Origin of the sequence: Streptomyces gottesmaniae (assembly GCF_031845845.1) — a bacterium.
In the GTDB taxonomy this organism is placed as follows: domain Bacteria; phylum Actinomycetota; class Actinomycetes; order Streptomycetales; family Streptomycetaceae; genus Streptomyces; species Streptomyces akebiae.
Window position 1 is genome coordinate 1 of the sequence record NZ_JAVRFJ010000021.1, and the last position, 55,350, is coordinate 55,350.

General features: G+C 71.7%; 54 protein-coding genes, 2 pseudogenes and 1 riboswitch. Of the genes and pseudogenes, 25 read left to right on the forward strand and 31 right to left on the reverse strand.

Features of this window, described 5'->3' with window-relative positions; genetic code table 11:
* Positions 1–377 precede the first annotated feature (377 nt).
* Positions 378–1,295, forward strand: a complete 918-nt coding sequence (locus RM704_RS23400) for a L,D-transpeptidase family protein (RefSeq protein ID WP_192829566.1) — start codon at positions 378–380, stop codon at positions 1,293–1,295.
* Between the two features lie 292 nt (positions 1,296–1,587).
* Here the strand turns inward: RM704_RS23400 and RM704_RS23405 are convergent, their stop codons facing one another.
* From RM704_RS23405 to RM704_RS23420, 4 genes are all read right to left on the reverse strand, one after another.
* Positions 1,588–2,871 (reverse strand): hypothetical protein, encoded by a 1,284-nt coding sequence (locus RM704_RS23405; protein ID WP_078936938.1) that lies wholly within the window; start codon positions 2,869–2,871, stop codon positions 1,588–1,590.
* The gene (locus tag RM704_RS23410) at positions 2,871–3,557 is read right to left on the reverse strand and encodes an RNA polymerase sigma factor (protein WP_033525290.1); all 687 of its coding nucleotides are present in this window, start codon (positions 3,555–3,557) and stop codon (positions 2,871–2,873) included. Before RM704_RS23410 ends, RM704_RS23405 begins: the two co-directional genes overlap by 1 nt.
* A 380-nt stretch (positions 3,558–3,937) precedes the next feature.
* Positions 3,938–4,954, reverse strand: coding sequence for a hypothetical protein (locus RM704_RS23415; RefSeq protein ID WP_052145821.1), 1,017 nt, complete (start codon positions 4,952–4,954; stop codon positions 3,938–3,940).
* Entirely contained in the window at positions 4,951–5,541 is a 591-nt protein-coding gene (locus tag RM704_RS23420) for an RNA polymerase sigma factor (protein WP_033525291.1), read from the reverse strand. The genes RM704_RS23415 and RM704_RS23420 overlap by 4 nt, the downstream gene beginning before the upstream one ends.
* A 409-nt stretch (positions 5,542–5,950) precedes the next feature.
* On the opposite strand from RM704_RS23420, the gene RM704_RS23425 reads away from it, so the two are divergent.
* Complete coding sequence (locus RM704_RS23425) at positions 5,951–7,969, forward strand: FG-GAP-like repeat-containing protein (protein WP_311591153.1); 2,019 nt, start codon at positions 5,951–5,953, stop codon at positions 7,967–7,969.
* A gap of 160 nt (positions 7,970–8,129) precedes the next feature.
* Here the strand turns inward: RM704_RS23425 and RM704_RS23430 are convergent, their stop codons facing one another.
* The 5 genes from RM704_RS23430 to RM704_RS23450 all read right to left on the reverse strand — a co-directional run bounded on the left by RM704_RS23430 (position 8,130) and on the right by RM704_RS23450 (position 12,580).
* Positions 8,130–8,558, reverse strand: a complete 429-nt coding sequence (locus tag RM704_RS23430; protein WP_033525292.1) for a hypothetical protein — start codon at positions 8,556–8,558, stop codon at positions 8,130–8,132.
* 121 nt (positions 8,559–8,679) lie between these two features.
* Positions 8,680–9,261, reverse strand: coding sequence for a hypothetical protein (locus tag RM704_RS23435; protein ID WP_033525293.1), 582 nt, complete (start codon positions 9,259–9,261; stop codon positions 8,680–8,682).
* Between the two features lie 97 nt (positions 9,262–9,358).
* On the reverse strand, positions 9,359–9,904 hold the full coding sequence (locus RM704_RS23440; RefSeq protein WP_033525294.1) for a hypothetical protein: 546 nt from the start codon (positions 9,902–9,904) through the stop codon (positions 9,359–9,361).
* Between the two features lie 92 nt (positions 9,905–9,996).
* Positions 9,997–10,830: a DUF4328 domain-containing protein gene (locus tag RM704_RS23445; RefSeq protein ID WP_033525295.1), complete on the reverse strand. Its 834-nt coding sequence runs from the start codon at positions 10,828–10,830 to the stop codon at positions 9,997–9,999.
* A 154-nt stretch (positions 10,831–10,984) separates the two neighbouring features.
* Complete coding sequence (locus tag RM704_RS23450) at positions 10,985–12,580, reverse strand: beta-N-acetylhexosaminidase (RefSeq protein WP_033525376.1); 1,596 nt, start codon at positions 12,578–12,580, stop codon at positions 10,985–10,987.
* Between the two features lie 272 nt (positions 12,581–12,852).
* Here RM704_RS23450 and RM704_RS23455 point away from each other — a divergent pair, with 272 nt between their 5' ends.
* The 5 genes from RM704_RS23455 (at position 12,853) to RM704_RS23475 (ending at position 17,136) form a co-directional block, all read left to right on the forward strand.
* Entirely contained in the window at positions 12,853–13,479 is a 627-nt protein-coding gene (locus RM704_RS23455) for a 2-oxo-4-hydroxy-4-carboxy-5-ureidoimidazoline decarboxylase (RefSeq protein WP_078936940.1), read from the forward strand.
* A 222-nt stretch (positions 13,480–13,701) separates the two neighbouring features.
* Complete coding sequence (gene sdhC, locus RM704_RS23460; RefSeq protein ID WP_078936941.1) at positions 13,702–14,082, forward strand: succinate dehydrogenase, cytochrome b556 subunit; 381 nt, start codon at positions 13,702–13,704, stop codon at positions 14,080–14,082.
* A 5-nt stretch (positions 14,083–14,087) separates the two neighbouring features.
* On the forward strand, positions 14,088–14,579 hold the full coding sequence (locus tag RM704_RS23465) for a succinate dehydrogenase hydrophobic membrane anchor subunit (protein WP_033525297.1): 492 nt from the start codon (positions 14,088–14,090) through the stop codon (positions 14,577–14,579).
* A gap of 23 nt (positions 14,580–14,602) precedes the next feature.
* Positions 14,603–16,357, forward strand: a complete 1,755-nt coding sequence (sdhA, locus tag RM704_RS23470) for a succinate dehydrogenase flavoprotein subunit (protein ID WP_033525298.1) — start codon at positions 14,603–14,605, stop codon at positions 16,355–16,357.
* The gene (locus tag RM704_RS23475; RefSeq protein WP_033525299.1) at positions 16,357–17,136 is read left to right on the forward strand and encodes a succinate dehydrogenase iron-sulfur subunit; all 780 of its coding nucleotides are present in this window, start codon (positions 16,357–16,359) and stop codon (positions 17,134–17,136) included. The genes sdhA and RM704_RS23475 overlap by 1 nt, the downstream gene beginning before the upstream one ends.
* 247 nt (positions 17,137–17,383) lie before the next feature.
* Here the strand turns inward: RM704_RS23475 and RM704_RS23480 are convergent, their stop codons facing one another.
* The 5 genes and pseudogenes from RM704_RS23480 to RM704_RS23500 form a co-directional block, all read right to left on the reverse strand.
* Entirely contained in the window at positions 17,384–17,647 is a 264-nt protein-coding gene (locus RM704_RS23480; RefSeq protein ID WP_033525300.1) for a TM2 domain-containing protein, read from the reverse strand.
* 299 nt (positions 17,648–17,946) lie between these two features.
* The gene (locus RM704_RS23485) at positions 17,947–18,345 is read right to left on the reverse strand and encodes a DUF2752 domain-containing protein (protein WP_033525301.1); all 399 of its coding nucleotides are present in this window, start codon (positions 18,343–18,345) and stop codon (positions 17,947–17,949) included.
* Entirely contained in the window at positions 18,338–18,817 is a 480-nt protein-coding gene (locus tag RM704_RS23490) for a TM2 domain-containing protein (protein WP_033525302.1), read from the reverse strand. Before RM704_RS23490 ends, RM704_RS23485 begins: the two co-directional genes overlap by 8 nt.
* Positions 18,818–18,991: 174 nt before the next feature.
* A pseudogene (locus RM704_RS45625) lies at positions 18,992–19,303 on the reverse strand (DUF7737 domain-containing protein); the annotation flags it as partial.
* A gap of 43 nt (positions 19,304–19,346) precedes the next feature.
* On the reverse strand, positions 19,347–20,063 hold the full coding sequence (locus tag RM704_RS23500) for a DsbA family protein (protein ID WP_033525304.1): 717 nt from the start codon (positions 20,061–20,063) through the stop codon (positions 19,347–19,349).
* Positions 20,064–20,249: 186 nt separating this feature from the next.
* On the opposite strand from RM704_RS23500, the gene RM704_RS23505 reads away from it, so the two are divergent.
* From RM704_RS23505 to RM704_RS23540, 8 genes are all read left to right on the forward strand, one after another.
* The gene (locus RM704_RS23505; RefSeq protein ID WP_157856642.1) at positions 20,250–20,411 is read left to right on the forward strand and encodes a hypothetical protein; all 162 of its coding nucleotides are present in this window, start codon (positions 20,250–20,252) and stop codon (positions 20,409–20,411) included.
* Between the two features lie 27 nt (positions 20,412–20,438).
* Positions 20,439–21,245 carry a hypothetical protein gene (locus RM704_RS23510; protein WP_033525305.1) on the forward strand — a complete coding sequence of 269 codons (807 nt, stop codon included), beginning with the start codon at positions 20,439–20,441 and terminating at the stop codon, positions 21,243–21,245.
* Between the two features lie 60 nt (positions 21,246–21,305).
* Complete coding sequence (locus RM704_RS23515) at positions 21,306–21,509, forward strand: hypothetical protein (RefSeq protein WP_033525306.1); 204 nt, start codon at positions 21,306–21,308, stop codon at positions 21,507–21,509.
* 4 nt (positions 21,510–21,513) lie between these two features.
* Entirely contained in the window at positions 21,514–21,960 is a 447-nt protein-coding gene (locus RM704_RS23520; protein WP_033525307.1) for a VOC family protein, read from the forward strand.
* Positions 21,961–22,061: 101 nt separating this feature from the next.
* Entirely contained in the window at positions 22,062–22,469 is a 408-nt protein-coding gene (locus RM704_RS23525; RefSeq protein WP_033525308.1) for a hypothetical protein, read from the forward strand.
* Positions 22,466–22,984 carry a thiol-disulfide oxidoreductase DCC family protein gene (locus RM704_RS23530; protein WP_033525309.1) on the forward strand — a complete coding sequence of 173 codons (519 nt, stop codon included), beginning with the start codon at positions 22,466–22,468 and terminating at the stop codon, positions 22,982–22,984. Before RM704_RS23525 ends, RM704_RS23530 begins: the two co-directional genes overlap by 4 nt.
* A gap of 9 nt (positions 22,985–22,993) precedes the next feature.
* Entirely contained in the window at positions 22,994–23,803 is an 810-nt protein-coding gene (locus RM704_RS23535) for a TetR family transcriptional regulator (RefSeq protein WP_033525310.1), read from the forward strand.
* A 90-nt stretch (positions 23,804–23,893) separates the two neighbouring features.
* Entirely contained in the window at positions 23,894–24,502 is a 609-nt protein-coding gene (locus RM704_RS23540; protein WP_033525311.1) for a Uma2 family endonuclease, read from the forward strand.
* Here the strand turns inward: RM704_RS23540 and RM704_RS23545 are convergent.
* Complete coding sequence (locus RM704_RS23545; protein WP_033525378.1) at positions 24,495–26,930, reverse strand: MMPL family transporter; 2,436 nt, start codon at positions 26,928–26,930, stop codon at positions 24,495–24,497. The genes RM704_RS23540 and RM704_RS23545 overlap by 8 nt on opposite strands.
* A 177-nt stretch (positions 26,931–27,107) precedes the next feature.
* Here RM704_RS23545 and RM704_RS23550 point away from each other — a divergent pair, with 177 nt between their 5' ends.
* Together RM704_RS23550 and RM704_RS23555 are read left to right on the forward strand one after the other, a co-directional pair.
* Positions 27,108–27,821 (forward strand): response regulator transcription factor, encoded by a 714-nt coding sequence (locus RM704_RS23550; RefSeq protein ID WP_052145823.1) that lies wholly within the window; start codon positions 27,108–27,110, stop codon positions 27,819–27,821.
* Positions 27,818–29,269: pseudogene (locus tag RM704_RS23555) on the forward strand (sensor histidine kinase); the annotation flags it as partial. The gene RM704_RS23550 and the pseudogene RM704_RS23555, both read left to right, overlap by 4 nt.
* Here RM704_RS23555 and RM704_RS23560 read toward each other — a convergent pair.
* The 4 genes from RM704_RS23560 to RM704_RS23575 form a co-directional block, all read right to left on the reverse strand.
* Complete coding sequence (locus tag RM704_RS23560) at positions 29,259–29,654, reverse strand: ATP-binding protein (protein ID WP_078936942.1); 396 nt, start codon at positions 29,652–29,654, stop codon at positions 29,259–29,261. The pseudogene RM704_RS23555 and the gene RM704_RS23560 overlap by 11 nt on opposite strands.
* Positions 29,655–29,771: 117 nt before the next feature.
* Positions 29,772–31,325 carry an ABC transporter substrate-binding protein gene (locus RM704_RS23565; RefSeq protein ID WP_033525312.1) on the reverse strand — a complete coding sequence of 518 codons (1,554 nt, stop codon included), beginning with the start codon at positions 31,323–31,325 and terminating at the stop codon, positions 29,772–29,774.
* A 193-nt stretch (positions 31,326–31,518) separates the two neighbouring features.
* Positions 31,519–32,832 (reverse strand): metallophosphoesterase, encoded by a 1,314-nt coding sequence (locus RM704_RS23570; RefSeq protein WP_033525313.1) that lies wholly within the window; start codon positions 32,830–32,832, stop codon positions 31,519–31,521.
* Positions 32,829–33,086, reverse strand: a complete 258-nt coding sequence (locus RM704_RS23575; protein WP_033525381.1) for an SCO4848 family membrane protein — start codon at positions 33,084–33,086, stop codon at positions 32,829–32,831. Before RM704_RS23575 ends, RM704_RS23570 begins: the two co-directional genes overlap by 4 nt.
* A gap of 127 nt (positions 33,087–33,213) precedes the next feature.
* Between RM704_RS23575 and RM704_RS23580 the strand changes: the two genes are divergently transcribed.
* Positions 33,214–34,512, forward strand: a complete 1,299-nt coding sequence (locus RM704_RS23580) for a D-alanyl-D-alanine carboxypeptidase family protein (RefSeq protein ID WP_033525314.1) — start codon at positions 33,214–33,216, stop codon at positions 34,510–34,512.
* 110 nt (positions 34,513–34,622) lie between these two features.
* Here RM704_RS23580 and RM704_RS23585 read toward each other — a convergent pair whose 3' ends face one another.
* The 3 genes from RM704_RS23585 to RM704_RS23595 all read right to left on the reverse strand — a co-directional run bounded on the left by RM704_RS23585 (position 34,623) and on the right by RM704_RS23595 (position 37,131).
* Entirely contained in the window at positions 34,623–35,489 is an 867-nt protein-coding gene (locus RM704_RS23585) for a YihY/virulence factor BrkB family protein (protein ID WP_033525315.1), read from the reverse strand.
* A 105-nt stretch (positions 35,490–35,594) separates the two neighbouring features.
* The gene (locus RM704_RS23590; protein WP_033525316.1) at positions 35,595–36,536 is read right to left on the reverse strand and encodes a decaprenyl-phosphate phosphoribosyltransferase; all 942 of its coding nucleotides are present in this window, start codon (positions 36,534–36,536) and stop codon (positions 35,595–35,597) included.
* A 52-nt stretch (positions 36,537–36,588) separates the two neighbouring features.
* Positions 36,589–37,131: a phosphatase PAP2 family protein gene (locus tag RM704_RS23595; protein ID WP_033525317.1), complete on the reverse strand. Its 543-nt coding sequence runs from the start codon at positions 37,129–37,131 to the stop codon at positions 36,589–36,591.
* Between the two features lie 143 nt (positions 37,132–37,274).
* Here RM704_RS23595 and RM704_RS23600 point away from each other — a divergent pair, with 143 nt between their 5' ends.
* The gene (locus RM704_RS23600; RefSeq protein WP_033525318.1) at positions 37,275–38,891 is read left to right on the forward strand and encodes an FAD-binding oxidoreductase; all 1,617 of its coding nucleotides are present in this window, start codon (positions 37,275–37,277) and stop codon (positions 38,889–38,891) included.
* A 55-nt stretch (positions 38,892–38,946) separates the two neighbouring features.
* Positions 38,947–39,702, forward strand: a complete 756-nt coding sequence (gene dprE2 / locus RM704_RS23605; RefSeq protein ID WP_033525319.1) for a decaprenylphospho-beta-D-erythro-pentofuranosid-2-ulose 2-reductase — start codon at positions 38,947–38,949, stop codon at positions 39,700–39,702.
* 153 nt (positions 39,703–39,855) lie between these two features.
* Here the strand turns inward: dprE2 and RM704_RS23610 are convergent, their stop codons facing one another.
* A complete protein-coding gene (locus RM704_RS23610; protein ID WP_033525382.1) occupies positions 39,856–40,437 on the reverse strand; it encodes a 2'-5' RNA ligase family protein in 582 nt (193 codons plus the stop codon).
* 229 nt (positions 40,438–40,666) lie between these two features.
* Positions 40,667–41,680, reverse strand: coding sequence for a tryptophan--tRNA ligase (gene trpS / locus RM704_RS23615; protein ID WP_033525383.1), 1,014 nt, complete (start codon positions 41,678–41,680; stop codon positions 40,667–40,669).
* 100 nt (positions 41,681–41,780) lie between these two features.
* Between trpS and RM704_RS23620 the strand changes: the two genes are divergently transcribed.
* From RM704_RS23620 to RM704_RS23630, 3 genes are all read left to right on the forward strand, one after another.
* Entirely contained in the window at positions 41,781–42,410 is a 630-nt protein-coding gene (locus RM704_RS23620) for an RNA polymerase sigma factor (RefSeq protein ID WP_078936944.1), read from the forward strand.
* An 88-nt stretch (positions 42,411–42,498) separates the two neighbouring features.
* Positions 42,499–43,395 carry a hypothetical protein gene (locus tag RM704_RS23625; RefSeq protein WP_107072216.1) on the forward strand — a complete coding sequence of 299 codons (897 nt, stop codon included), beginning with the start codon at positions 42,499–42,501 and terminating at the stop codon, positions 43,393–43,395.
* Between the two features lie 100 nt (positions 43,396–43,495).
* Positions 43,496–44,263, forward strand: coding sequence for a hypothetical protein (locus RM704_RS23630; protein WP_033525385.1), 768 nt, complete (start codon positions 43,496–43,498; stop codon positions 44,261–44,263).
* A 30-nt stretch (positions 44,264–44,293) separates the two neighbouring features.
* On the opposite strand, the gene RM704_RS23635 is transcribed toward RM704_RS23630, so the two are convergent.
* From RM704_RS23635 to RM704_RS23650, 4 genes are all read right to left on the reverse strand, one after another.
* Positions 44,294–45,742 (reverse strand): glycine hydroxymethyltransferase, encoded by a 1,449-nt coding sequence (locus RM704_RS23635; RefSeq protein WP_033525321.1) that lies wholly within the window; start codon positions 45,740–45,742, stop codon positions 44,294–44,296.
* Positions 45,743–45,773: 31 nt separating this feature from the next.
* Positions 45,774–45,862, reverse strand: a riboswitch (ZMP/ZTP riboswitch).
* 70 nt (positions 45,863–45,932) lie between these two features.
* On the reverse strand, positions 45,933–47,117 hold the full coding sequence (locus RM704_RS23640; RefSeq protein WP_033525322.1) for a glutathionylspermidine synthase family protein: 1,185 nt from the start codon (positions 47,115–47,117) through the stop codon (positions 45,933–45,935).
* Between the two features lie 21 nt (positions 47,118–47,138).
* Entirely contained in the window at positions 47,139–47,516 is a 378-nt protein-coding gene (locus RM704_RS23645) for a hypothetical protein (protein WP_033525323.1), read from the reverse strand.
* Positions 47,517–47,667: 151 nt separating this feature from the next.
* Positions 47,668–48,735, reverse strand: coding sequence for a helix-turn-helix transcriptional regulator (locus RM704_RS23650; RefSeq protein WP_033525324.1), 1,068 nt, complete (start codon positions 48,733–48,735; stop codon positions 47,668–47,670).
* Positions 48,736–48,798: 63 nt separating this feature from the next.
* Here RM704_RS23650 and RM704_RS23655 point away from each other — a divergent pair, with 63 nt between their 5' ends.
* Entirely contained in the window at positions 48,799–50,001 is a 1,203-nt protein-coding gene (locus tag RM704_RS23655) for an epoxide hydrolase family protein (protein WP_078936945.1), read from the forward strand.
* A 136-nt stretch (positions 50,002–50,137) separates the two neighbouring features.
* Positions 50,138–51,085 carry a helix-turn-helix domain-containing GNAT family N-acetyltransferase gene (locus RM704_RS23660; RefSeq protein WP_033525325.1) on the forward strand — a complete coding sequence of 316 codons (948 nt, stop codon included), beginning with the start codon at positions 50,138–50,140 and terminating at the stop codon, positions 51,083–51,085.
* A gap of 76 nt (positions 51,086–51,161) precedes the next feature.
* On the opposite strand, the gene RM704_RS23665 is transcribed toward RM704_RS23660, so the two are convergent.
* From RM704_RS23665 to RM704_RS23675, 3 genes are all read right to left on the reverse strand, one after another.
* Entirely contained in the window at positions 51,162–51,953 is a 792-nt protein-coding gene (locus RM704_RS23665) for a serine/threonine kinase C-terminal domain-containing protein (protein ID WP_052145824.1), read from the reverse strand.
* Between the two features lie 148 nt (positions 51,954–52,101).
* Positions 52,102–53,091: a malate dehydrogenase gene (locus RM704_RS23670; protein WP_033525326.1), complete on the reverse strand. Its 990-nt coding sequence runs from the start codon at positions 53,089–53,091 to the stop codon at positions 52,102–52,104.
* 488 nt (positions 53,092–53,579) lie between these two features.
* The gene (locus tag RM704_RS23675; protein WP_192829567.1) at positions 53,580–54,953 is read right to left on the reverse strand and encodes a helix-turn-helix domain-containing protein; all 1,374 of its coding nucleotides are present in this window, start codon (positions 54,951–54,953) and stop codon (positions 53,580–53,582) included.
* Between the last annotated feature and the right edge of the window lie 397 nt (positions 54,954–55,350).

The window sequence follows — 55,350 nt, forward strand, 5'->3', positions numbered from 1 at the left end:
CGACCGGTACACCCCACGCGTGAAGGGATACCCCCCGGGCTCCCCCAGCCTCTCCGCCGGATCCCAGCCCTCCAACACCTCCGGCCCGTACACCGGCTCGATCGGCAGCCCGGACTCCGACTCGCGCGCCATGATGTCTGCCTCCGTCTTGCTCGTCGCTCGGATGCTCGCTTGCTCGCTTGCTCGCTTGCTCGCTTGCTACTCGTCGGTTTCAACGGCCTTCGCGACGGACTGTGACGGCGGCCGTTGGTCCGATGGAGTGCCCCTGGCCGGGACCTTGCTCACAACCATGCCCTTTTGTTCGCGACGGGTCACGTCCGGGCAACCTGTCCGGGAGAGCGACCGGATGCGGCGATCATGAGACGACGGGGACCCCGATGCGTATCAAGGACATGCGGAGATCGGTGGCCGCGATCGCGGCACTCGCCATGGCCGGCGCCTGCACGGCCCAGGGGATCGAGGTGCACGGCGGCCAGCGCCAGCCCGTTCGCGTCGACCGGAGCCCCACGCCCGACGGCACCCCGAAGCAGGACGACGGCGACCGACGCGACGGCGGGGACGAGGCCGCGGGCGGGAGCGCGAGCGACGGGAAAGGGGCGCCCGAGAAGGCACCGACGACCGCGCCCCCCTCCCCCACCCGCACGCCCACGCCCTCACCTCCTCCCCCGGTGCTCTGGTCCCAGGGCGACGAGGGCCTGGACGTACGCGAGTTGCAGGCACGGCTGCGGCAGATCGCCTGGCTGTTCGCGGGGCCCACGGGGACGTACGACGAGCTGACGGTCCGGGCGGTCAAGGGCTTCCAGGGCAAGCGGGGGCTGCCGCGGACGGGGAAGACGGACAGCGTGACCTGGGCACGGTTGCTGAACATGACACGGGAGCCCGGTAAGTGGGACCTCTACGCCTACGGCGGGCAGCCGGCCGCGTCACCCGACCCGCGCTGTATGACGGGCCGTGTGCTGTGCATCAGCAAGACGAGCCGCACGTTGCGCTGGATGGTGGACGGCCGGACGCTGACGACGGTCGAGGTGCGGTTCGGCTCGGAGTACACCCCGACCCGCGAGGGCGTCTTCAGCGTCTACTTCAAGTCCCGCGACCACTGGTCGACCCTGTACGACACCCCGATGCCGTACGCGATGTTCTTCAGCGGCGGCCAGGCCGTCCACTACTCCGCCGACTTCGCGGCCCGCGGGTACTACGGGTCCTCGCACGGCTGCGTCAACGTACGGGACGAGGCAGCGATCGCGCGGCTGTTCGGGCAGGTCAGGAACGGCGACAAGGTGGTCGTCTACTGGTGACGGACGAGGGACGCCGAGAGAAATTCGTGACGTGCGTCACATGAGGCATAGCGGGAGGGCGTCCGGCGCGTCAGGGGGAGTACGGGGTCACGGGGGACCACGGGGAATGGGGCGCGGGCGGGACCGGGGGAACGTGTCCCGCCCGCGCCAAGGTGCACGAGCCGTAGGTACGGGGGGAACCCCGGCTCAGTGCGACGGCCGATGACCAGTCGGCTCACTCATTACTGCGCCGGGACGGCCAAAAGTGTTACCCGTTCCGCGAAAGAATTCGTGACGGATGCGAAAGCGCAGGTCAGGAGGGGGTCACGCGAACAGCGAAGTCGATCCGCGCCGCCGTGGCGAGCTGACTCCGGTGGCCGTTGCCCCCGTTGCCCTTGCCGCTCTTGTTGCCCTTGTGGCTCTTGTTGTCCTTGTGGCCGTGGCCCTTGCCGCCCTCGCCGCCTTTGCCACCCTTGCCGTTCCCGGGGCGGTTCTTGCCGTCACCGCCGCCGGCGCCGTCTCCGTCGCCGCCCCTGCCGGGGTGGGAGTCGTCGTCCTCGTCGGGGTCGTTGCCCGAGCGCGTCCCGGTGTCACCGCCGGCCGGGCCGGTGGAGTCACCGGAGTCCGACGTACCGGACCCGCCGCCCTGCCCCGTCCCGGTGCCCGCGCCGGGCCGCCACTTCGTGCCGGGGTTGTCGGGGCCGCCGGCCAGGGCGGCCTCGCAGTACCGCTTCAGCTGCCCCTTGCCCTTGCCGCCCGCCGCGTCCTCCAGGTCACGCCGGCGGTCGGCACCCAGGTCCTTGCCGTCACGAACGTCGCGGCAGGCGGAGAGCACCTTGTTCCACCACTCCCGGGTGGTGTCGTTCTGCCCGGTGTCGCCGGCCCGCCCGTCCTCGTCGGTGCCCTTGGTGCCGTCACCGGAGGGGGCGTCGCCCTGTGCGGAGCCGTCCGGGGTCGCCTCGGGGCTCGTGTCACCCCACGCCCCACGTCGGCCGTCGCCGCCCTGCGCGTCCGGCGACGGCGACAGCAGCGGCCGGTCCGGCGACCGGCCGGCGGAGACGCTGGCGGAGGGTTCCGGCCGGTCGTCGCGGAACGCGGTCAACGCGCCGCCGCCGACCGCCACCGTGACCCCGCCGAGCATTCCGGCGGCCACGGCCGTGGCCAGCCCGAACCGCACCGGTCGGCCCCAACGGGCCCGGCGTCCGTCCGCACCGGCGGCCGGACGGCCGGGACGTCCGAGGTGGACGACTCCCGCGTCGGCGGCCGGCGGGGAGGCGGTGTGCGCACGGCCGCCACGACCGGGCTCCGCGGCCCGACCGTCGTCGGGCGCGAAGGCGGCGGGGACGGAGGAGGAGGGGGCGGAGTCGGGCGTGCGGGCTGTTCGCGCGCTGCGGAAAGCGGCCAACGCGGCTTCCTCGCCGGGGAGTTCGAAACTCCCCGAGGACACCGGAGCGACCTCGGCGGTCAGCGCGCCGAGCGCCTCGGCGAGCCGGGCGGCCCGGTCACGGGTGTCGGCGTCGACGGCTTCGAGCGGCTCCCCACGCAGCAGCCGCTCCGCGGCGTCGCGGTTGAGCCACTTGTACTGCTCGTCGGCCATCACACATCCTTCTGCGTCCGCGAACGCGTATGCGTCACACCGGCGGACGAAGCCGCGCGTGCACGCGGTGCTCTCGGCTGGGGTACGGCGTCCAGCGGATCGCCCGATTCCGGGTCGGCCTCGGCAGCCCTCTCCGGATTCTCCCCGATCAGTTCGGCGAGCCGCTTCAGACCCCGGTGCGCGGCCGTCCGTACGGCACCCGCGCGCTTGCCCAGGGTCTCGGCGGCGGTCTTCGCGTCGAGGCCGACCACGACCCGCAGAACCACCGCCTCCGCCTGGTCCTGCGGCAGCTGGGCGATGAGCGAGAGCGTGTGGCCGGTGGCCAGGGCCTCCATCGCCTCGCCGGCCGTGTCGGACTCGGCGGCCCTGCCGGTCAGCTCGGTCTCGTCGCCGCCTATCGCGGGCCTGCGGCCCCGCATCCGTATGTGGTCGAGGGCCCGGTTGCGGGCGATCCGCGCGGCCCAGCCGCGGAACCGGTCGGCGTCACCGCTGAACCGCTCCAGGTCACGGGCTATCTGGAGCCAGGACTCGGAGGTGACGTCCTCCGCGTCCGGATCACCGACCAGCGTCCGCACGTACCCGAGCAGCCGTGGGTGCACCGAGCGGTACACAGTCCGGAACGCGGTCTCGTCCCCGTCCTGTGCCGCAAGCACCGCGGCGGTCAGCTCCGCGTCGTCCCCCAGCACCCGCGCGCGCCCCTCTTTGCGCCTCAACCGGCGCCGCTCTCGCGGACCGGGTTCTCGCTGTCGTGGTCCTCAATGAATCGTGCGGTGCCGAGCCGTCGATGGTTGTGGTGGTCTTCCGCCATCCACGATCCGGCGCGAAAGGCACGTTACGGCCTGAAACCGTTGGCCGTCCATGTCCGTAGAACATGCAACTAACTCGTGATGCGGCGAGGTGTGACAGAAAACGCGGGCGCGGCGCTGTAGGTAGTACGGGTCGCCGCGCGGCCCGTGCCGCGCGACGGTCGGGGCCTCTCCTGTGGGGGGTGGCGGCCCCGACCGTTGCCATCGGCGGAGTCGGCCGGGTGTCTTGCGAGTACGGGGGTCTTGCGAGCACGCCGGCCTCACTTCGTTCCGCGGGCCTCCGGCCCCGAATCCGGGACGAGCCCCGGTGCATTCCGCGGCGCGGCCTGCGGGTCGGCCTCCGGAACTCCCTGTGGGTCGGTCTCCGGAACTCCCTGCGGAACGGCCTCCGGCGAGGTCCGTGGCGCGTTCTGCGGCGAGGTCTGCGGCACGTTCTGCGGGGCGCCGCCCTCGCTCTTGCCCTCGTCCCCGGCCGGCGGCTCCGGTCGATCGCCGCCGGACAGTCCCGGTCGGCCCGGCTCTTCCGGCACCTTCGAACCGGCCGGCCCGTTCGGCTCGTTCGGCCCGTTCGGCTCGTTCGTCCCTGCGGGCCGGGGCGACTGCTGTCGGCTGTCGCCGGTGGGCTTGCCGTCGTTGCGTCGGTCGGCCTCCCGGTCGGACGCGTCCGGGTTGCGGGACGCGCCGCCCTGCTCGGCCGGGGCGGAGGGGTCCGGTGTCGAGGGGAGGGTACGCGGGACGTCCGCGGGGCCCGGCCAGGAGGGGGCGTCGTCGGTGGGGCGGGCAGGCCGCTCCCGGTTTCCGTAGCCCCCGGGCTCCCGGTCCGCGCCCTTGTCGCCGTGTACGGCCGAGCCGATCGCCGCGAAGGCGACTCCGCCGAGGGTGAGGCTGGCCAGCAGGACGGCCAGGGTGGTGCGGATGGAGAGCTGGATACGGCGCCGGGCGTTCGGTCGCCAGTCGTCCCGCCGCCGGGTGCGCGCGATACGGCCCCCGCTCTCCCGCGCCGCCCGGAAAGCGGCCACGGCCCGCGCCTCGCCCACACTGTCGGCCGACGCGCCGCCCCGCACGGCGGCGGCGAGGAGCGAATCGACGGCGGGTGCGTCCCGGAACGCGGGGGGCGGGGTGTCGCGGAGCGCGGGCGGCTGTGGCACGGAGGCAGGGGACGTGTCGTCCCGCTCTCCGTTGTCAGGCCGGTCGCTCATGTCCTCCGGCTCCGTCCTGCCCGACGGCATCTCGCGCCCTTCCCTCTCCCCCTGCGTCCCGACGTCGCTCTCGGTCATCTCGACTCCCCCAGCGTCCGGGGGCCGTCATCCGTCACACCCTCGCTCCGCAGGAGCTGCGCGAGACGCTTCAGACCACGGTGGGTGGCGGTACGAACCGCGCCGGGACGCTTGCCGAGGACGCGGGCGGCGGCGGGGCCGTCGAGACCGACGACCACACGCAGCAGCACGGCCTCGGCCTGGTCACGGGGCAGCCGGGCGACGAGCGCGAGGGCCTGCTCGGTGGACAGGCTCTCCAGAGCCTGGTCCTGGGTGCTGTGCGCGCCCGGCAGTTCCAGCAGGTCGTTCTCCTGCGCGGTCGCCCGGGGTCTGACCCGCTGGCGCCGCAGATGGTCGAGGGCACGGTGCCGGGCGATGGTCGCGCTCCAGCCCCGGAAGCCCGCGCCGTCGCCCTTGAACCGTCCGAGGTCCCGCGCGATCTCCAGCCAGGCGTCCGAGGCGACGTCCTCCGCGTCGTCCCCGACGATGCCGCGCAGGTACCCCAGCAGCCCGGGCTGCACCAGCCGGTACGCCACCGCGAACGCGGCCTCGTCCCCGGCCTGGGCCCGCGCGACGGCCGCGCCCAGTTCCGCGTCGTACGCCTGCACGCGCCGAGGTTCCCCTCCCTGGCCCCAAACTGTCCGTGACAGTGCCAAGTCAGTGCCGGGATCGCCTTCCCGGGGGCCGTCCCGACCGCCGCCAAGCCCCTACGCTCATCTGCGCCGCGCCCTGCGGAAGTGTCACAGCGGCCGGGCGCACCCCCCGAGATCACCCGTAGGGTCACCGCACATCGACCGGAAACGGAAACTCCGGCCCCCTCCATGACATAGGCCGCACCCGCACCCCCCGATGTCGATGTGCGCGGACCCCTGTGCGCTGAATAGAAGGGTCACCCCTGTGCCGGGTGGCGTCTTCGTACACCGTTCTTCCAGGGGTGGGACATTGAGTCGCCGTAGGAGCCATGCGTCGGAGCCGCCGGCGCCGAAGCGGAGGGTCTGGCTGACACTGGGGGCCGTCGTGGCCGGTGGCGCGGGCCTGGTGTCGTACGCCGTGGTCGGGCCGGGCGCCGGCCCGGCCGCCGCCGACGACGTACCCACCGCCCGCCCTTCGGCTGTCACCCGTCCCCCGATCGTCAGCCGGGCGGCATGGGGCGCGGACGAGTCGACCGTGACGGGCACGGCCGAGTACATCGACCGGATCAGCGCGGTGTTCGTCCATGACACGGGCGGCACCGACGACTACAGCTGCGCCGAGTCCCCCGCCCTGATCCGCGCGCTCTTGGCGGACGACCTCCGGACGCCGGGCCGGGGCGACCTCGGCTACAACTTCGTCGTCGACAAGTGCGGCCGCATCTTCGAAGGCCGGGCGGGCGGCGCGGACCTGGCGGTGCGCGGCGCGCACACCCCCGGGTTCGACGGGGAGTCGACGGGCGTCGCGGTGCTCGGCGACTTCGACGAGGGCGGGCCGAGCCGGGCGGCCGTGGAGTCCGTGGCACGGCTGGCGGCGTGGAAGCTGGGCCAGTACGCGGGCGACCCCAAGGGCAAGGTGACGCTGACGGCGTCCGAGGACACCGGCGTGTACACAAGCGGCGAGTCGGCGGAGCTGGACGTGATATCCGGCGGCAGCGACGCGGCGTCCCTCACGTCCCCGGGCGCCGGCCTCTACGCCGAGCTTCCCGAGATACGCCGCTACGCCGCCTCCCCGGCCCGTGGTTCCGCGATACCGACCGCCGACTACACGGGCGACGGCGTGAGCGACCTGGTGGTGCCGACGCCCCGGACCGGCAGCGGCTGGATCACCCTGGTGCCGGGTGGTGCGAGCGGCCCCGTCCCGACGGCCGGGCTCCGGCTGAACCAGGCGAGCACGGGCGTGCCGGGCGCCGCCGAGTCCGGCGACCAGTGGGGCGCGGCGACCGCGTGGGGCGACGTCGACGGCGACGGGGACGCGGATCTCGTGGTGGGCGCGCCCGGCGAGGACGACACCACCGGGCACGCGGACCGGGGTGCGGTGACGATCCTCTACGGGCCGTCCTTCACCGACGGCGCCGACACCATGGCCCTCGGCGACGACTACGAGCCGGCCGGCGCGCGGTTCGGCGCGACCGTGGCGACCGGGGACTTCAACGCGGACGGCAGGGCGGACGTGTTCACCGCGGCCACCGGTACGGGTGGCAACTGGGCGGCCCGCTTCGGCGACGGCCACGAGGTCGCCGGGGACCTCACCACGGCGACCGGCTCCCTGGCCTACGCGGACGCCGCGACCGGCGACTTCAACCGGGACGGCTACGCCGACGTCGCCCTCAACTACCGTGACGCGTCCGGTATCGGCAGGATCGTCTGGTTCAAGGGCTCCCGGTCGCTGGGGCTGACGAAGGCCGCGACCCTCACCGTGAAGGGCGGCCGCGCCGTCGCGGCGGGCGACGTCGACGGCGACGGCTACGACGACCTCGTCGTCGGGCAGCCGTACGCCTCCGAGTCAGGCGGCGACGCGGGCGGCCAGGTGACGGTCGTCCCCGGTACGTCCACCGGCCTCGGCGCCACGGGGACGAGGACGGTCCACCAGGCCACGGCGGGTGTGGAGGGCGCCTCCGAGACCTCGGACGGCTTCGGTTCCTCGGTGTCCGTCGGCGATGTCGACGCGGACGGGTACGCCGACGTGCTCACCGGTGCCCCGGGCGAGGACATCACCCGCGCCGGGAAGAACCGGGGCAACGCGGGGTCGGTGTGGCTGCTGAAGGGGGCCGCCTCCGGGGTGAGCGGCGCGGGGTCGCTGGCGCTCTCGCAGGACGCGCCGGACGTCGGGGGATCCACCGAGGCGGAGGACAGGTTCGGGTCGGCGGTGTCGGGTGCGGATGTCACCGGGGACGGGTACGCCGATGTGGTGGTCGGGGTCGAGGGGGAGGATGCCGGGAACGGCACGGTGCTGTTCGTTCCGTCGGTGGGGGGTGTGCCGGTGACCTCTCGGTCCGCGTACTACGGGGTGACACAGTTGGGGGCGCCGGCGGGCGGCCGACTGGGGCAACTGCTGACGCCGTAGACCGGGTGCTTTTCGCCCCTGAGAGGCCGCAGGCCTTTCAGGGGCGCAGGCCTTTCAAGGCGCAGGCCTTTCAGAGCCGCGGGGAACTGCGCGAGAAGCCCCACCGGACCCGCACCCGAACACGACCCCCTCACCCGACCCCGCACCCGACCCCCCGGCCTCACCCCGAGGGCATCGCGTCGTGACACAGCAGGCGCAGGGATCCGTCGCCCGTGAAGCAGCGGCGGGCCTCGTCGAAGGGGTCCCAGTAGCGGCCGTCCCAGGTGCGCACCCAGTAGCCGCCGTCCGACTCGGTCCATTCGCCGCCGGCCCAGCGCGCGACGACCTCGCCGCCGTACGCCCCGAATCCCCGCAACGCGCCCTCCACGGCGGCGTACGGCGCACCCTCCCGGCGGATCTCCTCGATCATCCGGTCCACCCGCCACAGGCTCTGCGTGGAGTAGTCGAGGCGCACCCGCGCCCCTTCCCGCATCATCGCCACCGCGTCGGCGGCCCACCGAAGGGGCTTCGCCGCGCTGCCGGGCCGGTTCCCACGGCTCCCCGGTGCGGCTGGGGTACTGACCGGACTGAATGTCTGCTGAGCGCTCACACTCGGGTAAGCGCCCGTCCGGCACGAGACGTTTCGCGATTTTCGGCCTGTCCTCGACACCGGCGCAGGACCACCACACCCGGCCCCAGGACACCCACAGGACCCGCCAGGAAGACGGGGTTTACTCCTGCCGCGCCCCACGCGCGCGCCGCGACACGACCGCCCGCAGCACCCGCCGCCCCTCCGTGGCCACACCGAGGGCCTGCCGCAGTCCCGCGGCGCCGTGCTGGGCGAGCAGTTCCAACACCACGACCTGGCGGCGTAGTTCGGCGGCGACGAGATGGGACGCGCCCTCGGTACGGCCCTCCCGGCACGCCGTCACGGAGTCGGCGCCCCCGGCGTCCAGCGGGTCGAGCAGCTGATGGATCCGCAGCGCGGAGACGGAGCACACCTCCGCCCATTCCCGCAGCCCGTCACCGGACCGCTCCTCGGGAACCGCGTCGAGCATCCGACGCGCGAGCAGGACGATCTCCTCGCCACCGCTCCCGTCGGAGTCCGGTTCGGGGCGCGGTGGCGTCAGTTCGCCGCGTATCTTCGCGATGCTCTCCCCCCACCCCTCCCCTTCGTCCACCAGTCCCGCCCACAGTGGACGCAGGACCTCGTCGTCGCCTCCGAGAAGCGGTACGCAGCGGTCCAAACAAGCCAACCCGCCGGCCGCCAGACCACGTTCGTCGGCCTGGGCCAACAGCTCCACCAGGCTCATCGCGCCTCCCCAAGATCCCGCTCGTAGGTCCCGCTCGATCGCGCTCCGGTATACGGAGCCCGCACTTCCCCTTACTGCGTGCGACGACGCGGGAGTGTCACAGAGAGACGACCCCGAGCCGGTCGAGCAACCGGAAGAGAATGTTTTCAGCCAGGGGGTCCGCCGGTCCAGGCTCCGAGGTCAACACCTCGGCCAGGGACCGCTCGACGGCGGCCCTTCCCGCCTCCGCGGCCCAGGCGACGGCGCGTTCGGCGGCGTCGCCCGGTTCGAGGAAGTAGTCCTCGACGGTGAGCCCCTCCCCGTCCCCCAGATACGCGGCCATGGCGCGTCGCGCGAGACACGTCGTCCACGCCCCGCTCTCCGGCCCGGCGGCCTCGACGACCACGCAGTCGCTGTCCATGACGTAGCCGAACAGCGCGGGCGCCCCCGTCTCCCGGGCGAGCGCGTGCATGTTGCCGACATCGCCGCTGCCGCCGGAGTCCCCGGCCGCCCCGGCTCCCGGCGCGCCCGTCGGGTACGCCCAGATCTGCCAGCCGTCGTCCGCCGTCGCGCACAGCGTCATGGCCCCGGCGCCGGCCAGCGCGTCCAGCTCCGCCAGCGGCCGCTCGCTCCTGCCCACGACGTAGTACCCCCAGTACCCCATACCGGGAATAGACCACAGCCGCACGGCGGTCCGCCTCCGGAATCGGGCAATCCGCACGGTTGCCCCGAGACCGTCCGAGAAGGGGTACGGAGTCAGAGGGCCGCGACGGGCTCCGGCTCACGCGGCCCGCTCCGCGCCTTGTCGTCCTGCATACGGGTGAGGGCGAGGACGAAGAAGACGGCGAACACCGCGGTGGGGATCTCGAAGGCGTCCGCGAACAGCACGCGCTCGGTGGCCGTCCGAAGCTCCTCGGCCGTCTCCGCCCGGCGCATGGCCAGGCCGCTCACCTGGCCGGCGACACCGCCGATGATCCACATCGTCCACCAGGCGTTGACGAGTGCGTGCGATCGCGGCTTCGTCGACGGGCTGCTGGCGTCCCAGCTGTCGAGGGCGATCCGGCGCGGGAACCAGAGGTTCACGATCGGCACGATCCAGCCCGCGATCGCCCAGCCGCGCTTCTTCCGATGCCCGAACGGTTCGAACACCTCGGCGTTGACCCGCACCCGGTGGAACCAGATCAGGAAGACGACGACGGTGGCGAGATAGGCGAGCAGCTGCGCGCTGCCGGTCAGGCCGACGAGCCGGTCGGCCCGGTCCGCGTCCGCCTCGACGGGCCACCCGTACTCGCCCTCGACCATCCTGCCCAGGACGTCGAGCATCACGAGATCCGCCCACACCGCGACCAGGTCGGTCACGATCACCACCCCGAGCAGGATCGCCACCGCCCGCCCCAGCCCCACCGGCGACCGCAGCCACGCGGGGCCGTGCGGGGACTGGATGGGCAGGTCCGTGTGGGTGGGGAGGCCCGGAGCCGGATGCTGCGCGACGGCTCGCGCGGGCGCCGGGTGCAGGTCCGCCGCCTCGCAACTCCGGCACAGCTCGCCGCCGGGTGCCGCCGCATAGGTCGCGCAGCGCGCACAGTTCATCGTGGAGCCCCCGTGTGATCGGAACAGGCCGAACGCGGTCCTCCCCAGACCCTCACGCTCGGCAATCGAACACGCGGAACATACGGTTCACCCGAGCCGTCCGTCCACCTGATTCCACGGCTCGACCCGGCCCGTGGGCTCCGGGCCCGGCGACTCAGCTCACCTTCCCCGCCAACTCCCGGAACTGCGTCCAGGTCAGGCCCGGCTTCCCCGGGTCCCACAGCTTCTGCGAGAGCGCCCGCAGCGGCATCCGGACGCCCGCCGCGACCTGCGCCTCGGTCTGCCGGTTCGCGAGATCGCACCAGACGGCGAAGGAGCCGCCGAGGATCTGGTCGTCGTACTGCGCGGGCACGGCGGTGGTGCCGCGCAGCACCCGCGGGGTCCAGGACTCGTAGATGCGCTGCCCGGTCGGGTAGACGAACTGGTTGGGCTCGCCGAGGACGTAGTACAGGTACTCGTCGTTGTAGTTGATCACCTGTCGCCCGGCGCTCAGGTACTCGATCGGCGGCCGGGCCCCGATCTCCTTGCCCGTCCAGTACGCGACCTGGATCGCCTTGTCCGCCTGGACCGAGCCGCCCCGGAAGAACCCGTCGTTCCAGGCCCGTACGGTCCGGTCGTGTCCACGCATCACCTTCGCGCGGTCGTTCAGCCAGCCGGTGGCGAGGTCGGCGACGGTCGCGCCGGGGCCGTACTTCTGGCGCGCGGCGGCGGCCAGCTGCGGATACGAGGCCTCGGGGTTCGAGGCCATCAGTGCCCGGTACTCGTCGGCGCCGAGGTGCCAGTACGCGCCGTCGAACAGGTCGGCGTACTCGTCGAGCAGTTCGTCCACGACCTCGGCGGACCGTGGATCGGAGATGTCGACGGCGCCGCTCGCGGCCACCCCCTGCGCGTTCTTCAGCTGGAGCCCCGGGTTGGCCGCGATCACGGCCCCGAGATGCCCCGGCGAGTCGATCTCGGGCACGACCTCGATGTGGCGGCTCTCCGCGAGGTCCAGGATCTTGCGCACCTGGGCCTTGGTGAGGTGCTGCCGGGAGACCACCTCGGGGTGGCTGGTGGACTCGATCCGGAAGCCCTGGTCGTCGGAGAAGTGCAGGCCCAGCTGGTTGTACTTCAGGTCGCCCAGCTCACGGATACGGTCCTCGATCCAGCCCGCCGTGAAGTGCTTGCGCGCGATGTCGAGCATGAACCCGCGCTGCGGCTTGGCCGGCTCGTCCCGGACGACGCCCTCCGGCGCCGTACCGCCGCCGCGCACCTCCTGCTTCAGGGTGCGCGTGCCGTAGAAGACCCCCGCCTCGGCGGGCGCGGCGATCCGCACCCGTCCGTCCTTCACGGTCAGCGTGTACGCCTCCGACCTCGGCGCGTCGGCTCCGGTGAGCGCCAGTTCCACGTCCCCGTCCCGGGGCCGCGCCTCTCCGGCGTACGCCAGCCCCAGTTCCCCGGCGGTCAGGCGCCCCTCGTCGGCCAGCGCCGCGTTCCGTACGACCACCCGGGCCCCGTCGGCGGGCTTCCAGCCCGGGCCGCGGGCGGCCTCGTGCTGCCTGACGGCGGGGACGGTCTGCGGCTTCTTCGACAGGGGGTAGGTGCGTGACGGCGAGGGGGACGCGGAGGGGGAGGTCCGGGCGGCGCTCACGGACGACCCCTCCGGCGACGGCCCGGAGCCGCTGGACGTCCGCCTCTCGTCACCGGGCCACACGGTCACGGCCACCGCGACCGCGCCGCCCGCCAGAACCGCTCCCGTGCCCAGGAGCAACCCTTTCGACGTGATCGCCGTCTTCCTGCGGGGTGCCCTGCGCCGGCCTCGGTTCACGACACGCCCCCGGTCCCCGTCCCGGTCCCGGTCCTTGTCCCGCTCACCGTCCACGACATCCCACACACCTCTCGCAGCGCTCTTCCCCCGGTCCCACTCCCGACTCTCCGCCGAGCTCCCTTCTCGAACCTACGACGTCCCACCGCCCGACCCGTCCACCACAGGTTCCGAAACTCTCCCGTTCGGGTGAATTTCGGGCATCGAACGGACAGCCCATGAACCGCCTCGATAACGTGGTGGCACCTTTCGCACAGCCTGCCCAACCGACCCCTACGCACCGCCGAGGACCCACGCTGCCTCCGCACCGTCTCCCCCACCTCCCCGGCCAGGTCGCCATACCGGAGCAGGCCCCCACTCCCGGCCCCTCGGCCCTGGAGCGGTTCAACCACGCCCCCGCCGAGGCCGCCCGGCAGGCCCTCCTCGCCTGCCTGCGCAGTCTCCGCTGGGCGCACCGCCTCACCGACCACCGCCCCTACCCCGACCTCGACGCCCTCCTCGCCGCCTCCGACGAGGCCGCGTACGACCTCACGGCGGCGGACCTGGCCGAAGCCCTGGCGGGCGAGACCCTCCCCGTCCTGCCCGACGACACCTACGGCGTCGCCCACACCGCCCTCAACGCCGCGCACGCCGCGTACGAGGCCCGCTTCGGCCACGTCTTCGTCATCGCCCTGGACACCGCCCACCCGGACGAACTCCTCGACCGCACCCTGGAGGGCATCCGCTCCCGCCTCTCGAACGACCCGGAGGAGGAGCGGGTGGTGGTCGCCGAGGAACTGCGCCGCCTGGCGAGAACCCGCCTGGTCGGCCGCCTGCGGTCCGCGGGCAGCTGCGCGGTGTCCTGAACCGCGGGCTCACTTCGGGACCGCGCGGATCTCACCCCTGCCGCGACCGGTACTCACCCTTACGTGCACCTTTGTATGCCAGTTTGATCACACCAACCCTCCCGGCTTAAGCCAAGCGCAACGACGTCGCTACCATGGCCGGGGCCGGTGGACCGTACCCGGCCGGGTCAGACCGACAAGCAAGCCGGCCGGCCCCAATCCCCGCTCCCGGAGGGTTCTTCCGTGCCGGCTGGAACGCTGTACCGCGGCCGGGAAGGAATGTGGTCCTGGGTGGCTCATCGAGTCACCGGCGTCCTCATCTTCTTCTTCCTGTTCGTACACGTGCTGGACACCGCTCTCGTCCGTGTCTCCCCCGACGCCTACGACAAGGTCGTGGCCACGTACAAGACGCCGATCGTCGCGCTGCTGGAGTACGGCCTCGTGGCCGCCATCCTCTTCCACGCGCTCAACGGTCTTCGGGTCATCGCCGTCGACTTCTGGTCCAACGGCCCCCGACACCAGAAGACGATGCTCTGGTCCGTCGTCGGCATCTGGCTCGTCCTGATGATCGGGGCCCTGTACCCCGTCCTCGGCCACGCCGCTCGTGAAGTCTTCGGGAGCTGAGACAGATGTCCGCCACTGAAACCACCGCATCCGGCATCGGCCCCGTCGAGGGCACCGGGGAACTGTCGGGCTACAGCCCCGACAACCCGGCCCCCCTCATCGAGCCGCCCCGTAAGCGCACCAAGAAGAGCCCGAAGTCGACCCGCGGCAACTTCGAGATGGCCGCGTGGCTCTTCATGCGCCTGTCCGGCATCGTCCTGGTCGTCCTGGTCATCGGCCACCTGCTGATCCAGCTCGTCCTCGACGGCGGCGTCTCCAAGATCGGCTTCGCGTTCGTCGCGGGCCGCTGGGCGTCCCCGTTCTGGCAGACCTGGGACCTGCTGATGCTGTGGCTCGCGATGCTGCACGGCGCCAACGGCCTGCGCACGGTCATCAACGACTACGCGGAGCGCCCGAACACGCGGCTGTGGCTCAAGGGCCTGCTCTACACCGCCACGGTGTTCACCATCCTGCTGGGCACGCTGGTGATCTTCACCTTCGACCCGAACATCCGCTAGGCACGGGGCTGAGGCAACCGATCATGAAGATCCACAAGTACGACACCGTCATCGTCGGCGCCGGCGGCGCCGGTATGCGCGCGGCCATCGAGTCCACGCAGCGCAGCCGCACCGCCGTGCTGACCAAGCTCTACCCCACCCGCTCCCACACGGGCGCCGCGCAGGGCGGCATGGCCGCCGCGCTCGCCAACGTGGAGGAGGACAACTGGGAGTGGCACACCTTCGACACGGTCAAGGGCGGTGACTACCTGGTCGACCAGGACGCCGCCGAGATCCTGGCGAAGGAGGCCATCGACTCCGTCCTCGACCTGGAGAAGATGGGCCTGCCGTTCAACCGGACGCCCAACGGGACGATCGACCAGCGCCGCTTCGGCGGTCACAGCCGGAACCACGGCGAGGCCCCGGTCCGCCGCTCCTGCTACGCGGCCGACCGCACCGGCCACATGATCCTCCAGACGCTCTACCAGAACTGCGTCAAGCACGGCGTGGAGTTCTTCAACGAGTTCTACGTCCTGGACCAGCTGATCACCGAGGTCGACGGCGTCAAGAAGTCGGCCGGTGTCGTCGCGTACGAACTGGCCACCGGCGAGATCCACGTCTTCCAGGCGAAGGCCGTGATCTACGCGTCCGGCGGCTGCGGCAAGTTCTTCAAGGTGACGTCCAACGCGCACACGCTGACCGGTGACGGCCAGGCCGCCGTGTACCGCCGCGGGCTGCCGCTGGAGGACATGGAGTTCTTCCAGTTCCACCCGACCGGCATCTGGCGCATGGGCATCCTGCTGACGGAGGGCGCCCGCGGTGAGGGCGGCATCCTCCGCAACAAGGACGGCGAGCGCTTCATGGAGAAGTACGCGCCGGTCATGAAGGACCTCGCGTCCCGTGACGTCGTGTCCCGCTCCATCTACACCGAGATCCGTGAGGGCCGCGGCTGCGGTCCCGAGGGCGACCACGTCTACCTCGACCTCACGCACCTTCCGCCGGAGCAGCTCGACGCCAAGCTCCCGGACATCACCGAGTTCGCGCGCACCTACCTCGGTATCGAGCCCTACACGGACCCGATCCCGATCCAGCCGACCGCGCACTACGCCATGGGCGGCATCCCGACGAACGTCGAGGGTGAGGTCCTGCTCGACAACACCACCGTCGTGCCCGGCCTGTACGCCGCCGGTGAGGTCGCCTGTGTCTCCGTGCACGGCGCCAACCGTCTCGGCACCAACTCGCTGCTCGACATCAACGTCTTCGGCAAGCGGGCGGGCATCGCGGCCGCCGACTACTCCCAGAAGGCCGACTTCGTCGAGCTGCCGGAGAACCCGGAGTCGCTGGTCGTCGAGCAGATCGAGCGGCTGCGCGCCTCCACGGGCAACGAGCGTGTGGCGGAGCTGCGGCGCGAGCTGCAGGAGACCATGGACGCCAACGTCATGGTGTTCCGCACCGAGCAGACGATCAAGACGGCCGTCGAGAAGATCGCCGAGCTGCGCGAGCGCTACAAGAACGTGGCGATCCAGGACAAGGGCCGCCGGTTCAACACCGACCTCCTGGAGGCCGTCGAGCTGGGCAACCTGCTCGATCTGGCCGAGGTCATGGCCGTGTCGGCGCTCGCCCGCAAGGAGTCCCGCGGCGGTCACTACCGCGAGGACTACCCCAACCGCGACGACGTCAACTTCATGCGTCACACCATGGCGTACCGCGAGGTCGGCGACGACGGCTCCGAGACCGTCCGCCTCGACTACAAGCCGGTCGTCCAGACCCGCTACCAGCCGATGGAGCGTAAGTACTGATGGCAACCCCGACCCTGGACAAGGCGGACGCGGCCGGCAGCCCCGAGCCCGGCTTCGCCGACTCCCCGTACATCACGGTCACCTTCCGCATCCGGCGCTTCAACTCCGAGGTCTCGGCCGAGGCGACCTGGGAAGACTTCCAGCTGGAGATCGACCCCAAGGAGCGCGTCCTCGACGGTCTGCACAAGATCAAGTGGGACGTGGACGGCACCCTGACGTTCCGCCGCTCCTGCGCGCACGGCATCTGCGGTTCGGACGCCATGCGGATCAACGGCAAGAACCGTCTGGCCTGCAAGACCCTGATCAAGGACATCAACCCCGAGAAGCCCATCACGGTCGAGCCCATCAAGGGCCTCACGGTCCTCAAGGACCTGGTCGTGGACATGGAGCCGTTCTTCCAGGCGTACCGGGACGTGATGCCCTTCCTGATCACGAAGGACACCAACGAGCCGACGCGTGAGCGGTTCCAGACCGCCGAGGACCGCGAGCGCTTCGACGACACCACGAAGTGCATCCTCTGCGCCGCGTGCACGTCCTCGTGCCCGGTGTTCTGGAACGACGGCCAGTACTTCGGTCCGGCCGCGATCGTCAACGCCCACCGCTTCATCTTCGACTCGCGCGACGAGGCCGGAGAGCAGCGGCTGGAGATCCTCAACGACCGTGACGGCGTGTGGCGTTGCCGTACGACGTTCAACTGCACGGACGCCTGTCCGCGCGGTATCGAGGTCACCAAGGCGATCCAGGAGGTGAAGCGGGCGCTCATCACGCGCCGCTTCTGATCCCTCGCCGGTCTACGTACCGGTGCCTCGTACCGGATCTCGTACCGGATCTCGTACCGGATCTCGTACCGGAAGGCCCGCGGACTCGTCCGCGGGCCTTCCGTCCGTTCGGGGTGAGGGCCCGGCAGCCCTGCTCGGCGGGGGCGAGGGCCACGCACGAGGGCCCCGTCCCCGCGCGGAGCCTGGGGAGGCTCCGCGGCGGACGAGGCCCTTCGGTCGATCACCTCACGGGTGATCCCGAGCGGGGTCAGCCGCGCAGGACGCGACCCTGCGAGTCGGTGCGGTCGTTGCTCGTGAGGAACAGGATGCCGTCGATCAGCGACCAGAAGCCCAGACCACCGCAGGTGAGGAGCTGGGCGACGCCCACGCCGACCGAACCGACGTAGAACCGACCGATGCCGAGCGTGCCGAGGAAGAGCTGCAGAATGCCGGCGACGATCTTCGACTTGTCGGAGTACGGGCGACCCTGCGGGTCGTGGCCGAAGGGAGCGTCAGGGGTGGGGACGGTCATGGAAGTAACTCCTGGATGTGCTGACTGAAATACCGAAGCGGATTGCTCCGGGAGCGATCACAGGAGAGAAGGCGCGGCAAAGAACCTGCGGCGATCGGGCACGGCAAACACCGGCCGACGATCGAGCACGACGTAATCCCCCGTCATCCCCCCTGTAGCCGTTGCAGCGTAATGAGACGTGAGGGGCGGATGGGAGTGGATCCGGGCGATCGTTCCGATTCCGTGATCCGATTCCAGCCAACTTGCGACAACTGAGCAACATAAAGCGGGCGTAAGGGATTTACGGGGGCCGCGTCGGCTCAGCGCAGATTGCGGACGATCGTCCAGGTCACCGCGATGCCCAGGACCAGGGCCTGGGTGCGGGGCTTCAGCTCGGGGCGCCAGCGACGGCCGCGCAGCCCCTCGACGAACCAACGGCCGAGCAGGAGCAGGGCGAAGGGCGCGGCGAGCAGCAGCACCCGGTTGTCGTGCCAGGCGGCGGCGAACTGCCCGTGCAGCAGGTCGTACACCATGCGGGTGCCGCCGCAGGCGGGGCAGAGCAGCCCGGTGACATAGCGGAACGGGCACTGGGGCAGCAGCTGGCCGGGCTCGTGCGGGTTGGTGCCGTACAGGTACGCGGCGCCCGCCAGCCCGGCGGCGGCCACCGCGAGGGGGGCCGCCGCCGGATGCCGGAGGGTGGTGAGGCCGCGCTCAGCCACGCAGGACACGTCCGTTGGAGTCCGTGGTGTTGCTGCTGGTCAGCAGGATGATGCCGTCGACCAGCGCCCAGATGCCGAGGCCACCGCAGGTGAAGAGCTGCGCGAGACCGAGGCCGACGTGACCGATGTAGAAGCGACCGACGCCGAAGGAGCCCAGGAACAGCGAGAGGATGCCCGCGACGATCTTGGACTTGTCGGAGTACGGGCGGCCGTACGGGTCGTAGCCGTACGGGGCGTTGGGGTCGCCCGTGTACGCGCCGCCCGGCGTCGGGGGCACCTGGTAACCGCCCTGGGGGTAGCCGCCCTGCTGGGGGTAGCCGTAGCCGGGCTGGCCCGCGCCCGGCTGCTGGTAGCCACCCTGCGGAGCCCCGTACGGGCCCGCGCCCGGCTGGCCGGGGGCGGCGTTCGGGTACCCGTATCCGGGCTGCGGCGGCTGCGGGGGCTGAGCGGGCTGCTGAGGCTGCTCGGTCACGGTACTGACTCCTGCGTGTTGTTTGCTTGAGCGGCTGAAAAACTCACTATGGGCTGTCCGTCATATTGCAGGAGGGAAGGGCCCGGAGAGAAGTTGTTACTTCGGCCGGGCACCCACCGGCTCCCGCGTGTGGGCGGAGTCACATCGCCTCGTCGTCGGCCGTGAACGGACGCTTCACAGCTGGCTGACGATCGTCGGGTCCGTGATCTCCGTGTCCTTGGCGAGCAGCATCGCCTTGCTGAGGATGACTGCGAGCATACGGTCGCCCTCGAAGGGGAGATAGCCGGTCTGCCTGGTTCCGTTCCCGTCGGTGACGGTCGACTTGGGAACGACGCACAGACAGCGGTCGTTCGGGGACATCAGGATGTTGCCGGACCCGAGATGGATCCGGTACGTGTGCAGTTGGCCCTCGACCCGGAGGAACCGCCCTTCCAGCGTGCACCGGTCGCCGATCGCGAGCCGCGGCGCGAGCCGCTCCAGCAGCGCCCGTCGGGACCGGCAGTCGGTCGGCGCGCTGCCGGACCGACGGTCAGTCCAGGTCCTGCGACATGGGCGTGTACTCCTCCCACCCCTCCGGGTCCTTCTTCACGGCGTCGAGCAGCCGGCCGAGCGCCACCTTCTCGTAGAGGACGCCGGAGTACGCCTCACGGACGCGGTTCCCGTTGATGTCGGCGGTGGGCGTGCCGGAGGCCACCCGATCGAAGGCCTTCTGGGACCTCGCCACGAAGTCGCGGTACTTCATCGTCCTGACGGCGGAGTCGAACGCCGGACCGCGCAGCCCCTTCACCTCGGCGGCGAGTTCGAGCAGATACGCGTCGGTGAAGCCGTCGACGATCTCCTCCGGCTGGTTGGCGTAGAGCACGGCGTGGTACTCGGCGAACTTGCCCTCCTCCAGCGCGGCCCGCAGCGCGTTGGCCGCCTCCTTCGAGCCGTTGCCGCCCAGCTTGTCGTCCAGGAAGGAGGCGAGGGTGTACTCGGTCACCACCGTGCGCGCGAGCGTCCGCTCCACCGCGGCCGGACCGCCGGTCCGCTCGAACTCCTCGCAGACGGGGCAGCGCATGTCCTCGTAGAGGCGGAGGGTGACCGGCGCGTGCGGGTCCCCGACGCGGATCGTCGTGCCGTCGGCGTCCAGTTCCTCCGGCAGCTCCCGCAGCTCGCCGTAGGCGGGCTTCCGCTCCGCCCAGGCGGCCCGCTCACCGCATCCCCCGAGCAGCAGCCCCAGTGCGACGACCACCACGGCCGTCATCCGTCTTCTCCGCGCACCCACCATCGACGCACGCCCCTTCCCACTCACCGAAGGGCCGGATCACAGCCTGCGCGGCTCCCCTCCCTCGACACCCGTCGCCCTCGCCCCGACCCCCCCGGGGCCTGACATGTCCGCGTACTGTACGACACAGGGCGGTGACCTGGAACTTCCAGATACCGCAACGAGATGTTCGGCTCCGCGATCCTCCTGCGGGACCTCGACGGCACCGGCGACAGGGACCTCCTCGCCGCGAGCGCGAACGGCATGACGAGCCTTCCCCCCGTACCGCCGCCCTGGGGCGCGTCGCGTCCGGCCCTTGGCTGGATCGTGACCAACTCCCGTGACTGATGGGGCGGTTGATCACACACTGACCCCATGACCTACCTGAGGAAAGCCGTGGCCGCCCTGTCGGCCGCGGCCGCGATCCTGATCGCGACACCCCCCACAGCCTCGGCGACGCCCGCCCCGCACGACACGTCAGGCCGCTCGTACGGCGGCGGCACGCTCGTCCGGGAGAACTTCGACCGCCTCCCCCTCGGCCCGGTGACGCGAGGCCGGGGGTGGACCACCGACACCTCCGACGGCACCGTGACCGTCGCACCCAGCACCGACGGCCGCGGCCGTGAGCTGCGCCTCCGCACCGAGGGCAACGGCCGTGCCTTCGTGGTCCTGTCCGACCTCGCCCCGCGCGGCAACAGCTTCTGGGCCCGGATGCGACTGCGCGTGACCAAGTTCCCCACGGCCCCCGACTGGGCCCACTGGACCCTGGCCGAAGCCTCGGGTCCCGACTCCCCCACCCTGGTCCGCCCCCTCGGCGGCCAGTACGCCCCCACCGACCAGGGCAACTTCTGGGGCGTCGGCTCGGACCTGGGCCCGACGGGCGACTGGACCGCCTGGAAGACCTCGGCACCGGCGGTGGCCGGGAAGTGGAGTTGCGTGGAGTTCCACCTGGACGCCACGGACAACCGCGTCACGGTCTACCTCGACGGCACCGAACAGCCCGACCTGACCGTCTCCACGAAGAACCACGGAGGCACGACGGACGACTTCGTCTTCCCCAGCTTCGACAAGCTGAAGCTGGGCTGGCAGCTGTACCAGGCGGGCCCCACCCCGTCGTCGTACGACATGCGCATGGACGACATCGCGGTGAGCACGCGGCGGGTGGGGGGTTGCGGCGGCTGACATACCCACCGTGGGGCCGACCGGACTTCGCCACGGCCGGCCCCACCGTCGACGGCTCGTATGGAGGACCGCTACCACGGCTCCTCGCCCGTCAGGACGATCACCGCCTTTCTCAGGCTCATCAATTCCGTCGGCTGGTCCGGCACCGACGTTCCGCTGCTCATCGGGACTCCGGACGCGAACGCGCCCCTCGCCCCTCGGCGCATCCGCTTCGCCGCCGCGTACGTCGTTCCCACGCGCGCGGAAGCCGACGCTCTAATCTGACGACATGTCAGACAAAGAGTCGCATGAATCGCACAAGTCGCATGAGTCCCCCATGCCGAGCGACCTGCTCGGCTTCGACAACGTCCTCCTCCCCGTCGGCGACCTCGCCGAAGCCGTCTCCTTCTACGAGCGGGCCGGGTTCGAGGTGGCGTTCCGGCTGGACGAGGCCGGGATCGCGGGGCTGAAGGTCGGCAAGGAGACACCCGGACTGCTGCTGCGGGTGGACGAGGAGCTGCGGCACCGGCCGCCCGTATGGGGGTCCGCGCGGGTGTGGCTGGAGGTGCGGGACGCGCGGGAGGCCGCGCGGGCGCTCGCGGCGGCGGGGGTGCCGCCCCTCGACGCGGCGTTCTCCGTGGCCACCGGGTGGACCGTCGAGTTCGCGGACCCCTGGGGGAACGTCATCGGGTTCACGGACTACAGCAAGCGGCCGGAGCTGGCCCGTACCGGATGATCGGTTCACCGAGTGATCGGTTGAACGCGTTCAAAAACAGCGCTACAGTCTCCCCCAGGACGCTTTGAACGCGTTCGAAAATGCCGCTAAGGGGTGGGGACATGGATCTCACGGTCGTCGCGTACGTCGTCTATTCGCTGGTCAGCGTGGGGCTGACGGTGTGGGTGGCACGGACGTTGAGCAGGAACGGGCGGATCTTCCTCGCGGACGTGCTGCGGGGGAACGAGACGCTCGCGGACGCGGTGAACCATCTCCTGGTGGTCGGGTTCTATCTCGTGAACCTGGGCTTCGTGGCGCTGTATCTGAACGCCGACGGCGCCATCACCAGCCCCCGTGAGGTCTTCGAGGCGGTGTCGGCCAAGCTCGGCGTGGTGCTGCTCGTGCTCGGGGCGCTGCACCTGGGGAACGTGTTCGTGCTGAACAAGTTCCGGCGGCGGGGCGTCATGGAACGGGAGCAGCTGCCGCCGGTCGCACCGCAGGGCTGGGTCGCGCCGACCGGGCGCGTATGAGCGCCGCGGCCGGGCCGGCCGCCGTGGACCGGGGCGCCGAGCGCGTCCCGGTCCACGGGCTCACCGTCCTGTACGACGCCGGGTGCGGGCTGTGCGCCTTCCTGCGGGAGTGGCTGGGAAAGCAGCGGCAGTTGGTTCCGCTGAGCTTCGTGGCAGCGGGTTCGGAGGAGGCACGGCGGCTGTTTCCGTCGCTCGATCACGGTGCGACGCTGGAGGAGATCACGATCGTGGGGGACGGCGGGCAGGTGTACCGGGGCTCCGCCGCCTGGATCGTGTGTCTGTGGGCGCTGCGCGAGCACCGGCCGCTCGCGCACCGGCTGAGCACGCCGGCGGGGGCCCGGCTCGCGCGCACCGCCGTACTGACCGCCGCGAAGTGGCGGGGCGCCCACCGGCAGCCCGGCTCGGGCTGCGGGAGCGGCGGGGCCGAGCTGAGGGGATGGGCGTACGACCGGCGGTACGGGTGGGTGTACCGGCCTCCCGGTGCCTGCGAGACCGGTACCCGCCCGACTCGTTAGGCTCTGCCCGTGCCCGCAGCGAACGACAACCCGAGCCCCGAGCCCTTTGACGACCAGCTCGACGCGGGGGCCGGCCGCCCCGGGGACGGCACGGGGCAACCCGGCCCCCGGGGCACCGCCAAGTCCGAGCAGACCCGCGCGTTGATCCTGGAGACCGCGCTGCGGCTCTTCCAGGAGCGCGGGTACGACAAGACGACGATGCGGGCCATCGCGAAGGAGGCCGGGGTCTCCGTCGGCAACGCGTACTACTACTTCGCCGGCAAGGAACACCTGATCCAGGGGTTCTACGACCGGATCGGCGCGGAGCACCTGGCGGCGGTGGGCCCCGTGCTCGCGCGGGAGACGGAGTTGGAGGCGCGGATCGCCGGGGTGCTGAAGGCGTGGCTGGACGTGGCGGAGCCGTACCACGAGTTCGCGGCGCAGTTCTTCAAGAACGCGGCCGATCCGGACAGCCCGCTCAGCCCTTTCTCTCCCGAGTCGGAGGGACCGCGCGCGGAGTCCATCGCCATCCACCGCGAGGTGCTCGCCGGGTCCAGGGCCAAGGTCCCGGACGAACTCCGGGACATTCTCCCCGAGCTGATGTGGCTCTCCCTGATGGGGCTCGTCATGTACTGGGTCTTCGACCGGAGCGAGGGGCGCGCCCGAAGCTACCGGCTGGCCGAGCGGGGGGCCCGGCTGACCACCCGGGGCGTCTCCCTGGCCCGCTTCCGCGCCCTGCGCCCCCTCGTCCGCGAGGTGCACGAACTGTTCACGGACTTCCTGCCGGGGATGACCAAGGGGGTGCCGGGGGCTGGGGGTGAGGCGCGGGCGGCCGATTGATCACCTTCGGGTGATCGGACTCGAACGGGACACCTGGTCCCGCTCCTGCCTACGATGATGGCCTCGACACCAGCCCACAGGAGGCACGTGATGTCCACAGCATCCGTCGAGCGGCCCCATGGAGACCGTCCGCTGATCGCGGAGGCGAACCAGGTCATGGACCGCCTTCCGGGGTATCGCGTCGAGATCATCGCAGGCACGATCGTCGTGACGCCGCCCGCCAACTTCGCCCACGCCCGCGCCCTGTCCAGGTTGCGGAGCCCCTTCATCGCCGCAGGCCTGGGGGGCGGGGACTCCGAGGTGACCGAAGGTGTCGGGCTCTGGCTTCCGGGCGGTGCCGAGGACTACGCGATCCCCGACCTCGTGGTTGTCGACGCCGACATCGAAGATCACCTCGTCGAGAACAACTGCTACGACCCGATCGCCTTCCGTCTCGTTCTCGAAGTCACTTCCAGCAACTACCAGAACGACCTCCGCGCCAAGGTCACCGCGTATGCCCAGGCGAAGATCCCGGTCTACGTCATCGTCAACCGCCAGCACCAGCGCCTCCACGTTCTCACCGACCCCGCCGGGGACACGTACGCCAGCCACCGCGTACACGCCCCCGGCGAGACCGTCACCCTGCCCGAGTCCATCGGCGCCAAGGTCACCCTGGACGTCGAGGCGATCCTCAAGGCCGGTCAGCCAAAAGCTAATTGACCACATCCACCTCCCCCTCGGCCGCCCCCGCCGACTCCACGTCGCACACCAGCGGCCCCTCCCCCACGACCACCTGACGCGCGCGTGAGGGGTGCCCCGGTGAGGTGGTCGCCAGCAGATACGGCCCCGGGCCCGGCACGGCGACGATGTACGAACCGTCCGCGAGGGACGTCACCCGGTCCAGCTCCCGCCCGCCGCGCGACAGCAGCGTCACCTCCACTCCCTCCAGCGGCTCACCGTCCGCCGTGCGGACGAACCCGTGGACGACGGAGGCGGGGCCGCCCTGCGCCGGTGGCGACCCGGCCGCCGCCGGTGCCTCCTCCCGCGGCTCCACCGCCAGATGCGGCAACCGCTTCTCCAGCCCGGCAGGCAGCCACCAGTTCGCCCTGCCCAGCAGATGCATCGCGGCCGGCACCAGCGCCGTACGGAGGATGAAGGCGTCCAGGGCGACGGCGGCGGCCAGGCCGATGCCGGCCATCGCGGCCTCCAGTTCGCCGCTCAGTACGAACGCGCTGAAGACGCACATCATGATCAGGGCCGCGCAGTTGATGACCCGGCTGGTCTCGGCGAGGCCGACGCGGACGGCACGGGCGTTGTCCTTGGTGTGGACCCACTCCTCGTGCATCCGGCTGACCAGGAAGACCTGGTAGTCCATGGAGAGGCCGAAGAGGAGCGAGAGCATGATGACCGGGAGGAACGCGGCGATCGGGCCCTCCTTGCCGACGCCGAGGAGTTCCGTTCCCCAGCCCCACTGGAAGATCGCCACCAGCACACCGAAGGACGCGGCCGCCGCGACGAGGTTCATCAACGCGGCCGTCAGGGGCACGACCAGGGAGCGGAAGGCGACCAGCAGGAGCAGGAAGCCCAGCGCGATGATCGTCGCGATGAAGTACGGGAGGCGGTCGCCCGTCACCGACGCGAAGTCCTTCGACACCGCCGTCACTCCGCCCACGTGGGCCTGTGCCCCGGACGCCGGAATCACGTCCTCGCGCAGCCGGTCGATGAGCCGGTCCGTCTCCTCGGCCTGCGGGGACGTCGTCGGGACCACCTGGATCACCGTGACGCCGTTCGTGGGCGGGACGGCGGCCACCTGGGCGACCCCCTCGGTGGACTCGATGCGCGAGACCAGCCCCTCGGCGTCGGTTCCGTCCACGACCACCTGGAGGGGGCCGTTGAAGCCGGGACCGAAGCCCTCCGCCAGCAGGTCGTAGGCCTGCCGGGTGGTCGTGGTGTCCCGGTGGTTGCCCTGGTCGGAGGTGCCGAGGCGGATCGACAGGACGGGGATCGCGAGGACCAGCATGACGACGAGGGCGAGCACGGCGGTGGAGCGCGGGCGCCGCTGCACGTACGCCGACCAGCGGGCCGCGAGGCCGCTCGTCAGCTCGGGCACGGGACCGGTGGCCGCGAGGCGCCGGCGCTCACGGCGGCTGAGGACGCGCGGGCCCAGGACCCCGAGGAGCGCCGGCAGCAGCGTGACGGCGGCCAGCACGCTCAGCACCACCGTCAGCGAGGTGGCGATGACGACGCCGTCCAGGAAGCGGAGGTTCATCACCAGCATCCCGGCGAGCGCGATGCAGACCGTGCCGCCCGCGAACAGCACCGCGCGGCCGGAGGTGTCGAGGGCGGTGACCGCGGCCTCCTCCGGCTTCATGCCGCGCAGGATGCCGCGCCGGTGCCGGGTGACGATGAACAGGGCGTAGTCGATGCCGACGCCGAGGCCGATGAGCGAGCCCAGCAGCGGCGCCACGTCCGGGATGTCGGTGACGTGGCTGAGCAGGGCCGTGGCCATCAGGCCGGTGCCGACCGCGGCGACCGCGGCGACGATCGGCAGCAGCATCGCGAAGAACGAGCCGAAGGCGAGGAAGAGGACGACCGCCGCCGCCAGGATGCCGACCGCCTCGGACGTGCCCTGGGAGGCCTCCTGGTCCCGTGCGACGGCCTGGCCGCCCAACTCGACCTGAAGACCGTCGCGTTCGGCGCCCTGCGCGGTCTCGATGACATCGTCGAGCAGGGCCTTGGGGACGGAGTTCGCCTGCTCGGTGAAGGTCACCTGCGCGTAGGCGATGGTGCCGTCCCGGCTGACGCCCGCGCCGCCGCCCGCCCGGTCGCCCTCGTCGTACGGGCTGGTGACGTCCCCGACGCCCGCCATCCGGCCGATCTCCGCCAGGGCGGGTTCGATCCGGGAGCGTACGGAGTCGTCGTCCACCGACCCCTCGTCCACCTTCCACACCACCGTGTCGGTGTCGCCCGCGCGCTCGGGGAAGGCCTGGTCCATCAGGTCGTACGCGTGCTTGGAGTCCGTGTCCGGGAGGGAGAAGACATTCGCGTAGTCCGTGCCCGCGCTCGTGCCGGCGAAGCCGACGCCGAACACGGTCCCCACCCACAGCAACAGGACCACCAGCCGGTGCCGATAGCACCAGCGTGCCAAGGTCGCCACGTTCAACTCTCCTTGTCCGACGGTCGATTGGTCGTCGATCGGTCCCCCAGGTCCTGGCATCACCCTCGACCGCGGCGAGGGTGGGGCGACATGGCCGGGCCATGACTCTCAAGGAACTCCAAGGCGGGATCGGCTGCCCCGGGGAACTCCCGTGCGGATACTGAGGACATGACCGGAACCGAGCGACCGACCCTCGGCCACGAGGGGGCGACCGTGCTCGTCGTCGAGGACGAGCCGAGCATCGCGGACGTCCTCACCATCGCCCTGCGCTACCACCGCTTCGAGGTGATGACGGCCGGTACGGTCCGTGACGCGCTCACGCTCGCCGAGCGCACCCGGCCCGACGCGGCGCTGCTGGACGTGATGCTCCCGGACGGCGACGGCCGTGCCCTCGGCCGTGAACTGCGCTCGCGGCGACCCGAGTTGGCGCTCGTCTTCCTGACCGCCCGGGACGCGCCCGCCGAGATCGTGGGCGCCCTCGGCTTCGGCGACGACTACATCACCAAGCCGTTCGACATCGAGGTGGTCGTCGCCCGCCTCACCGCCGTGCTGCGCCGGACCCGGCGCGCCGACGTGCTCCCCCAGCGCCCGCCGCTGCGCTACGGCGACCTGGAGCTGGACGAGACGACGTACTCGGTGTGCCGCGCGGGCCGCACGGTGGAGCTGACGCCCACGGAGTACGCCCTGCTGCGGTTCCTGGTGCGCAACGGCGGCCGGGTCGTGCCCAAGGACCAACTCCTGCGCCATGTGTGGCAGTACGAGCACGCGCCGGCCGAGTCGACCGTCGTCGAGACCTACATCAGCTATCTGCGGCGCAAGCTGGACACGCTCGGCCCACCGGTGATCACCACACGGCGGGGCGTCGGATACGGGCTGGCATGACCCGTCCCAGGAGGCTCCGCAGGCCGTGTCGGCGGCACGGCCTGTACTCCCTGCGCGCCAAGCTCACGCTCGCGAACGTCGTCCTGCTCGCCGTGGGCGTCGTCACGGCCACCGCGTTCAGCGCGATGGGCATGCGGCTGTACCTGCTCGACAGTGTCGACCGGGAGCTGATGACGACCCGCGACTCGATCGGGGCCGCCGCCATCGGCATGGAGCAGATCGACGCGCTCAGCGCCCTGGTCGCCGTCAGCAACCGCACGTCCGGTGGGCCCGCGGCCGACGGCGCCGACTCCCTCGTCCAGGGCGCCGTCTTCACCGCGCTGGGCGACGGGGGCGAGCCGCTGACCATCGCCGGATTCCCGCCCACCGAGGAACAGCGCGCCCTCGCCGCGGCGGTGGGCGACCCGGCCGCCCTCCTCGCGGACGACGAGCCGTACGACGTCGACGTGGCGGGCGCCCCGCATCGCGTCACGGCGGCCCGGATGGACGACGGCACGACCGTCCTCCTCGCCACCTCCACCGCCTCGCTGCACGACGTCATCGCCAAGGCCCTCCGGCTGGACTTCGCCGTCGGCGGTCTGCTGCTGGCGACACTCGCCTGTCTGACCCTGTTCGGTGTGCGCCGCCGGATGCGGCCGCTGGAGGACATGGTCGAGACCTCGTCGGCGATCGCCGAGGGCGACCTCACCCGCCGCGTCCCCTCCAGCAGGGAGACCACCCTGGAGGTCGAACAGCTGCGGCTCGCCCTCAACTCCATGCTCCAGCAGGTCGAGACGGCCCACCACACCCGTGAACGCAGCGCCGCCCAGCTGCGCCGCTTCGTCGGCGACGCCTCCCACGAGCTGCGTACGCCCCTGGCCGCGATCCGCGGCTACCTCCAGCTCCACGACAAGGGCATGCTCACCGACCCCGACGAGCGCCGGCGTGCCTGGGACCGGATGAACAACGAGGTCGACCGGATGGGCCGCCTCGTCGACGAACTGCTCACCCTCGCCCGTCTCGACCAGCGCCCGGAACTGCGCCTGAGGAACGTCGACGTCGCCCGTCTGGTCCGCGACGCCGCCGCCGACCTCCGCGCCCAGCAGCCCGACCGCCCGGTCACCGTCCACGCGGACGGCACCCTTCTCGTGCGGGCGGACGAGTCGGGCCTCCGTCAGCTGCTGGGCAACCTCGTGAGCAACGTCCGCACCCATACGCCGGCGGACGTGCCGGTGCGGCTCGGGGTGGAGTGCGCGGCCGCAGCCGTACGTCTGTACGTGGCGGACGAGGGGCCCGGTCTGTCGCAGGAGGACGCGGCCAGGATCTTCGACCGCTTCTTCCGGGCGGGGGGAGCCGCCGGCAGCGGCCTGGGCATGGCCATCGTGCAAGGGGTGGTGGAGGCGCACGAGGGCGAGGTCTCGGTGTGCACGGCCCCGGGTGATGGCCTGAAAGTGACGGTCACCCTCCCACCAGCGCCCAGACCGTCTTCCCGTGCCGTCCCCGGCTCCACACCCCCCACGCCGCGGCGAGGTGCTCCACGAGGCGCAGCCCCCGCCCTGTCTCCTCCCAGTCCCCCACCTCCCTGATCCGGGGCACGGCCGTGCCCTCGTCGGACACCTCGACCAGGCAGGACCCGTCCGCCAGCGCGGTCACGGCGACCTCGAACTCCCGCTCCAGCAAAGGGCCGTGGCGTACGACGTTGCTCGCGAGCTCGGAGACGACGAGGACGATGTCCTCCAGGGCCGCGGAGCCCTCCTTGTGCCCCCAGTCGACCAGGTGTTCCCGTGCGCGTCGCCGGGCGAGCCCCACGGACGCCGGATGGCGGGGCAGCCGGAAGGAGTTGCGTCTCAACACGTTTGCTCCTCACCCCGGACACGCCCCCGACACAGAACGATGCGTGGGGCGGGCACGCCGTGTCACTCCCGCGAACGTCCGGCCCGCGACTTCGCGTCAGCTGTCACGCGGCGTCTGTCATATCCAATCCAGCCGCCACAGCCGGAAGATGCCGGTCCCGTCGGACAGATACTGCGCCCCGCCGACGTCCTCGCTGCTGAGCACGTACTCCTTGCGCTGCCACAGCGGGATCAACGGCACGTCCTGGGCCACGACCTCCTGGAGCTCCTTGAAGTCCGCCGCGGCCCGGCTGCGGTCCGCGTAGCGCTGGCTGTCCTTGATCAGCCGGTCGGCCTGCCCGCTGCTGTAGCCGTTCTTGAGGGAGCCGCCGGTGCCGACGAGGGGCCCGCTGAAGGTGTCGGGGTCGGGGTAGTCGGCGACCCAGCCCACCCCGTACGCGTCCAACTTGCCCTCGGCGTACCGCTTCTGGAAGGCGGTCCACTCGTACGCCTTGGTCGTCACGTAGAACAGCCCGCTCGCCTCCAGCTGCTCCTTCAGCTCGGCGGCCTCGGCAGCGGCCGAGCCGCTGCCCTCGGCGTAGCCGAAGGTGAAGCGCACGGGCATACCGACACCGGCCTCGTCGAGCAGCTTGCGGGCCCGCTGCGGGTCGGGCCGGGGGTTGGCGTCGAAGAACGAGGTCGTGTGCCCCGTGAGGCCCGCCGGGATGAGCGAGTACAGGGGCTCGGTGGTGCCCTGGTAGACCTCGGCGACCAGTTTCTCGCGGTTGATCAGCGCGGCCAGCGCCTGCCGCACCCGGCGGTCGTGGAACGGCGAGTCCGCCCGCACGTCGAGGACCAGGTTGCGGGTCTCGGTGCTGTCGGCCTCGGTGACCCGCTGGTCGGGGTCGCTGGGCGAGAGCGCGGCGAGCGTCTCGGGGGGCAGCGTGCGCGTGGCGACGTCGACCTGGCGCGCCTGCCACGCCTTCTGGAGCGCCGCCGAGTCCGCGTAGTAGCGCATGAGGACCGGGCTGCGGGCGCCGTCGGCGACGCCCTGGTAGTCGTCGTCGGGTGTGAGACGGGCCTGTCCGTCCGTGTACGACGTCAGGGTGTAGGGGCCCGTGCCGTCGGCGCCGCCGTCCGTGCGCAGCCGGTTCACGGGGTACTTGGTCCGGTCCACGATCGCACCGGCGCCGGTGGCCACCTTGAACGGGAAGGTGGCGTCCGGCGAGGACAGGCGGAAGGTGACGGACAGCCCGTCCGCGCTGACCGATCGGAGGGTGTCGAGCAACGCGGCAGGCCCGACGTCGGAGTTGACGCGCTTGACCCGGTCGAAGGAGTACTTGACGTCCTTCCCGGTGACCTCGCGTCCGCTGGGGAACCGCAGGCCCGGCCGCAGGGTGCAGCGGTAGACGGTGAGCGCGTCACCGAGGAACTCGCAGCCGCGCGCGGCGTCCGGCACGGGTGCGGCGGCGCCCGGTTCGAAGGTCAGCAGCGACTGGAACACATTGTTGAACAGGGCCCAGGATCCGGCGTCGTAGGCTCCGGCCGGGTCCAGCGAGGTGACCTTGTCGGTCGTGCCGACGACGATCGTCCTGTTCCCGTCCCGCTGGGCCGGCAGCAACTGCCAGCCACCGATCGCCGCGATCGCCACCACCAGCAGCGACGCGAGCATCCGCAAGCGAACCGACCGCATCGGCGCCCCTTCCAAGGACCCCACCCGGCCCACTACGCACAGTGGTTCCGCGGTGGCGCGGATCACCTAACCACAGTCGCCTGTGTTGACGGAAGACAGGTTTTGTTGAGTTGAGAAAGAACTCGGTAAGCGCGCCGCCCGAATGTGCCCGAAAGGCTCCCGCACCGGCGGCGGGAGCCCTCCTGACGGCCCGTCAGGCCTGCTTGGAGGCCAGCTCCACCACGGTGATGTCGGACGGCGCCCCGACGCGCACCGGCGGCCCCCAGGCGCCCGCGCCGCGGGTGACGTAGAGCTGGGTGTCGCCGTAGCGCTCCAGGCCCGCGAGGGTGGGGTTCGCGGCCTGGGCGACATAGGTCATGGGCCACATCTGGCCGCCGTGGGTGTGGCCGGAGAGCTGCAGGTCGACGCCGTGGTCGACGGCGTCGTGGATCTGGACGGGCTGGTGGGCCATGAGCACCACGGCCCGCGAGGTGTCCCGGTCGCCGAGCGCCTTGGCGAAGTCGGGGCCCTGGCCCTCGTCCTCGCCCGCGATGTCGTTCACCCCGGCGAGGTCGAGGTACGGCAGTTCGCGGCGGGCGTTCTCCAGCGGCGTCAGGCCCAGCCGGCGCACCTCCTCGACCCACTGCTCGGCGCCGGAGATGTACTCGTGGTTGCCGGTGACGAAGTAGCTGCCGTGGCGTGCCTTCAGACCGGCGAGCGGTGCCGCCGCCGGGCCGAGGTCCGCCACGTCGCCGTCGACCAGGTCGCCGACCACCGCGATCAGGTCGGGCTGCGTCGAGTTGATCGTGTCGACGACGTTCTGTGCGAAGCCGCGGCCCAGCATCGGCGAGAGGTGGATGTCGCTGACCACCGCGATCCGGAAACCGTGCGCGGCGCGAGGCAGCTTCGCCAGCGGCACGGTGATCCGCTTGAGCTTGGGTCCGCGTACGACGCCGTAGGTCCCGTAGCCGACCGTGCCCACGGCCGCGGCGGCGACGGCCCCGCCCACCACCCGGGAGACGAAGAGACGGCGGGAGGGGTCGCCCGAGGGCGCGGGCGTGGAAGGGGCCGACGGCTCCGTCGGGGGCGGGGTCGGCTGTCCGGGCTCGGCGGCTGCCGTGGACTCGGCCGGGTGTGCGGGCTGCGCGCCCGCCGGGACGGGTTCCGGCTCGCGCACCACGGACTCCGGCCGCGGCTCCGGGGCGCGCCGCGCCACCAGGCGGCGCAGAACAGGTCGCAGAAGCTCCCCCACCAGAAGGGCGAGGAACAGATACAGCGCGAGGGCGAGCCACATGAAGCCCGGCCAGGTGAGCGTCTGCTGCAGCCAGAAGGGCGCGCCGGTGCGTTCGGCGGCCAAGCCGGCGACCATCAGCACCGGTCCCGCGATGAACACCGCGGTGCCCACCCGTCTCGCCAGGCCCGGTCCGCGGGTCGTGTCGCGCGCCAGGCGACGCCACGCGTACCAGTGCAGGACGCCGAAGAGGGCCAGCACCAGCAGGAGCACCGACACGAAGACGACGGTCGTCACGCGGCACTCCCGGTCTCGGCCCGGCGAAGGGCGCGCACCCCGCGCAACCCGATGACCCCGATGGCCGTCCCCAGAGCAAAGGAGACGACGGCGAGCGTCAGATGCACCCAGAAGTACGCCGTGGGATCACCCGCGTCGTCGAACGCGAGCCCGCTGCCGTCCTTCCAGAGATTTTTGACGAAAGTGATCCAGATGACCCAGCTCCACACCCCGAAGGCGAGCAGGAACCAGGAGAGGGGGCGGCTGAGCTTCATGCGTTCAGTATCGCCGCCGACCGTCCGGGTATCGCGCCGGGGTGCGTGCGGGGGCGTGAGCAGCAGTGAGAGCGCCACGGAGCGCTCCGGTGGGATTTACCGGTCGGAGCCATGTACTTTCTCGATCGTGCCCGCCTCCAAGAAGACCGTCAGGCGCCCCCTGTCGATCACCTCAGCCACCCTGCTGTCCCTCTCCCTGGCCTCGACTCCGATGCTGACGGCCGGCCCGGCCTTCGCGGCCAAGCCGTCACCGAGTTCGAGCGCCTCGCCGTCCGCGACTCCCCCGGCGACGATGTCGACCGTCGGCGGCGAGCTGCTGGGCAGGCCGGGCACCCAGGCGAGTCTCGGCAGCGACGCGCCCGTGGTCCCCAAGGGCATCAGCGCCCGCTCCTGGATCGTCGCCGACGCCGAGTCGGGCGAGGTGCTGGCCGCGCACAACGCGCACTGGCGGCTGGCCCCCGCGAGCACGCTGAAGATGCTGTTCGCGGACACGCTGCTGCCGAAGTTCAACAAGGACGACGAGCACAAGGTCGCGCCCGAGGATCTGGCGGGTGTCGGCTCGGGCTCCAGCATGGTCGGCATAAAGGAGGACGAGACGTACACCGTCCACGACCTGTGGCTCGGCGTCTTCCTTCGCTCCGGCAACGACGCGGTGCACGTCCTGTCGGCCATGAACGGCGGGGTGAAGCAGACCGTCGCGGACATGAACGCGCACGCCGAGGAGCTCCAGGCCCTCGACACGCACGCGGTCAGCCCGGACGGGTACGACGCCAAGGGGCAGGTGTCGTCCGCCTACGACCTGACGCTGATCGCCAGGTCGGGGCTGCAGAAGAAGGACTTCCGGGAGTACTGCTCCACCGTGCGGGCGAAGTTCCCCGGCGAGACGAAGAAGGGCAAGAACGGCAAGAAGAGCCGTTCCTCCTTCGAGATCCAGAACACCAACCGGCTGCTCACCGGGGACGGCGGCCTCGACTCCTACCAGGGCATCGCGGGTGTGAAGAACGGCAACACCACGAACGCGGGCGCCACGTTCACCGGGGTCGCCGAGCGCGACGGCCGGGTCCTCCTCGTCACCGTCATGCATCCGGAGAAGGACGAGCACAACCAGGTCTACAAGGAGACCGCGAGCCTCTTCGACTGGGGGTTCAAGGCGGCGGGCAAGGTGACGCCGGTGGGTGAGCTGGTGCCGCCCAAGAGCGCGGACACCTCCGGCGGGGATGCCGGCGAGCCGAGTGCGCAGCCGGGGGCCACGGCGTCCGCGTCCGCCTCCGGTGGGGCGGGCGGGAAGTCGGTCGCCGCACGTGCCTCCGGCGGGGGCGGCGGGGTCGGCGTCGCTCTCGGGATCATGGGGGGCGTGCTGGTGCTGCTCGCCGGCGGGGTGTTCCTGGTGAATCGGAAGTGGCCGTTGCGGGGGAAGAAGCAGTAGGGCCCCGGAAGCGTCTGCCGGGGTGTCGCCGGGCACGGGTGCCGGTGCTGGTGCCGGTGCTGGTGCTGGTGCCGGTGTGTCATGGCTGGTCGCGCCGTTCCCCGCGCCCCTTACGAGGCGCTCTCGCTCTCCTTGCTGCCCTCCGCGGTCCAGGCCGCGCAGTACAGCAGGAGCTTGGTGGTGAAGTTGATCCAGAGCAGCAGGGCGATGGGGACTCCGAAGGCGCCGTACATGCTCTTGGAGGCGACGCCCTGGATGTAGCCGCTGATGAGCAGCTTGAGGAGTTCGAAGCCGACGGCTCCTATGAGGGCGGCCACGACGAGGCGGCGCCGGGGCGGCTGGACGCCGGGGAGCAGGGTGAGGACGTAGAGGAGGAGCAGGAAGTCGGCGAGCACGGCGACGGCGAACGCGGCGAGGCGCAGGAGGATGCCGCCCCAGCCGTCGCGGTCGATGCCGAGCTGGTCGGCGAACCGGCCGACGGCCCAGGAGGCGGCGGCGGAAGCGGCCAGGGAGACGAGGACCGCGCCGCCGAGACCGAACAGGAGACCCGCGTCCTTGCCCTTGGCGAGGACGGGGTTCTCGTCGGGGTCCTCCTTCTCCCAGACCGCGCGCAGACAGCCGCGCATCTCACCGACCCAGCCGATGCCGGTGAACAGCAGCAGCGCACCGGCGATGATCCCGACCGTGCCGGCGTTGTCGACGAGGCCGGCGATGTCCAGCTGGTCGGAGATGCCGGGCACCTGCTCCCTGAGCCGGTCCTCCAGCTCCTGCTGCTGGTCCTTGCCGAGGGTCGCCGCGACGATGGCCGCCGCCACGGTCAGCAGCGGGAACAGCGCCAGAAAGCTGATGAACGTCATCGCCGCGGCCAGCCGGGTCCACTTCACCCGCTCCAGCCGCTCGTACGACCGCCACGCGTGCGTGGTCATCAGACGCTCCACCAGAGGGCCCACCCCGGGAAGCTTTTTCAGCCAGTCCATGATCCGAACTCTGCCCCAGTCGTCGACACCCGATACCGGGTACCCCCACACCGGTTCACGGATCCCCTCCTGACGTCACCGCCCCCGCCGGCCGCCGCCACCGGCTCACCAGTCCGCCACCGCCAGCCCGTACATCGTCAGCCACGCGACGCCGATGAGGGTGAGGGCACGGTCGCGCAGAATGACGTCCTCGGGCTCGCCGGCGGTGCCCCGGTCGGCGAAGACCGCGTAGCGGAGGACGGCCAGGACGAACGCGATCATGGAGAGTTGCCGCCAGGGCAGCACGCCGGTGGTGGGCACGCCGCCCTCTTCCAGGGCCCAGAGGCAGTAGCCGAGCACGGCGACGCCGGCGGCCAACTGCCAGACGAAGCGGAGGTATCCGGCGGTGTACTCGGTGAGCAGGGCCCGGGTCGCGCCCGCCCGGTCGGCCAGCTGCACGGCCTCCGAGTACCGCTTGGCGGCGACCATGAACAGCGCGCCGAACCCGGTGGTGATCAGGAACCAGCGCGAGAGCGGGATGCCCAGCGCGAGTCCGCCGATCATCGCCCGCATCAGGAACCCGGTGGTGACGACCGCCAGATCGACGACCAGGACGTGCTTGAGGCTGACGCAGTAGGCGAGTTGGAGGCCGAGGTACGCCGTCAGCAGCGCGGCGGTGTACGGCGAGCAGAGCCAGGCGGCGGCGAGCGGCGCGAGCACGGCCAGGGCGGTCCCGACTCCGTAGGCGACCGGTACGGGCACCTGCCCGGCGGCGACGGGGCGGTGCCGCTTGACGGGGTGCGCGCGGTCGGCGTCGGCGTCCCGGGCGTCGTTGACGAGGTACACGGCGGCGGCGCAGGCCGTGAAGAGGGCGAAGACGAGGGGGAGTTGGACGAGCGCGCGGGGGGTGAAGAGTTCCCCGGCCGCCGCGGGCGCGGCGACGACGAGGGTGTTCTTGATCCACTGCCGGGGACGGGTCGTCCGCAGGAGCCCGCGGACGAGGCCGGCCTTCTGGGGCGCCTGGCCGGAATTCGTCCGGCGCTCCAGGACCACGGCGCGCCCTGCCACCACGCGTTCAGCCCCGGTGCGTTCAGCCCCGGTGCGCCCTGCCACCGTGCGCTCAGCCATCGCCGCTCACCACCCAGTGTGCGCCCAGCCGTGCCGTGAGCGCCCCGAGGACCACGCCCGCCGCCACGTCCGACGGATAGTGCACGCCGACGACGAGCCGAGAGAGACACATCGCGGCGGCGAGCGGCGCGGCGGCGGACAGCAACACAGGGGCGCCCAGGGCTCCGTGAGCCACGACAGCGACCGCCGCCGCTGCCGAACTCGCGTGCGAGCTGGGGAAGGAGTGCCGTCCGACCGTGCGGACCAGGGGCTCGACATGGGCCGGGCGCGGCCGTCGTACGACGCGCTTGACGCCCATGCTGGCCAGATGCGCCCCGGCGGTCAGCGCCGTGCCGCGCAGCCACACGCGACGCCGCTCCCGGTCGGCGGCGGCACCCACCAGTCCGGCCGCGAGCCACAGCAGCCCGTGCTCCCCCGCCCGGGACAACCCACGGGCGGCGCGCGCCACTCGAGGGTCGGCACCACGGGCGTGCAGCGCGGAGAGCAGTCGCCGGTCCAGTCCCCGCACACCCTCGACGACGTCAACTTCATCCATGCGACGCCACTCTTCTAGGCGACCGGCCCAGAGCTACGGCAATCTTGCCCGACATCCCACTAATCACCCATTTCGGTGAGGCGACAGAGCGGCCGTGCCGACGCGCCCGACTCCTCCGCATACGCGGCGATACGGTCGCGAGCATGCCAGCCGACGCCGCCTCGACCTCCCCGGCTCCCCCGCCCGCCGGGCCGCGCCGCCCCGTCCCCGCCCCCGCTTCCGCCTCAGTCCCGGCCTCCGCTCCCGTCACGGTCACCGGCTGGGGCCGCACCGCCCCGACCGCCGCCCGGCTGCTCCACCCGCGGACGTACGAGGAGGCCGCGGCCGCCGTACGGGCGTGCGGGGCGCACGGGGCGCGGGGCGGGATCGCCCGGGGACTGGGGCGGGCGTACGGCGACGCGGCGCAGAACGCGGGCGGCGCCGTCCTCGACATGACCGGCCTCGACCGGGTCCACGCCATCGACGCGGACGGCGGCACCGTGCTGTGCGACGCGGGCGTCTCGCTGCACCGGCTGATGGAGGTCCTGCTCCCCCTGGGCTGGTTCGTGCCGGTGACCCCGGGGACCCGTCAGGTGACCGTCGGGGGCGCCATCGCGGCCGACATCCACGGCAAGAACCACCATGTCTCCGGGTCGTTCGCCCGCCATGTCCTGTCCCTCGAACTGCTCACGGCCGACGGCGAGATCCGCACGGTCGTCCCCGGCACCCCGCTCTTCGACGCCACGGCCGGCGGCATGGGCCTCACCGGCGTCATCCTCACCGCGACCGTCCGTCTGCTCCCTGTCGAGACGTCCTGGATGTCCGTCGACACCGAACGCGCGCGCGACCTCGACGACCTCCTCGCCCGCCTGACGGCCACGGACCGCTACTACCGCTATTCGGTCGCCTGGATCGACCTGCTCGCCAGGGGCGCCGCGACGGGCCGGGCGGTGCTCACACGCGGCGACCACGCCCCCCTGGACGCGCTGGAGGCGCTGCCGCGCCGGAACGGGCCGCTGCCGTCGCCGAGGACAGGAGTGTCGGCATCGCCGGGGACACAGCCGTCGGGATCGATGCGGACGCCGCCGTCGGAATCCCCGTGGAGTGCGTCCACGCGCGCGCGTGGGGGCCGTTCTTCGTTCAGTGAGGCGTTCCGGTTCCGGAGGGACATGCTCGCCAGTCCCCTGGAATTCCGCGCCCCCCGCCTCCCGGCCGCTCCCTCCTTCGTCCCCGACGGTCTTCTCGGCCGCACGGCCATGGGGCTCTTCAACGAGCTCTGGTACCGCCGGGCACCCCGGGTCCGGACCGACGAGCTCCAGCGGCTCTCCACCTTCTTCCACCCCCTCGACGGGGTCCCGCACTGGAACCGGATCTACGGCCGGTCCGGCTTCGTCCAGTACCAGTTCGTCGTCGGACACGGCCGGGAGGAGACCCTGCGCCGGATCGTGGACCGGATCTCCGCGCGCCGCTGCCCGTCCTTCCTCGCCGTCCTGAAGCGCTTCGGCGAGGGCGATCCCGGCTGGCTGTCCTTCCCGATGCCCGGCTGGACCCTCGCCCTGGACATCCCGGCGAGCCTGCCCGGTCTCGGCGCCTTCCTGGACTCGCTCGACGAGGAGGTCGCGACCGCCGGCGGCCGCGTCTACCTGGCGAAGGACGCCCGTCTACGGCCCGAGCTACTGGCCTCGATGTATCCGAGGCTCCCCGAGTTCCGCGCACTGCGCGGGGAGTTGGACCCGGGCGGGGTCTTCGTGTCGGACCTGGCCCGCCGCCTCGGCCTGTGAGCGCCGGGCCCCTGAGCACGGCGCGCACCTCTGTCCCCCACACCCAGGAGCTGTCATGAAGGACGCCTTCGGCACCCCCCAGTCCCTGCTGATCCTCGGCGGTACGTCGGACATCGCGCTCGCCACGGCACGCCGTCTGATCGCCCGCCGCACCCGCACGGTCTGGCTGGCGGGGCGCCCGTCGCAGGCCCTGGAGAACGCGGCCACCCATCTGCGCGGCCTCGGCGCGCAGACCCACACCATCACCTTCGACGCGCTCGACCCCGACTCCCACGAGGCGGTCCTCGGCAAGGTCTTCGCCGAGGGCGACATCGACATGGTCCTCCTCGCCTTCGGCGTCCTCGGCGACCAGGCGAACGACGAACGCGACCCGGTGTCCGCCGCGCGCGTCGCGCAGACGAACTACACCGGCGCCGTCTCGTCCGCCCTGGTCTGCGCGCGGGCGCTCCAGGCGCAGGGCCACGGCTCCCTGGTCGTCCTGTCCTCCGTCGCCGCCGAGCGGGCCCGCCGCTCGAACTTCATCTACGGCTCCAGCAAGGCCGGCCTCGACACCTTCACCCAGGGCCTCGGCGACGCCCTCCACGGCACCGGCGCCCACGTCATGCTCGTCCGCCCCGGCTTCGTCCGCACGAGCATGACGGCGGGCCGCCCGGAGAGCCCCTTCGCCACGACCCCGGAGGCCGTGGCCGTCGCCATCGAACTGGGTCTGCGCCGCCGCTCGGAGACGGTCTGGGTCCCGGGTTCACTGCGCCTGGTGATGGCAGTCCTGCGGCACGTACCGAGGGCGGTGTTCCGCCGCCTGCCGCTGTAGAGCGCGTCCTGCGCCCCGAAAGGGGCGCGGGGAACGGCGCGAACACCCCCGCCGACCCGCGGCCGCGAAGACCGCTCGCCACCCCTCCCGGAGCGCTCCGGTCCGATTCACCCGGCGGCCGACGTCACCACGTGGGAAGCCCTGCGGCCGACGTCACCGCGTGGGAAGCGTCGTGTCCCCGACCGGCGCCCCCGCCTGGGGCGGCACCACGGACCCACCGAACGCGAACTCCCGCAGCTTGCGCCAGACCCCGTCGGAACCCTGCTCGTAGAGCGCGAACCCGGCGCAGGGCCACTGCGCCTCGTACCCGGCGAGCTCCTCGAACGCCCGGTCCATCGCCTCCTCGGCGATGCCGTGCGCCACGGTGACATGCGGGTGGTAGGGGAAGTTCAACTCGCGTGCCAAGGGCCCCGAGGCGTCCCGGACCTGCGTCTGCAACCAGGTGCAGGCCTCGGCCCCCTCGACGACCCGCACGTACACGACGGGCGACAGCGGGCGGAAGGTGCCCGTGCCGGACAGCCGCATCGGGAAGGGCCGCCCGGCCGCCGCGACCTCACCGAGGTGCTGCTCGACCGCCGGGAGGTCGGTGTCCTCGACCTCGGTCGGCGGCAGCAGCGTGACATGGGTGGGGATGCCGTGAGCCGCGGCGTCGCCGAAGCCCGCGCGCCGCTCCTGGAGCTGGCTGCCGTGGGGCTCCGGGACCGCGATCGACACACCGATCGTTACGGTCCCCACGTCGTCTCCTGTCGTCGTGTCATGCGAGTTGTCGTAGTCCTTGTCAGCCACAGCCCGTCGTACCTGTCGTCGTCGTACCTGTCATCGGTCGTACGGGCTGTCGGTCGTACCGGCTATCGACTGTACGGCCACGGCGGTCCTCCGGGCAGGCGCAGCGGGAGTGATGTGCGGCGCTGTCGGTGGTGCGACGGGTGGTGCGGCAGGCGCTCGGGGGCAGAGGTGGTGCGGCTCAGTGCTTGGCGGGCAGGAAGCCCACCGCGTCGTACGCCTGGGCGAGCGTCTCCGCCGCGACCGCGCGCGCCTTCTCGGCTCCCTTGGCCAGGAGCGAGTCCAGCGTCTCCGGGTCGTCCAGATACTGCTGGGTGCGCTCCCGGAACGGCGTCACGAACTCGACCATGACCTCGGCGAGGTCCGTCTTGAGCGCACCGTAGCCCTTGCCGACGTACTTCTCCTCCAGTTCCGCGACACCCGTCCCCGTCAGGGTCGAGTAGATGCCCAGCAGGTTGCTGACGCCGGGCTTCTCCGCGGGGTCGAAGCGGATCACCGTGTCGGTGTCGGTGACCGCGCTCTTGACCTTCTTGGCGGTGACCTTCGGATCGTCGAGCAGGTTGATCAACCCCTTCGGGGTCGACGCCGACTTGCTCATCTTGATCGTGGGGTCCTGGAGGTCGTAGATCTTCGCCGTCTCCTTGAGGATGTACGGCTTCGGGATCGCGAAGGTCTCGCCGAAGCGGCCGTTGAAGCGCTCGGCGAGGTCACGGGTGAGCTCGATGTGCTGGCGCTGGTCCTCGCCGACCGGCACCTCGTTCGCCTGGTAGAGCAGGATGTCCGCGACCTGGAGGATCGGGTACGTGAAGAGGCCGACGCTCGCGCGGTCGGCGCCCTGCTTGGCGGACTTGTCCTTGAACTGCGTCATACGGGAGGCCTCGCCGAAGCCGGTGAGGCAGTTCATGACCCAGCCGAGCTGTGCGTGCTCGGGGACGTGGCTCTGGACGAAGAGCGTGCAGCGCTCCGGGTCGAGACCGGCGGCGAGCAGCTGCGCGGCGGCGAGCCGGGTGTTGGCGCGCAGGTCCGCGGGATCCTGCGCGACGGTGATCGCGTGCAGGTCGACGACCATGTAGAACGCGTCGTGGGACTCCTGCAGGGCCACCCACTGGCGGACGGCGCCGAGGTAGTTGCCGAGGTGGAACGAGCCGGCGGTGGGCTGGATGCCGGAGAGCACGCGGGGTCGATCAGAGGCCATGCTCACCATTCTCTCAGGTATCCGGAGCCGTTCCGGAACCGACAGGAAACAGATCTGCCACGGGTGGGAACCGATCCGGCGCGGGCGGTGTACCCCTTGTGTGAGAACGCGGGAGGGGGGCCGCATCGTCGATGAGGCCGCGGTGGTCGCACGCGTACGCGCCGGGGAGCCGGAGGCCTATGCGGAGCTGGTGCGCGCCCATACGGGCATCGCGCTGCGGGCGGCGCGGGCGCTGGGCGCCGGTGCGGACGCGGAGGACGTGGTGCAGCAGGCCTTCTTCAAGGCGTACTGCTCACTGGGCCGCTTCCGGGACGGTGCCGCGTTCCGGCCGTGGCTTCTGTCGATCGTGGCCAATGAGACGAGGAACACAGTGCGGACAGCGGGGCGCCAGCGATCGCTGGCCGACCGGGAGGCCGCTTTCGTCGAGGCCGAGCCGCTGATACCGCCCTCGGCCGACCCGGCGGTCGCCGCGCTGGAGATAGAGCGGCGTGTCGCGCTCCTGGGCGCCCTGGAGAAGCTGAGCGAGGAACACCGGCTGGTCGTCACGTACCGCTATCTGCTGGAGATGGACGAGCCCGAGACGGCGGCCGCCCTGGGCTGGCCCCGGGGCACGGTGAAGTCCCGTCTGAGCCGGGCACTGCGCAAGCTGGGCCGCCTCCTGCCGGAGTTCGAGCCGGGGGAACCGCTGGGCCAAAAAGGGGGAGGGGGTGAGGGGCGTGGGCGTGGGTGAGCCGGGCGGGGACAAGGAGTGGGGGCCGGGCGAGGAGCGTGGTCGGGACGAGGACCGGGGCCGTGGTGAGGTGCGGGGTCGTGGTGAGGTGCGGGGTCGAGGACGGTCCAGGGGTGGCGGGGACACGGAGAGTGAGGCGCGTGACGCCCGATTGCCCGGGGAGCTGCGGGCGCTCGGGCGGGCGCTGGACCGGCCGGGGAGCGACGGTGACGAGACCATGGTCGAGCGGGTCCTCCAGCAGATACTCACCGAGCGGGTGCCGACGCCGGTGGCCGAGCCGCCGGGGCCCGGTGAGCGGCTGCGGGCGGTGCGCCGGTGGGTCCGGACGCGGTGGCGCGTGCTGATCGCCGCGCTGTGCGGGCTGCTCACGGCCCTCGTCCTCACCCCTCCGGTGCGGGCGGCGGTGGCCGACTGGTTCCACTTCGGCGGGGTCGAGGTGCGGTACGACCCGTCGGCGACGCCTTCGCCGGGTGCGAAGGTGCCCGGCTGCCCGGAGCCGGTCTCGCTCGCCGAGGCCGGGCGGCTGGCGGGGTTCGTTCCGCTCGTGCCGGGCGCGCTGGGCACTCCGGACGCGGTGTCCGTGACCCGGGCGCCGAAGGACCGTTTCGTGATCACCCTGTGCTGGGACGAGCGGGGTGGGACCGTCCGGCTCGACGAGTACGCGGCCCGGCTGGCACCCGAGTACGGCAAGACCGTGGCGGGCGAGCAGGCCGTCGAGTGGGTCGGGCTGGCAGGGGGCGCGTACGACGCGCTGTGGTTCCCCGAGCCGCATCTGCTGCGCTTCTGGATGACCTCCGAGGGCGGCTCCCGCCTCACCCGCTCAGAACGCACGGCGGGGCCCACCCTGCTGTGGGTCCACGACGACGCGTTCACGCTGCGGCTGGAGGGCGTGGAGTCGAAGACACGGGCGCGGGAGATCGCGGACTCGTTGGACGCGACGGACTCGTTGGAAACGGACTCGCTCGAGCCAGACTCGTTGGACTGATCGGTCCCGTCCGGGTGGGAACCCCGGCGGTTCGAGCGGTGTACCAGGAGTGACACCGCGAGTGCGGGAGGGCCGCACCGGGATCGATCGGGGGTGTCGGATGCGTGGACTGCGACAACTGGCGGCGGCTGTGGGCGCGTTGCTGACGGCGTGCGTCCTGGTGCTGTTGGGGGCTCCGCCTTCGGCGGCGGGCGGACCGACCAGCGTGCTGTTGGTTTCTCCGGCCGACCAGCGGACGGCTTCGCTGTACGGCACACGGGAGGAGTACGGCGACCTGGAGAGGTTCCTCGCCCCCGCGGGCGGCGAGCTCGACCGGAGCCGGGAGGAGGTCCCGGCATGGGGTCGGGAGGAGATAGGGGGAGAGCTGATCAGCGACATGGTCAGCGTGACGTGGATGGTCCACGACGTGACGCCTTGGCGGCTGGACCGGGTCTACACAGCCGCGCCGGACACCAAGGACATCTGGATCCATACGACGCTCATCACCGGCGAGGAGGCCCTGGGCGCTCCGGGTGCCGGCGTCTGGCACCGGGCGAAGCAGCCGGACCAGCTGCGAAAGCTTCTCACCGGCCTGGAGATCCTGGGCTCGGCCCCTGGTGATCCTGACTCCGGAGCCCTGGTGGGGGACGAGCCGCCGGCGGGCGACGCGACGGGCGGGACCGCGGCCGGCTCCGCCGGGACGGCCGCCGATGTCAGGGCCGCGACGGACGCACCGGGTCCGACCGACCGTGCCCACTGGGCGATACCCGCCCTGGCGCTGGGCCTGCTCCTCGGCTCCGGCGGGGCCACGCTCCTCCTGCGCCGCGCGGCGGCCCGGAACGGATCCGGGCCGCCGCGGGAGCCCCGTCAGGAGCTGCTGGACGCCTGAGCGACCACGGTCGGGAGTCGGTCGGCCGGGTCAGCCGAGGTCGATCTCCGGGTACAGCGGGAAGCCGGCGACAAGGTCGGTGGCGCGACGGGAGATCTCGTCGGCGACCTTCGCGTCGAGGACGTGCTGGGCCTTGGAGGGGGCGCCCGACTTGGTGGTGCCGGCCTCGGTGGTGGTGAGGACGCGGTCGATGAGGCCGGCGACCTCGTCCATCTCGGCGGTGCCCAGCCCCCGCGTCGTCAGCGCGGGCGTGCCGATGCGGATGCCGGAGGTGTACCAGGCGCCGTTCGGGTCGGCCGGGATGGCGTTGCGGTTGGTGACGATGCCGGAGTCGAGCAGCGCGGCCTCGGCCTGACGGCCGGTGAGACCGTAGGAGGTGGCGACGTCGATCAGGTTGAGGTGATTGTCGGTGCCGCCGGTGACCAGGGTGGCACCACGGCGCATCAGGCCCTCGGCGAGGGCGCGGGAGTTGTCGACGATGCGCTGGGCGTAGTCCTGGAAGGCGGGCTGACGGGCCTCGGCGAGGGCGACGGCCTTGGCGGCCATGACGTGCGGAAGGGGGCCGCCGAGGACCATCGGGCAGCCGCGGTCGACCTGGTCCTTGAGGGAGTCGTCGCACAGGACCATGCCGCCGCGCGGGCCGCGCAGCGACTTGTGGGTGGTCGTGGTGACGATCTGGGCGTGCGGTACGGGGCCGAAGTCGCCGGTGAGGACCTTGCCGGCGACGAGGCCCGCGAAGTGCGCCATGTCCACCATGAGCGTGGCGCCGACCTCGTCGGCGATCTCACGCATGATCCGGAAGTTCACCAGACGGGGGTAGGCGGAGTACCCGGCGACGATGATCAGCGGCTTGAAGTCACGGGCGGAGGTGCGCAGGGCGTCGTAGTCGATGAGGCCGGTGGCGGGGTCGGTGCCGTAGGAGCGCTGGTCGAACATCTTGCCGGAGATGTTCGGGCGGAAGCCGTGGGTGAGGTGGCCGCCGGCGTCCAGGGACATGCCGAGCATGCGCTGGTTGCCGAAGGCCTGGCGGAGTTCGGCCCAGTCGGCGTCGGAGAGGTCGTTGACCTGGCGGGCGCCGGCCTTCTCCAGGAAGGGGACCTCGACGCGGTCGGCGAGGACGGACCAGAAGGCGACCAGGTTGGCGTCGATGCCGGAGTGCGGCTGGACGTAGGCGTGGCGGGCGCCGAAGAGTTCCTTGGCGTGCTCGGCGGCGAGGGACTCGACGGTGTCGACGTTGCGACAGCCGGCGTAGAAGCGGCGGCCGACGGTGCCCTCGGCGTACTTGTCGCTGAACCAGTTGCCCATGGCCAGGAGGGTGGCCGGGGAGGCGTAGTTCTCGGAGGCGATCAGCTTGAGCATCTCGCGCTGGTCGGTGACCTCCTGGCCGATGGCGTCGGCCACCCGCGGCTCGACGGCGCGGATCACATCGAGGGCGGCACGGAAGGCGGTGGACTCGTGGGAGAGGGGCTCGGCTGACATGGGGACCTCCGGACGTTGCGTTCAGCGTTCACGGTACGGCCCAGGCGCACGGCACTCATCTTCCCCGGGCCGCTCCCCGATGGTCCGTCCCATCCCAGCGCGCCAGTCACGACCCACCGCTCACCCTATCGGGCGGGCGGGCGCGGTGGGCCGGGAGGTCCACCATTCGAACGACGGAAGGAGGGGGATGTCAGAGGATCACGTGCGGGAGGAAGCGTGCGTACTCGTCCGTGACCAGGCCCGAGGACTCGCGGATGCCGAGGCCCGCGGACTCGTTCTCGACGACCCAGGCGCCGAGGACGACGTGGTTGTCGTCGAAGGTGGGCAGGGGGGCCAACTCCTGGTAGCAGCACGGTTCTTCGCGGAGTTCGGGGGCGGCGCCCGGGTCATGGAGGGTGACACCGGCGCCCTCGCGGCCCAGGAGTGGTTTGGCGACGTAGCCGGTGGTGGCGGCCAGTTCGCGGGGACCGTCGAGATAGGCGGGGAGGAGGTTGGGGTGGCCGGGGTACAGCTCCCAGAGGACGGCGAGGAGGGCCTTGTTGCTCAGGAGCATCTTCCAGGCGGGCTCGATCCACATCGTGGTCCCGGTGCCGCCGCCGTTGTCGAGGGTGGCGAGGACATGGGAGGCGAAGCGGTCGGTGGTGAGCCACTCCCAGGGGTAGAGCTTGAAGATGCTGCGGATGAAGCGGAGCTTCTTGTCGACGAAGCGTTCCGAGAGGCGGTCCCAGCCGATGTCCTCCATGGAGATCCAGTCGGTGGCGAGCCCGGCCTGTTCGGCGGTCTCCTTCAGATAGGCGACCGTCATCAGGTCCTCGCCGAGCTCGTCGCCGGCGGAGTGCGCGAAGTAGAGGGGGCTGCCCGGCGGCAGGAGGGGGGACTGCTTCTTCCAGGCGTCGATGAGGCGCTCGTGGAGGGAGTTCCACTGGTCGGCGCCCGGGAAGCGTTCCTCCATCCAGAACCACTGAGGGCTGGCCGCCTCGACGAGCGAGGTCGGGGTGTCGGCGTTGTACTCCAGCATCTTGGCCGGGCCGGTCCCGTCGTAGCGGAGGTCGAAGCGGCCGTAGAGGGACGGCAGTTCGGCCCGTCGGCGCCATGCCTCGGCGACGAGGCCGGCGAGACGCGGGTCGGTGATGCCGAGGTCGGCGAAGCGGTCCTCGGCCACGATGTGTTCGGCGGCGGCGAGGCACATGCCGTGCAGTTCCTCGACGACCTCCTCCAGCGCCTCGACCTCGGGGAGCGAGAAGACGTAGTACGCGCTCTCGTCCCAGTACGGGCGCAGGGAACCGTCGGGGTGGCGGGTCAGCGGGTAGATGAGCCCCTGTTCCTCGACGGTCTCCTGCCAGCCCGGCCGGGGTTCGATGGTGCGGCGTTCCATGGTGCTGCCTCGTCCGCCGGATCAGCCGCCGCCGGAGCCGGAGCCCGAACAGCCGAAGCCGTCCCGGTCGACGGCGTCGCTGCGGCTGAAGGTGCCGTAGTCGGCGCGGCGTCCGCTGACGTCCGCGTCGTAGTACCAGGCGGCGTCGACCGAGCCGGTCTGGCTGCGGTTGCCGCTGCTGTTGCTCTTGCGGTTCTTGCCGTACGACGACGAGGAGCTGGAGCTCGAGTTGCAGTTCTTGTCGGCGATGATCTTGTAGCCGTTGGCGTAGTCGTAGCTGTCGCGGTCCACGCAGCGGCGGTCCGGATCGGAACCGCAGGAGGTCAGGGCCGCCGCGACGACGCCCATCCCACCGAGGACGACCGTGCTGGACCGCAGCCGCCTGCGCTGTTCTCCCATGTGTGCTCCCCCGTAGGGCTGGTGAGCCCCGCCGTGCCGGGGCCGGTTCGCGATGCGGTACGCGAGAACCGGCCGCCGTCTTATGTGCGCTTTATCGGCGCTCAGACTAGTGATCGACTCCTGGAGAGGCCAACCGGGTGCGAAGGGGCGGCTACGGGTGGGGGATCGCCGCCAACGAGCGGGCGGCTTGGGCGCGCAGGGTGTCGGCGAGTTCGGGTGGGGCCGATGCGTCCAGCGTGAAGTCGGCGTCCACCGAAGTGATCATCCAGGCGAGGTCGCGCGGGGTCTCGGCGCCCAGGTGCAGCAGACAGCGGTCGTCGTCGAGGGGTTCGAGCACTCCCATGCCGGGCCAGAGCCGGTCACCGATCGACGCGGCCGACTCGTGCAGGGTGACGGTGGCCCGGAAGGGCCAGGCTCGGGACGAGAGACGGTGTGCGAGATAGGTCGCGGCGTCGCCGTAGGGAAGTGCGCGCGGGACGAAGCGTGGTCCGGTCGGTGCGCGCGGCACGAGGCGGTCGACCCGGAAGGTGCGCCAGTCCGCGCGGTCCATGTCCCAAGCGATGAGATACCAGTGCCGGTCGAAGCTGACGAGCCTGTGCGGCTCGACGGTGCGGACGCGGGGGTGGGCTCGCGGCTGGGTGGGGCCGGGCCGAGGGGAGGGGGAGGAGACGGGATCGGATGCGGGATCGGAGGGGTCAGGAGTGCCGGGATCGGGGGTGGAGGGGTGCGGGCTGGTGTAGTGGAAGCGGAGGCGTTCGCGGCGGCGGCAGGCTTCGGCGATGGCCATGAGGGTGTCCGGCGAGACCTTGGGGGCCGGGGCCGCTCCCGCTCGGTCGGTGGCGTGGTGCAGGGTCGTCACCCGGTGCCGCAGCCGGGACGGCAGCACTTGCTCCAGCTTGGTGAAGGCGCGCAGTGCGGCCTCCTCGATGCCGGTGACCGTGCCCTCGGCGGCGGTGCGCAGTCCCACCACGACGGCCACGGCTTCCTCGTCGTCGAGCAACAGGGGCGGCAGGCTCGCGCCGACGCCGAGCCGGTATCCGGCGGCGCCCCGGGCGGCGTGCACGGGGTAGCCGAGGTCACGCAGTCGCTCGATGTCCCGGCGCAGGGTGCGTCGGCTGACGCCGAGCTGCTCGGCGAGTTCGGCACCGGAGCGATCGCGGTCACGGTGGGTCTGCAGCAGGGCGAGCAGTTTCAGCAGTCGCCCGGAGGTCTCCAGCATGGTCATGAGGGTGCCGCAGGGTTAGGACCGAAGCTGACCCAACTGGTTCGTAGCGTCGGAGCCATGACGAAGCCGACACGCGATGTCCGTCCCCTGCCCGACCCCTCCCCCCGCCCGCACCCCGAGCCCGCGCCCAGGCCGTTCCGGATCGCGATCCCGCAGGACCGTATCGACGATCTGCGCAGACGGCTGGCCGACACCCGCTGGCCCGACGAACTGCCGGGTGTGGGGTGGAGTCGGGGCGTGCCCACGGGCTATCTGAAGGACCTCGCCGAGTACTGGCGCACCGGCTTCGACTGGCGGGCGCAGGAGGCGGCGGTCAACGCGTACGACCAGTTCACGACGGAAATCGACGGGCAGAATGTGCACTTCCTGCATGTGCGGTCGCCGGAGGCGGGGGCCACGCCGTTGCTGCTGCTGCACGGCTGGCCGGGCTCGGTGGTGGATTTCCTGGACGTCATCGGTCCGTTGTCCGATCCCAGGGCGCACGGCGCGGACCCGGGTGACGCGTTTCACCTGGTCATCCCGTCGCTGCCGGGATTCGGACTCTCCACGCCGCTGGCGGGGCCCGGGATGAACGCGGCCCGGGCCGCCACGGTGTTCACGCGGCTGATGTCCCGTCTGGGGTACGAGCGGTACGGGGTCCAGGGGTATGACACCGGGTCGTGGATCGCGCCCGAGATGGGGAAGCAGACACCGGAACGGGTCGTCGGGGTCCACGTCAACGGCATGATCACCTTCCCCGTGGGGGCGGAGGGCGAGATGGACGGCCTGAGCGAGGTCGAACAGGGGCGCTGGTGGGCCATGCAGAACTTCAACGACGGCTATCTCCAGTGCAATTCCAAACGTCCGCAGACGGTGGCGTACGGGCTCACGGACTCCCCCGTGGGACAACTGGCCTGGATCGTGGAGAAGTTCAAGGAACTCACCGACCCCGAGGCCGGGCTGCCGGAGGACAGTGTCGACCGGGATCGCATGCTGACGAACATCTCGCTGTACTGGTTCACCGGCACGGCCGCCTCGGCCGCGCAGATCTACTACGAGGAAATCTCCGCGGGTTCCTGGGGCGAGACCGGGGGCGCGGAAGCGAGGGTGCCCACCGCCGTGCTGGTCTCTGCGCGCGATGTGACGGTCCGGCGCTGGGCCGAGCGGGACCACGACATCGTGCGGTGGACCGAACTCGAACGCGGAGGCCACTTCCTCGCTCTGGAGGCCCCGGAAGTGCTCGTCGAGGACCTCAGGGAGTTCTTCCGCGAGCTGCGGTGAAGGGGAAGGGAAGGGGTCGTGGTCGGAAGGGTCGGAAGGGGTCGGAAGGGCAGCGGGGGGAGCGGCGGGACACAGCACGGGACGAGCGTCGACGGCCGTCGACATCCTCCATTCCCTTGACTAAAGTCAAAGAAATATGGAGACCCGGCACGAGGACCAGTCCGAACCGGTGGCCGCGCGGGACGCACGGAGCCTGCGGCGGTTCAACCGGTACTTCACGCGTCGTATCGGGGCGCTGGACGATCACTACCTCGGGCAGGACCGGCCGCTCGGCGAGGCCCGGCTGCTCTTCGAGATCGGCGAGTCGGGCCGGGGCCGCGAGGGCGCCGCGCTGCGGGAGCTGCGGACCCGACTCGGGCTGGACGCCGGGTATCTGAGCCGGATGGTCAAGGCGCTGGAGGGCCAGGGGCTGGTCCGGGTCGGGGTGGACGGCGAGGACAGCCGGGTGCGGGTCGCCACGCTGACACCGGCGGGGCGGTCCGAGGTCGCCGAGCAGAACCGGCGGGCCGACGCCCTGGCCGAGGGGCTGCTGCGCGGGCTGACTCCGGCACAGCGGGGCGAGCTGACCGATGCGTTGGGTGCCGCGCGGCGCCTGCTGCGGCTCGCGGCGATCCGGGTCGAGGCCGTGGACGGCGGCTCGGCCGTCGCCCGCGCCTGCCTGGACGCCTACGCCGCCGACATCGACCAGCGGTTCCCCGAGGGGTACGACCCCGCCACCCTCGTGCCGTCCCATGAGGTCTCGGGGGGCTCGGGGGCCTTTCTCGTCGCCTACGAGGAGGAGTCGGCCGTGGGGTGCGGGGCGCTGCGCACGCTCGACGCCGGGGCGCGGGTCGGGGAGATCAAGCACGTGTGGGTGCATCCCGACGCGCGACGGCTCGGGCTCGCCCGACGGCTGCTGGGCGAGTTGGAGCGGGAGGCCGCCGAGCGTGGTCTCGGCGTCGTACGGCTCGACACGCATGCCGCGTTGACGGAGGCACAGGCGATGTACCGGGCGTGCGGTTACACGGAGATCCCCCGGTACAACGACGACGTGTACGGGGCGCACTTCTTCGAGAAGAGGCTCCCGCCGACCCGCCGACCGTGACGCGCCCGCACCCGCGCTCCCGCTCCCGTCCCAGCTCCCGCTCCCCCGCACCCTGGCCTCCCAGGGCGCCCCGCGTTCACCCTCGCACGCAGGTCGCTCCCGTGGGGCACAGGGAGGTGACCGCCATCGTGACCGGTTCGCGGAGGGTGTCGAGCGGGATCGACTCGGGGGCGCTGAGGCGGACGCCGTAGATCTGGTCGTCGGCCGTGCGGAAGCGGTGGTCGATGACCAGGCGGGCGCCCAGATCGCCGTCGCCGTCGAAGCGGTAGACGACCTCGGAGTAGCTGTCGTCGTCTGCGGCGGAGCGGTCGATGACGCGGTAGCCGGGGAGGCGGGCGAAACCGTAGTTCTCGTTCTCGGCCAGGTCCATGGACTCGGCGGGAGTGCCCTCGCTGATCTGGAAGAGCTGAAGGATCCTGCGGCCGTCCGGGGACGTGTACGTCACGACCGGGGGTTTGCCGGCCGGTGCCTTCGCGGTCCGGTCCCAGCCGGAGGGTACGTGCACGGTGAAGCCCGCCGGGTCGTCGGAGCGTACGTAGCCGGGGGCGCCGTCCGCGCCGTCGCTCCCGTCCTCACCCCCGTCGGCGCCCTCGTCACCCGTGTCCGACTGCTTCGGGGTGGCCGGGGCGGTGGTCCCGTCGTCCTGGGGGCCCGCCGCCGAGAGGGAGGGCGGGGGTGTGGAGGGGGAGTCGTCCGTGGCCGTCGTACGGGTCGGTTCGTCGTCCCGGGTCAGGGACCACACCCCGAATCCGGCGCCGCCACCGAGCAGCGCGGCGAGTACGACGATGGCTGCCGTGCGCGGCCAGGGGCTGCCCCGTCCGGACGGCTCGTCCACCCAGCGTCCTTGGTGCGGGTCCCAGCGCGTCATCCCGTCCCCCTTGCCGACCTCGGCGTTCTCATGACGTGCGTAGGCAGACGATAGCGGCGAACATGCCGAACAGGCCCCGTCCTGGTCGAAACCGGGACAGGGCCTGCGTGGGAAGGCTGAGGGGGCGTCGCCCCCCGGGGAGGGCTGCTCAGAGGAGACCGAGCGCGCGGACCGCCTCGCGCTCCTCCGCCAGCTCCTGGACCGAGGCGTCGATACGGGCGCGGGAGAAGTCGTTGATCTCCAGGCCCTGGACGATCTCGTACGTGCCGTCCTTCACGGTGACCGGGAAGGAGGAGATGAGGCCCTCGGCCACACCGTAGGAACCGTCGGACGGGATGCCCATGGAGGCCCAGTCGCCCTCGGCGGTGCCGTTGACCCAGGTGTAGATGTGGTCGATGGCGGCGTTGGCGGCGGACGCGGCCGACGAGGCGCCACGGGCCTCGATGATGGCGGCGCCGCGCTTGGCGACGGTCGGGATGAAGTCGTCGGCGAGCCACTTCTCGTCGTTGACGACCTCGGCGGCGTTCTTGCCGGCGACCGTGGCGTGGAAGATGTCCGGGTACTGGGTCGCGGAGTGGTTGCCCCAGATCGTGAGCTTCTTGATCTCGGAGACCGGGACGCCCGTCTTCTTCGACAGCTGGGTCAGCGCGCGGTTGTGGTCCAGGCGGGTCATCGCGGTGAAGCGCTCGGCCGGGACGTCCGGCGCGGCGGCCTGGGCGATGAGGGCGTTGGTGTTGGCCGGGTTGCCGACGACGAGGACCTTGATGTCGTCCGCCGCGTGGTCGTTGATGGCCTTGCCCTGCGGCTTGAAGATGCCGCCGTTGGCCTCCAGCAGATCGCCGCGCTCCATGCCCTTGGTGCGGGGGCGGGCGCCGACGAGCAGACCGACGTTGGCGCCGTCGAAGGCCACGTTCGGGTCGTCCGTGATGTCGATGCCCTGAAGGAGCGGGAAGGCGCAGTCGTCGAGCTCCATGGCGGTGCCCTCGGCGGCCTTGAGCGCCGGCGTGATCTCCAGGAGGCGGAGCTTGACGGGCACGTCCGCGCCGAGCAGCTGGCCGGAGGCGATGCGGAAGAGCAGGGCGTAACCGATCTGGCCGGCCGCGCCGGTGACGGTGACGTTCACGGGAGTGCGGGTCATGGCGTTCTCCGTATGACAGCTGGCGGTGGGGCGTCCCTGCCCCTGGTGGGACGTACAAATGATCGATCTCTTGGCGTCAAGAGAGATCGGTGGTCAGGCTACCGCGCATCCGGGATCCCGGACGGCCGGGGTTCATGTGGCCCAGCCCACAAGTCGCGCTGCGGGGAGGACCACACGAAAGAGGCGGCCGCCCGGTCCGGGGGGGGGACCGAGGCGGCCGCCTGTGGGGTGCCGGGCCAGGAGGGCGGTGCAGGTCTCCCGGGTGGGCCGGACTCCCGTGGGGGTACTCTCCGCCTGCCCCGGAGTTCGGCGGGCATTCCACTTACACCGCGATTACTTTTCCGGTAAGGGCCATGACTGAACGTGACCTGTTCGGCGGGGGGTGGTGCTCGTCGCCCGGGGGGTGGGGCCGGTCGCGCGATCTCCACGCGTGGGCCGCGCGTTCCTGCCGGGTCCCACGCGCCCCTCCCGGGCCTAGCCGACCGCTGTCACGTGCAGCCCTTCTGCCCCGACGCCAGCGTCGCGCACGCCGTGGCCTCGCCCGCGTCCTTGACGGCGACCATCTGCGTATAGGCGATGTTGTCCCCGGCGGCCTCGATGGCGGCGGTCTGCTTGGTCTTCCCGACCGCGACCTGGACCTCGTCGCCCTGGGTGGCGCCGGTGATGCGCGCCCAGGCGGCCTGACAGGCCTTGCTGTAGCGGACCTCGACCCGGGTCGTGCCGATCGTGACCTCGTCGGTGGTGCGGACGAGGTTGCCGATGCACCCCATGGTCTCGGGGTCCTTGCCGTCACAGCCCTTGCCGCTGCACTTCACGCCGGCCGGCAGGTCGGGGTTCGTACCGAGCGAGGTCGACGGTGAGGTCGGCGGCTTGTCCCCCGCCTGGTCCTTGCCGTCACCGTTGGTGAGGAAGAACGCCGCCGCGATCACGACGAGCGCGCCGACGGCTCCGGCGAGGAACATCGTCACGCGACGCCTCGGCTGGGAGTCCCCGCCGTCGGGAAGGCCGACGCCGCTCTGCGGCGGCCCGAAGACACCGGAGGGACCTGCGGCGGCACCGGCGGCCTGGGCACCACCGGAACCCGAGGCACCGGCCGGGACCCGGGACGACGCCGACGACGCCGACGACACCGAGGCGGGCCCCGAGGCAGCCCCGGACGAGACCGACGACCCTCGCCCTCCGGCCAGCCCCGACGGCGAGGACGAGGAGGCCGACGGGGAGGACGGGGACGACGACGGCGTGGCTCCCCAGCTGATGCGCGACGCGCCCCCGGCGACCGCCCCGGCCCCGCCGTACGGCGGCGCGGAGGAGGACACGGAGGGGGCGGAGGGAGCGGACGGCGACGAGGTGGACGGCGCGTTCGAACCCCCGTACGGCGAGCGCGGGATGCGGTCGCTCGGGGAGCGCGGCTGCGGCGGGACGGTCGGCGAGACGCCCGCCGGACCCGCCACGCCCGGCGTCGCGGTGACGCTGCGGCCCGCTCTGCCGTTCCCGCCTCCGCCCTTGACGGTGGACTGGCCACCCGTCTCGCCGAGAGCCGCGCGGGCCTGCGAGATACGGATCGCCTCCATGGTCATGTCGTGGCGCATCTCCGAACGGCTCCAGGCACGCTCGGCCAGCTCCCACATGGTGGTCAGATGGACGGGATCGGTACCGGTCACCTCGGCCAACGCGACGATCGCGCCTTTCGGCGCGAGCAGTCTGCCGTTGAGGTACCGCTCCCAGGACGTCTTGCTGTAGCCCGTGCGGTCGGCCACCGCTGCGATGCTCAGCCCACTGCGGTCGACGAGCCGGCGGAGCTGGCCCGCGAACTCCCTGACCTGTGGATCGAGTTCATCCGGCAAGGCCCTCCAACGAGGCATTACTTCCCCCTCTTCCCCCCGTACGTCTCTCCGTACGACCCGGGGCCCTCTCCGAAGCCCCGTTCTGGCCTACCCACTGGGATGCGCCCAGCAGGGATGCCAGTTCCGCGAAAAGGGGCGTGCAGGAGCATTTCGGACCTGCCCGTGCGCCGTCGCACGCCCCCCAACAGTCTGTGGTCCAGTGTCCCACCGGCATCCCGGATTTCCGGGCGGAATCGCAGGTCCAGACACGGGACGTCCCGGACCATCCCAAATGCCCACGTTAGCCCTGGTGTCGAGCGGGTCGGCCGCACATCCTCGAACTTGTCAACACATCGACACAACGACCACACAGGCACAGTCACCCGAGTCGAACAGGGGCTCGTGCGCCTCGTACACACCGACGGGGAGCGTGTGC

Excerpts from the sequence above, each read along its gene's own strand:
- RM704_RS23400 (WP_192829566.1), top strand. The coding sequence starts at position 378 with ATGCGTATCAAGGACATGCGGAGATCGGTGGCCGCGATCGCGGCACTC.
- RM704_RS23405 (WP_078936938.1), bottom strand. The coding sequence starts at position 2,871 with ATGGCCGACGAGCAGTACAAGTGGCTCAACCGCGACGCCGCGGAGCGG.
- RM704_RS23415 (WP_052145821.1), bottom strand. The coding sequence starts at position 4,954 with ATGACCGAGAGCGACGTCGGGACGCAGGGGGAGAGGGAAGGGCGCGAG.
- RM704_RS23435 (WP_033525293.1), bottom strand. The coding sequence starts at position 9,261 with ATGAGCCTGGTGGAGCTGTTGGCCCAGGCCGACGAACGTGGTCTGGCG.
- RM704_RS23440 (WP_033525294.1), bottom strand. The coding sequence starts at position 9,904 with ATGGGGTACTGGGGGTACTACGTCGTGGGCAGGAGCGAGCGGCCGCTG.
- RM704_RS23445 (WP_033525295.1), bottom strand. The coding sequence starts at position 10,830 with ATGAACTGTGCGCGCTGCGCGACCTATGCGGCGGCACCCGGCGGCGAG.
- RM704_RS23455 (WP_078936940.1), top strand. The coding sequence starts at position 12,853 with ATGAACCGCCTCGATAACGTGGTGGCACCTTTCGCACAGCCTGCCCAA.
- RM704_RS23465 (WP_033525297.1), top strand. The coding sequence starts at position 14,088 with ATGTCCGCCACTGAAACCACCGCATCCGGCATCGGCCCCGTCGAGGGC.
- sdhA (WP_033525298.1), top strand. The coding sequence starts at position 14,603 with ATGAAGATCCACAAGTACGACACCGTCATCGTCGGCGCCGGCGGCGCC.
- RM704_RS23475 (WP_033525299.1), top strand. The coding sequence starts at position 16,357 with ATGGCAACCCCGACCCTGGACAAGGCGGACGCGGCCGGCAGCCCCGAG.
- RM704_RS23480 (WP_033525300.1), bottom strand. The coding sequence starts at position 17,647 with ATGACCGTCCCCACCCCTGACGCTCCCTTCGGCCACGACCCGCAGGGT.
- RM704_RS23500 (WP_033525304.1), bottom strand. The coding sequence starts at position 20,063 with ATGACGGCCGTGGTGGTCGTCGCACTGGGGCTGCTGCTCGGGGGATGC.
- RM704_RS23505 (WP_157856642.1), top strand. The coding sequence starts at position 20,250 with ATGTTCGGCTCCGCGATCCTCCTGCGGGACCTCGACGGCACCGGCGAC.
- RM704_RS23510 (WP_033525305.1), top strand. The coding sequence starts at position 20,439 with ATGACCTACCTGAGGAAAGCCGTGGCCGCCCTGTCGGCCGCGGCCGCG.
- RM704_RS23515 (WP_033525306.1), top strand. The coding sequence starts at position 21,306 with ATGGAGGACCGCTACCACGGCTCCTCGCCCGTCAGGACGATCACCGCC.
- RM704_RS23520 (WP_033525307.1), top strand. The coding sequence starts at position 21,514 with ATGTCAGACAAAGAGTCGCATGAATCGCACAAGTCGCATGAGTCCCCC.
- RM704_RS23525 (WP_033525308.1), top strand. The coding sequence starts at position 22,062 with ATGGATCTCACGGTCGTCGCGTACGTCGTCTATTCGCTGGTCAGCGTG.
- RM704_RS23530 (WP_033525309.1), top strand. The coding sequence starts at position 22,466 with ATGAGCGCCGCGGCCGGGCCGGCCGCCGTGGACCGGGGCGCCGAGCGC.
- RM704_RS23540 (WP_033525311.1), top strand. The coding sequence starts at position 23,894 with ATGTCCACAGCATCCGTCGAGCGGCCCCATGGAGACCGTCCGCTGATC.
- RM704_RS23550 (WP_052145823.1), top strand. The coding sequence starts at position 27,108 with ATGACCGGAACCGAGCGACCGACCCTCGGCCACGAGGGGGCGACCGTG.
- RM704_RS23565 (WP_033525312.1), bottom strand. The coding sequence starts at position 31,325 with ATGCGGTCGGTTCGCTTGCGGATGCTCGCGTCGCTGCTGGTGGTGGCG.
- RM704_RS23575 (WP_033525381.1), bottom strand. The coding sequence starts at position 33,086 with ATGAAGCTCAGCCGCCCCCTCTCCTGGTTCCTGCTCGCCTTCGGGGTG.
- RM704_RS23585 (WP_033525315.1), bottom strand. The coding sequence starts at position 35,489 with ATGGACTGGCTGAAAAAGCTTCCCGGGGTGGGCCCTCTGGTGGAGCGT.
- RM704_RS23595 (WP_033525317.1), bottom strand. The coding sequence starts at position 37,131 with ATGGATGAAGTTGACGTCGTCGAGGGTGTGCGGGGACTGGACCGGCGA.
- RM704_RS23600 (WP_033525318.1), top strand. The coding sequence starts at position 37,275 with ATGCCAGCCGACGCCGCCTCGACCTCCCCGGCTCCCCCGCCCGCCGGG.
- dprE2 (WP_033525319.1), top strand. The coding sequence starts at position 38,947 with ATGAAGGACGCCTTCGGCACCCCCCAGTCCCTGCTGATCCTCGGCGGT.
- trpS (WP_033525383.1), bottom strand. The coding sequence starts at position 41,680 with ATGGCCTCTGATCGACCCCGCGTGCTCTCCGGCATCCAGCCCACCGCC.
- RM704_RS23630 (WP_033525385.1), top strand. The coding sequence starts at position 43,496 with ATGCGTGGACTGCGACAACTGGCGGCGGCTGTGGGCGCGTTGCTGACG.
- RM704_RS23635 (WP_033525321.1), bottom strand. The coding sequence starts at position 45,742 with ATGTCAGCCGAGCCCCTCTCCCACGAGTCCACCGCCTTCCGTGCCGCC.
- RM704_RS23640 (WP_033525322.1), bottom strand. The coding sequence starts at position 47,117 with ATGGAACGCCGCACCATCGAACCCCGGCCGGGCTGGCAGGAGACCGTC.
- RM704_RS23645 (WP_033525323.1), bottom strand. The coding sequence starts at position 47,516 with ATGGGAGAACAGCGCAGGCGGCTGCGGTCCAGCACGGTCGTCCTCGGT.
- RM704_RS23650 (WP_033525324.1), bottom strand. The coding sequence starts at position 48,735 with ATGCTGGAGACCTCCGGGCGACTGCTGAAACTGCTCGCCCTGCTGCAG.
- RM704_RS23655 (WP_078936945.1), top strand. The coding sequence starts at position 48,799 with ATGACGAAGCCGACACGCGATGTCCGTCCCCTGCCCGACCCCTCCCCC.
- RM704_RS23660 (WP_033525325.1), top strand. The coding sequence starts at position 50,138 with ATGGAGACCCGGCACGAGGACCAGTCCGAACCGGTGGCCGCGCGGGAC.
- RM704_RS23665 (WP_052145824.1), bottom strand. The coding sequence starts at position 51,953 with ATGACGCGCTGGGACCCGCACCAAGGACGCTGGGTGGACGAGCCGTCC.
- RM704_RS23670 (WP_033525326.1), bottom strand. The coding sequence starts at position 53,091 with ATGACCCGCACTCCCGTGAACGTCACCGTCACCGGCGCGGCCGGCCAG.
- RM704_RS23675 (WP_192829567.1), bottom strand. The coding sequence starts at position 54,953 with ATGCCTCGTTGGAGGGCCTTGCCGGATGAACTCGATCCACAGGTCAGG.